This is a genomic window from Pseudomonas sp. QE6 (genome assembly GCF_041379005.1).
Lineage (GTDB): Bacteria > Pseudomonadota > Gammaproteobacteria > Pseudomonadales > Pseudomonadaceae > Pseudomonas.
This window is the reverse complement of record NZ_CP166873.1, coordinates 5665426-5721791: the sequence shown is the minus strand read 5'-3', so window position 1 is coordinate 5721791 and position 56366 is coordinate 5665426. Positions and strand designations below refer to the sequence as shown.

51 protein-coding genes (2 of these 51 only partly in view) are annotated in these 56366 nt (G+C 65.0%); 30 read left to right on the top strand and 21 right to left on the bottom strand.

The genetic code is table 11. From position 1 onward, the window contains the following. Positions 1–69 carry the 5' end (the start) of a heavy metal translocating P-type ATPase gene (locus tag ACAW63_RS26125; protein WP_371230259.1) on the bottom strand. Its footprint begins 2289 nt before the window's first position, so only the first 69 of its 2358 coding nucleotides appear in the window; it begins with the start codon at positions 67–69; its stop codon lies off the left edge, out of view. Between the two features lie 89 nt (positions 70–158). Between ACAW63_RS26125 and cadR the strand changes: the two genes are divergently transcribed. Next, entirely contained in the window at positions 159–626 is a 468-nt protein-coding gene (cadR, locus tag ACAW63_RS26120) for a Cd(II)/Pb(II)-responsive transcriptional regulator (RefSeq protein WP_371230258.1), read from the top strand. A 52-nt stretch (positions 627–678) separates the two neighbouring features. On the opposite strand, the gene ACAW63_RS26115 is transcribed toward cadR, so the two are convergent. Beyond that, complete coding sequence (locus ACAW63_RS26115) at positions 679–1023, bottom strand: pilin assembly protein (protein ID WP_371230256.1); 345 nt, start codon at positions 1021–1023, stop codon at positions 679–681. Between the two features lie 192 nt (positions 1024–1215). Here ACAW63_RS26115 and ppc point away from each other — a divergent pair, with 192 nt between their 5' ends. From ppc to ACAW63_RS26080, 7 genes are all read left to right on the top strand, one after another. After that, the gene (gene ppc, locus ACAW63_RS26110) at positions 1216–3852 is read left to right on the top strand and encodes a phosphoenolpyruvate carboxylase (protein WP_371230254.1); all 2637 of its coding nucleotides are present in this window, start codon (positions 1216–1218) and stop codon (positions 3850–3852) included. A 248-nt stretch (positions 3853–4100) separates the two neighbouring features. Next, complete coding sequence (gene adk / locus ACAW63_RS26105) at positions 4101–4748, top strand: adenylate kinase (RefSeq protein WP_275608269.1); 648 nt, start codon at positions 4101–4103, stop codon at positions 4746–4748. Positions 4749–4836: 88 nt separating this feature from the next. Then, positions 4837–5511, top strand: coding sequence for a tRNA (adenosine(37)-N6)-threonylcarbamoyltransferase complex dimerization subunit type 1 TsaB (gene tsaB / locus ACAW63_RS26100; protein WP_371230253.1), 675 nt, complete (start codon positions 4837–4839; stop codon positions 5509–5511). 67 nt (positions 5512–5578) lie between these two features. Beyond that, a complete protein-coding gene (locus tag ACAW63_RS26095; protein ID WP_371230252.1) occupies positions 5579–5926 on the top strand; it encodes a hypothetical protein in 348 nt (115 codons plus the stop codon). Between the two features lie 4 nt (positions 5927–5930). Continuing rightward, the gene (locus tag ACAW63_RS26090; protein ID WP_371230251.1) at positions 5931–6788 is read left to right on the top strand and encodes a DUF72 domain-containing protein; all 858 of its coding nucleotides are present in this window, start codon (positions 5931–5933) and stop codon (positions 6786–6788) included. Between the two features lie 75 nt (positions 6789–6863). Next, entirely contained in the window at positions 6864–7691 is an 828-nt protein-coding gene (locus ACAW63_RS26085) for an oxaloacetate decarboxylase (protein WP_371230249.1), read from the top strand. A gap of 67 nt (positions 7692–7758) precedes the next feature. Then, positions 7759–8544: a class I SAM-dependent methyltransferase gene (locus tag ACAW63_RS26080; protein WP_371230248.1), complete on the top strand. Its 786-nt coding sequence runs from the start codon at positions 7759–7761 to the stop codon at positions 8542–8544. Between the two features lie 254 nt (positions 8545–8798). Here ACAW63_RS26080 and ACAW63_RS26075 read toward each other — a convergent pair whose 3' ends face one another. Then, a complete protein-coding gene (locus ACAW63_RS26075) occupies positions 8799–9431 on the bottom strand; it encodes a TetR/AcrR family transcriptional regulator (RefSeq protein WP_371230246.1) in 633 nt (210 codons plus the stop codon). Positions 9432–9527: 96 nt separating this feature from the next. Between ACAW63_RS26075 and ACAW63_RS26070 the strand changes: the two genes are divergently transcribed. Continuing rightward, on the top strand, positions 9528–10631 hold the full coding sequence (locus ACAW63_RS26070) for an efflux RND transporter periplasmic adaptor subunit (protein WP_371230245.1): 1104 nt from the start codon (positions 9528–9530) through the stop codon (positions 10629–10631). A gap of 6 nt (positions 10632–10637) precedes the next feature. Continuing rightward, the gene (locus tag ACAW63_RS26065; RefSeq protein ID WP_371230243.1) at positions 10638–13706 is read left to right on the top strand and encodes an efflux RND transporter permease subunit; all 3069 of its coding nucleotides are present in this window, start codon (positions 10638–10640) and stop codon (positions 13704–13706) included. Between the two features lie 85 nt (positions 13707–13791). Here the strand turns inward: ACAW63_RS26065 and ACAW63_RS26060 are convergent, their stop codons facing one another. The 5 genes from ACAW63_RS26060 to plsB form a co-directional block, all read right to left on the bottom strand. Continuing rightward, positions 13792–14469, bottom strand: coding sequence for a DUF4197 domain-containing protein (locus tag ACAW63_RS26060; protein WP_371230242.1), 678 nt, complete (start codon positions 14467–14469; stop codon positions 13792–13794). Positions 14470–14632: 163 nt separating this feature from the next. Beyond that, positions 14633–15652 (bottom strand): NAD-dependent epimerase/dehydratase family protein, encoded by a 1020-nt coding sequence (locus ACAW63_RS26055; protein ID WP_371230240.1) that lies wholly within the window; start codon positions 15650–15652, stop codon positions 14633–14635. 86 nt (positions 15653–15738) lie between these two features. Further along, positions 15739–16902 (bottom strand): glycosyltransferase, encoded by a 1164-nt coding sequence (locus ACAW63_RS26050; protein WP_371230238.1) that lies wholly within the window; start codon positions 16900–16902, stop codon positions 15739–15741. A 358-nt stretch (positions 16903–17260) separates the two neighbouring features. Further along, positions 17261–17707 carry a low molecular weight protein-tyrosine-phosphatase gene (locus ACAW63_RS26045; protein WP_371230237.1) on the bottom strand — a complete coding sequence of 149 codons (447 nt, stop codon included), beginning with the start codon at positions 17705–17707 and terminating at the stop codon, positions 17261–17263. Positions 17708–17806: 99 nt separating this feature from the next. Beyond that, positions 17807–20317, bottom strand: coding sequence for a glycerol-3-phosphate 1-O-acyltransferase PlsB (gene plsB, locus ACAW63_RS26040; RefSeq protein ID WP_371230236.1), 2511 nt, complete (start codon positions 20315–20317; stop codon positions 17807–17809). 168 nt (positions 20318–20485) lie between these two features. Here plsB and ACAW63_RS26035 point away from each other — a divergent pair, with 168 nt between their 5' ends. Further along, positions 20486–20935, top strand: a complete 450-nt coding sequence (locus ACAW63_RS26035) for a hypothetical protein (protein ID WP_371230235.1) — start codon at positions 20486–20488, stop codon at positions 20933–20935. Between the two features lie 463 nt (positions 20936–21398). Next, positions 21399–21608: a cold-shock protein gene (locus ACAW63_RS26030; protein WP_015476243.1), complete on the top strand. Its 210-nt coding sequence runs from the start codon at positions 21399–21401 to the stop codon at positions 21606–21608. Positions 21609–21674: 66 nt separating this feature from the next. Here ACAW63_RS26030 and ACAW63_RS26025 read toward each other — a convergent pair whose 3' ends face one another. The 5 genes from ACAW63_RS26025 to ACAW63_RS26005 all read right to left on the bottom strand — a co-directional run bounded on the left by ACAW63_RS26025 (position 21675) and on the right by ACAW63_RS26005 (position 27009). Then, the gene (locus ACAW63_RS26025) at positions 21675–22046 is read right to left on the bottom strand and encodes a hypothetical protein (RefSeq protein ID WP_275608254.1); all 372 of its coding nucleotides are present in this window, start codon (positions 22044–22046) and stop codon (positions 21675–21677) included. Between the two features lie 31 nt (positions 22047–22077). Next, positions 22078–22887, bottom strand: coding sequence for a putative RNA methyltransferase (locus ACAW63_RS26020; protein ID WP_331316849.1), 810 nt, complete (start codon positions 22885–22887; stop codon positions 22078–22080). Further along, positions 22887–23072, bottom strand: a complete 186-nt coding sequence (locus ACAW63_RS26015; RefSeq protein ID WP_275608252.1) for a hypothetical protein — start codon at positions 23070–23072, stop codon at positions 22887–22889. The genes ACAW63_RS26020 and ACAW63_RS26015 overlap by 1 nt, the downstream gene beginning before the upstream one ends. After that, positions 23069–24226 (bottom strand): succinyl-diaminopimelate desuccinylase, encoded by a 1158-nt coding sequence (dapE, locus tag ACAW63_RS26010; protein ID WP_371230232.1) that lies wholly within the window; start codon positions 24224–24226, stop codon positions 23069–23071. Before dapE ends, ACAW63_RS26015 begins: the two co-directional genes overlap by 4 nt. Positions 24227–24411: 185 nt before the next feature. Further along, positions 24412–27009 (bottom strand): glycosyltransferase, encoded by a 2598-nt coding sequence (locus ACAW63_RS26005; RefSeq protein ID WP_371230230.1) that lies wholly within the window; start codon positions 27007–27009, stop codon positions 24412–24414. Between the two features lie 270 nt (positions 27010–27279). Here ACAW63_RS26005 and tcdA point away from each other — a divergent pair, with 270 nt between their 5' ends. After that, positions 27280–28086, top strand: a complete 807-nt coding sequence (tcdA, locus tag ACAW63_RS26000; RefSeq protein ID WP_371230228.1) for a tRNA cyclic N6-threonylcarbamoyladenosine(37) synthase TcdA — start codon at positions 27280–27282, stop codon at positions 28084–28086. A 256-nt stretch (positions 28087–28342) separates the two neighbouring features. On the opposite strand, the gene ACAW63_RS25995 is transcribed toward tcdA, so the two are convergent. The 5 genes from ACAW63_RS25995 to ACAW63_RS25975 form a co-directional block, all read right to left on the bottom strand. Beyond that, positions 28343–28759 carry a SufE family protein gene (locus ACAW63_RS25995; protein ID WP_275608248.1) on the bottom strand — a complete coding sequence of 139 codons (417 nt, stop codon included), beginning with the start codon at positions 28757–28759 and terminating at the stop codon, positions 28343–28345. Continuing rightward, the gene (locus ACAW63_RS25990; protein ID WP_371230226.1) at positions 28756–29961 is read right to left on the bottom strand and encodes an aminotransferase class V-fold PLP-dependent enzyme; all 1206 of its coding nucleotides are present in this window, start codon (positions 29959–29961) and stop codon (positions 28756–28758) included. Before ACAW63_RS25990 ends, ACAW63_RS25995 begins: the two co-directional genes overlap by 4 nt. Positions 29962–30055: 94 nt before the next feature. After that, positions 30056–31090: a 2,3,4,5-tetrahydropyridine-2,6-dicarboxylate N-succinyltransferase gene (gene dapD, locus ACAW63_RS25985; protein ID WP_371230225.1), complete on the bottom strand. Its 1035-nt coding sequence runs from the start codon at positions 31088–31090 to the stop codon at positions 30056–30058. Between the two features lie 44 nt (positions 31091–31134). Beyond that, the gene (locus ACAW63_RS25980; protein ID WP_371230223.1) at positions 31135–31761 is read right to left on the bottom strand and encodes a LysE family translocator; all 627 of its coding nucleotides are present in this window, start codon (positions 31759–31761) and stop codon (positions 31135–31137) included. 11 nt (positions 31762–31772) lie between these two features. After that, complete coding sequence (locus ACAW63_RS25975; protein ID WP_275608244.1) at positions 31773–32132, bottom strand: ArsC family reductase; 360 nt, start codon at positions 32130–32132, stop codon at positions 31773–31775. Positions 32133–32294: 162 nt separating this feature from the next. Between ACAW63_RS25975 and ACAW63_RS25970 the strand changes: the two genes are divergently transcribed. Further along, positions 32295–33956, top strand: a complete 1662-nt coding sequence (locus ACAW63_RS25970) for a Na+/H+ antiporter (RefSeq protein ID WP_371230222.1) — start codon at positions 32295–32297, stop codon at positions 33954–33956. A gap of 116 nt (positions 33957–34072) precedes the next feature. Here the strand turns inward: ACAW63_RS25970 and dapC are convergent, their stop codons facing one another. The 3 genes from dapC to map all read right to left on the bottom strand — a co-directional run bounded on the left by dapC (position 34073) and on the right by map (position 38920). Further along, positions 34073–35269 carry a succinyldiaminopimelate transaminase gene (gene dapC, locus ACAW63_RS25965; RefSeq protein ID WP_371230221.1) on the bottom strand — a complete coding sequence of 399 codons (1197 nt, stop codon included), beginning with the start codon at positions 35267–35269 and terminating at the stop codon, positions 34073–34075. A 29-nt stretch (positions 35270–35298) separates the two neighbouring features. Further along, on the bottom strand, positions 35299–37998 hold the full coding sequence (locus ACAW63_RS25960; protein ID WP_371230219.1) for a [protein-PII] uridylyltransferase: 2700 nt from the start codon (positions 37996–37998) through the stop codon (positions 35299–35301). A gap of 139 nt (positions 37999–38137) precedes the next feature. Beyond that, the gene (gene map, locus ACAW63_RS25955) at positions 38138–38920 is read right to left on the bottom strand and encodes a type I methionyl aminopeptidase (RefSeq protein ID WP_152225043.1); all 783 of its coding nucleotides are present in this window, start codon (positions 38918–38920) and stop codon (positions 38138–38140) included. Between the two features lie 285 nt (positions 38921–39205). Between map and rpsB the strand changes: the two genes are divergently transcribed. The 16 genes from rpsB to dnaE form a co-directional block, all read left to right on the top strand. Further along, complete coding sequence (gene rpsB / locus ACAW63_RS25950) at positions 39206–39946, top strand: 30S ribosomal protein S2 (protein ID WP_275608239.1); 741 nt, start codon at positions 39206–39208, stop codon at positions 39944–39946. Between the two features lie 125 nt (positions 39947–40071). Then, positions 40072–40941 carry a translation elongation factor Ts gene (tsf, locus tag ACAW63_RS25945; protein WP_275608238.1) on the top strand — a complete coding sequence of 290 codons (870 nt, stop codon included), beginning with the start codon at positions 40072–40074 and terminating at the stop codon, positions 40939–40941. Positions 40942–41147: 206 nt separating this feature from the next. Then, positions 41148–41885, top strand: a complete 738-nt coding sequence (gene pyrH, locus ACAW63_RS25940; RefSeq protein WP_207885442.1) for a UMP kinase — start codon at positions 41148–41150, stop codon at positions 41883–41885. Position 41886: 1 nt separating this feature from the next. After that, on the top strand, positions 41887–42444 hold the full coding sequence (gene frr, locus ACAW63_RS25935; protein WP_152225035.1) for a ribosome recycling factor: 558 nt from the start codon (positions 41887–41889) through the stop codon (positions 42442–42444). 16 nt (positions 42445–42460) lie between these two features. Continuing rightward, the gene (gene uppS, locus ACAW63_RS25930; RefSeq protein ID WP_371230216.1) at positions 42461–43216 is read left to right on the top strand and encodes a polyprenyl diphosphate synthase; all 756 of its coding nucleotides are present in this window, start codon (positions 42461–42463) and stop codon (positions 43214–43216) included. Then, positions 43210–44025 carry a phosphatidate cytidylyltransferase gene (locus ACAW63_RS25925; RefSeq protein ID WP_371230215.1) on the top strand — a complete coding sequence of 272 codons (816 nt, stop codon included), beginning with the start codon at positions 43210–43212 and terminating at the stop codon, positions 44023–44025. Before uppS ends, ACAW63_RS25925 begins: the two co-directional genes overlap by 7 nt. Further along, complete coding sequence (gene ispC, locus ACAW63_RS25920; protein ID WP_371230213.1) at positions 44022–45212, top strand: 1-deoxy-D-xylulose-5-phosphate reductoisomerase; 1191 nt, start codon at positions 44022–44024, stop codon at positions 45210–45212. Before ACAW63_RS25925 ends, ispC begins: the two co-directional genes overlap by 4 nt. A 16-nt stretch (positions 45213–45228) precedes the next feature. Further along, the gene (rseP, locus tag ACAW63_RS25915) at positions 45229–46581 is read left to right on the top strand and encodes a sigma E protease regulator RseP (RefSeq protein ID WP_371230211.1); all 1353 of its coding nucleotides are present in this window, start codon (positions 45229–45231) and stop codon (positions 46579–46581) included. Between the two features lie 73 nt (positions 46582–46654). Next, on the top strand, positions 46655–49009 hold the full coding sequence (bamA, locus tag ACAW63_RS25910) for an outer membrane protein assembly factor BamA (protein WP_371230209.1): 2355 nt from the start codon (positions 46655–46657) through the stop codon (positions 49007–49009). A gap of 48 nt (positions 49010–49057) precedes the next feature. Further along, positions 49058–49561 carry an OmpH family outer membrane protein gene (locus ACAW63_RS25905; protein WP_207885435.1) on the top strand — a complete coding sequence of 168 codons (504 nt, stop codon included), beginning with the start codon at positions 49058–49060 and terminating at the stop codon, positions 49559–49561. Then, positions 49561–50622: a UDP-3-O-(3-hydroxymyristoyl)glucosamine N-acyltransferase gene (gene lpxD, locus ACAW63_RS25900; RefSeq protein ID WP_371230207.1), complete on the top strand. Its 1062-nt coding sequence runs from the start codon at positions 49561–49563 to the stop codon at positions 50620–50622. The genes ACAW63_RS25905 and lpxD overlap by 1 nt, the downstream gene beginning before the upstream one ends. Before the next feature lie 48 nt (positions 50623–50670). Next, complete coding sequence (gene fabZ, locus ACAW63_RS25895) at positions 50671–51111, top strand: 3-hydroxyacyl-ACP dehydratase FabZ (RefSeq protein WP_152225019.1); 441 nt, start codon at positions 50671–50673, stop codon at positions 51109–51111. Next, positions 51108–51884 (top strand): acyl-ACP--UDP-N-acetylglucosamine O-acyltransferase, encoded by a 777-nt coding sequence (lpxA, locus tag ACAW63_RS25890; RefSeq protein WP_371230205.1) that lies wholly within the window; start codon positions 51108–51110, stop codon positions 51882–51884. Before fabZ ends, lpxA begins: the two co-directional genes overlap by 4 nt. A gap of 2 nt (positions 51885–51886) precedes the next feature. Then, positions 51887–53029 (top strand): lipid-A-disaccharide synthase, encoded by a 1143-nt coding sequence (gene lpxB, locus ACAW63_RS25885; RefSeq protein ID WP_371230204.1) that lies wholly within the window; start codon positions 51887–51889, stop codon positions 53027–53029. Next, complete coding sequence (rnhB, locus tag ACAW63_RS25880; RefSeq protein ID WP_371230202.1) at positions 53029–53640, top strand: ribonuclease HII; 612 nt, start codon at positions 53029–53031, stop codon at positions 53638–53640. The genes lpxB and rnhB overlap by 1 nt, the downstream gene beginning before the upstream one ends. A gap of 154 nt (positions 53641–53794) precedes the next feature. Further along, positions 53795–56366: the 5' portion of a DNA polymerase III subunit alpha gene (gene dnaE / locus ACAW63_RS25875; RefSeq protein WP_371230201.1), read on the top strand. Its footprint extends 959 nt past the window's final position; 2572 of the gene's 3531 nt are visible here — the first part of the coding sequence; its start codon is at positions 53795–53797; its stop codon lies beyond the right edge, outside the window.

Genomic DNA, 56366 nt, shown 5'->3' with positions numbered 1-56366 from the left:
CGCGGCGTCGCTGTGTTGCTGATCCTGGACGGGGCCGTGGATGATCGGCCCCTGGCGATTGGCAGTCATGTCGTCCGTTCCTGTTTGACGAGTTGCCACTGATTGCACACCCTGTAGTAACTACAGAGTCAAGACTGTCTTTAACCAGGAGGTCGAAGATGAGGATCGGTGAACTGGCGAAACTGACCGGTTGCCCGGTGGAGACCATCCGCTACTACGAGCGCGAAGGCCTGCTGCCGGAGCCGTCGCGCAGCGAGGGCAACTACCGGCAGTACGATGCGATCCATGTGGAGCGGCTGTCGTTCATCCGCCATTGCCGTTCGCTGGACATGACCCAGGACGAAATCCGCATCCTGCTCGGCCTGCGCGACCGCCCCGAATCCGACTGCGGCACCGCCAATCGGCTGATCGACGAGCATTTGCACCATGTCGAGGTGCGGATCGCCGAACTGCAATCGCTCAGTCAGCAATTGCGCGACCTGCGCGCTCGTTGCAGCGGCGATGGCAGCAGCGAGGACTGCGGCATCCTGCGCGAGCTGGAGCAGCCGGCGGAGCCGTCGGTGATTCCGGATGCCTGCGCGGAGGCGGGGCATCTGCACGTGCCGGGCGTCCACGGCCGGCATTGACGGCTCCTACAGCTAAAGCAAAGCGCCCCGGCGATTGCCGGGGCGCTTTCTTTCAGGAGTGGTTCGACTCCTTGGCCTCCGTCAGCTCATGCAGGTACTTGCGCGACAGCTGCAGGAAGCGCGGCGTCGGGCCGATGTCCTCGTAGATCGGGTCACCCTGTTCGTCCTGCGCCACCACCTTCTGCCCCTTCACATAGGGGAAGCTCGCTTCCAGCTCTTCCAGCGCCGAGCCGACCAGTTCCCCCAGAAGCTCCTCGACGCTGCGCTTGGGATACATGTCATGCAGGGCGGCCAGCCGCGCGGCGGTTTCCACGTCGAGCGGGATGCTGTAGTGATGCTTGGTCATGCGCCCCCTGGCGTTCTGTTCCCAATGGCGTACCAGATCGCGGATTTTCATGTTCACCTCTGTAGCCCGTTCGTGGCGGGCGTGTAGGACGGGCCTCGTGGGTCCGCCGGCAGGTTTTCCCGATGACCTCGGGATCACTTTGAGCCTAGTCGCTGTCCGAGCTGGATGGCTGGCGTTCGTCGCACGCTTGTCAGCCGGTGTCGCCAGCGGCACTGTAAAACTCTCAGCACAAGGAGACCCGTCATGCCGGATATCGATGCGCGCCTGCGCGAGGACGTTCACCTGTTGGGCGAGTTGCTGGGGCAGACCATCCGCGCCCAGTACGGACAAGGCTTCCTCGACAAGATCGAACTCATCCGCACCGGCGCCAAGGCTGCGCGGCGCGGCTCGGCGGAAGGCGCCCGGCAATTGACGGCGACCCTCGACGCGCTGGGCGAGGACGAACTGCTGCCGGTGGCGCGGGCCTTCAACCAGTTCCTCAACCTGGCCAACATCGCTGAGCAGTACCACCGCATCCGCCGGCGCACGCCCAAGGAGCCGGAGCCCTTCGAGAACCGCGTGCTGGGCGAACTGCTCAGCCGCCTGCGCAAGTCCGGCCTGGGCGCCGAAGGCTTGGCGCGGCAGGTGGCGGCGCTGGAAATCGAGCTGGTGCTGACCGCGCACCCCACGGAAGTGGCACGGCGCACCCTGATCCAGAAATACGACGCCATGTCCGCGCAACTGGCGGCCGACGATCACACCGACCTGCTGCCGGAGGAGCGCGAAGCGGTGCGCGGGCGCCTGCAACGGCTGGTCGCCGAGGCCTGGCACACCGAGGAAATCCGCCGTACCCGGCCGACCCCGGTGGATGAAGCCAAATGGGGCTTCGCGGTCATCGAACACTCCCTGTGGCAGGCGCTGCCGGCTTTCCTCCGGCACGTCGACGCCACCCTGCAACAGACGCTGGGCGAGCGTTTGCCGCTGTCCGTCGCGCCGATCCGCTTCGCCTCCTGGATGGGCGGCGACCGCGACGGCAACCCCAATGTCACTGCTGCCATTACCCGCGAAGTCCTGCTGCTGGCGCGCTGGATGGCCGCCGACCTGTACCTGCGCGATGTCGACAGCCTGGCTTCGGACCTGTCCATGCAGCAGGCCAGCGACGAGCTGCGCGCCGAGGTGGGGGAGGTCGCCGAACCCTATCGCGCACTGCTCAAGCAACTGCGCGAACGCCTGCGCGCCACCCGCGCCTGGGCCGAGCGGGCCATCCACAGCGGCGAGGCGCCGGGCGCGGAGGTGCTGACGGACAACCGCGAGCTGCTCGAACCGCTGCAGCTCTGCTACCGCTCGCTGCAGGACTGCGGTATGGGGGTGATCGCCGAGGGCGCATTGCTCGATTCCCTGCGCCGCGCGGCCACCTTCGGCCTGTTCCTGGTGCGCCTGGACGTGCGCCAGGACTCCACGCGCCACGCCAGGGCAATGAGCGAAATCACCGAATACCTCGGCCTGGGCAACTATGCCGAGTGGGACGAAACCGTGCGCCAGGAATTCCTCCTGGAAGAACTCGCCAGCCGCCGCCCCCTGCTGCCGGCGAACTACGCGGCATCGCCGGAAACCGCCGAAGTCCTGGCGACCTGCCGGGTGGTGGCGGAGGCGCCGGCGGCGTCGCTGGGCTCCTACGTCATCTCCATGGCCGGGCAGCCCTCCGACGTGCTCGCCGTGCAACTGCTGCTCAAGGAGTGCGGACTGCAGCGACCGATGCGCGTGGTGCCGCTGTTCGAGACCCTGGATGACCTGGACAATGCCGGCCCCTGCATCGACCGCCTGCTCAGCCTGGACAGCTACCGCATGGGCCTGGCCGGCCCGCAGGAAGTGATGATCGGCTACTCCGACTCGGCCAAGGACGCCGGCACCCTGGCCGCGGCCTGGGCGCAGTACCGGGCGCAGGAGGCGCTGGTGGAGATCTGCCGCAGCCACGGCGTCGAGCTGCTGCTGTTCCATGGCCGCGGCGGCACCGTCGGTCGTGGCGGCGGTCCCGCCCACGCGGCGATCCTCTCGCAGCCGCCGGGCTCGGTGGCCGGGCGTTTCCGTACCACCGAACAGGGCGAGATGATCCGCTTCAAGTTCGGCCTGCCGGGTATCGCCGAGCAGAATCTCAACCTCTATCTCGCCGCGGTGCTGGAGGCCACGCTGCAGCCGCCGCCGGTGCCTGAGCCCGCCTGGCGCGAGGAGATGGACCGGCTGGCCGCCGATGGCCTCGCCGCCTACCGTGCGGTGGTGCGGGAGAACCCGCAGTTCGTCGACTACTTCCGCGAGGCCACGCCGGAGCAGGAGCTGGGCCGCCTGCCGCTGGGCAGCCGGCCGGCCAAGCGCCGCGAGGGCGGGGTGGAAAGCCTGCGGGCGATTCCGTGGATCTTCGCCTGGACCCAGACGCGCTTGATGCTGCCGGCCTGGCTCGGCTGGGAGGAGGCGCTGCTCAACGCCATCGAGCGGGGCGAAGGGGCGCTGCTGGGTCGCATGCGCAAGGAGTGGCCGTTCTTCACCACCCGTATCGACATGCTGGAGATGGTGCTGGCCAAGGCCGACCGGGAAATCGCCCAACTCTACGACGAGCGTCTGGTGCAATCGGAACTGCGACCATTAGGTACGCATTTACGCGACCTATTGTCGCAGTCGGTGCGCGTGGTGCTGGGGCTGACCGGACAATCCCAGTTGCTCGGCAACGCCGCCGAGACCCGCGAGTCGATCGGCGTGCGCAACACCTACCTGGACCCCTTGCACCTGCTCCAGGCTGAACTCCTTGCCCGCTCCCGACGCTGCGCGGGCGACGCCTGCGGCGGTCTGGAGCAGGCGCTGCTGGTCACGGTGGCAGGCATCGCCGCCGGTCTGCGCAACACCGGCTGAAGCAGTTCGACCCCCCACCAATGGTGGATTGCACAAGGGCGAAATGGCGGTAATTTGATGGCTGATCGAGGGTGATTCTCCGGCCCCCGACCGGCTTTCAGGGTCGCCAGGGGCGGCTTGTGTGGTGGGGGGCCGCTGTGTATCGTGAGCAACCTTTCGGCGCGCCTTTGCGCCATTTAAAGCATGATGAGATTGGCCCCACGAGGCGGATCCGTGATTTCGCTTAACAAGTATTAAGGAGCATATCGATGCGTGTGATTCTGCTCGGGGCGCCCGGTGCCGGCAAAGGTACCCAGGCTCGCTTCATCACTGAGAAGTTCGGCATTCCGCAGATCTCCACCGGCGACATGCTGCGTGCGGCGGTCAAGGCCGGCACCGAACTGGGCCTGAAGGCCAAGAGCGTGATGGACGCCGGCGGTCTGGTCTCCGATGACCTGATCATCAACCTGGTGAAAGAGCGCATCGCTCAACCCGACTGCGCCAAGGGTTTCCTGTTCGACGGTTTCCCGCGCACCATTCCCCAGGCTGAAGCCATGAAGGAAGCCGGTGTCACCATCGACAACGTGATCGAGATCGCCGTGGACGACGAGGAAATCGTCGGCCGCATGGCCGGTCGCCGCGTTCACCCGGCTTCGGGCCGCGTCTACCACATCCAGCACAACCCGCCGAAGGTGGAAGGCAAGGATGACGTGACCGGCGAAGACCTGATCCAGCGCGAAGACGACAAGGAAGAAACCGTGCGTCACCGCCTGTCGGTCTACCACTCGCAGACCAAGCCGCTGGTCGATTTCTACCAGAAGCTGGCCGCCGTCGAAGGCACCCCGAAGTACACCTGCGTCGAAGGTGTCGGCTCGGTGGAGCAGATCACCGCCAAGGTGTTCGCCGCCCTCAGCTGATTGCCCCGCGCAACGCCAAAGGCCCGCACAATGCGGGCCTTTGGCGTTTATAATGCCCGCCCTTTTTCATCGTCTGCTGGATAAAACCATGCCCACGCTGCTGGCCCTGGATACCTCGACCGAAGCCTGTTCCGTCGCGCTGCTGCATGACGGCCGCCGGTATGTTCGCCATGAGGTGATCCCGCGCCTGCACGCCCAGCGCCTGCTGCCCATGGTGCAGGACATCCTCGGCGAAGCCGGTATCGAACTGTCCGCCGTGGAGGCCATCGCCTTCGGCCGTGGCCCCGGCGCCTTCACCGGCGTGCGCATCGCCATCGGCGTGGTCCAGGGTCTGGCCTTTGCACTGCAGAAGCCGGTGCTGCCGGTCTCCGACCTGGCCGTGCTGGCCCAGCGCGCCTACCGTGAGCACCGCGCGACCCAGGTGGCCTCGGCTATCGACGCGCGCATGGACGAGGTGTACTGGGGATGCTACCGCCTGGAGCAGGGCGAGATGCGCCTGGCCGGCGCCGAGGCGGTACTGCCGCCCGAAAGCGTGGCGCTGCCGCGCGATGCCCAGGGCGAATGGTTCGGCTCCGGCACCGGCTGGGGCTTCGAAGCGCGCCTGGCGGTGAAGGTCGCGGCCCACGACGCCAGCCTGCTGCCCCACGCCGAGGACCTGCTGACCCTGGCCGAGTTCGCCTGGGCGCGCGGCGAGGCGGTTGACGCGGAGCAGGCCCAACCGGTTTACCTGCGCGACAATGTGGCGACTCCCAAGAAGGTCTGATCCAAGCCAATTGACCCGGATTGCACCCGCTCGCTAGAGTGAATGTATTCCCACCGAGTTTTTCGCCATGCGTATCGACGGTCTCGTTTCCACTTCCCAGGCGCCTGAGCGCACTGCCCGCCCGGGCACTGCGGTCACGCCCTATCGGGACGTGCAGCGTGATGTCGAGTCCCGCCGCGAGCAGCCCGCGCCGACCTCGGCCAGCCAGGGCTTCGAGCAGCAGCCGCAGGCCCGCCGCGTCGAAGCCGGCAACGCCAGCAGCTACAGCGTGCCGGTCACCCTGCGCGACAACCTCGATTACCAGCGCCCGCTGAGCTCCCGCGCGGCCCAGGCGCTCGCCAGCTATACCAGCACCGCCAGCATAGGCGGCCAGTACGAGGGCCAGGAAGTCCTGGGTCTCGACCTCTACGCCTGACTCCATGAGTCTGCCGTACTACCTGGGCTGTCCCTCGTGGAACGAGCCGGCCTGGCGCGGCACCTTCTACCCCGCCGACCTGCGCGCCGCCGACACGCTGGGCTTCTATTCCCAGGTCTTCAACGCGGTGGAAGGCAACACCACCTTCTATGCCCGGCCCAATGCCGAGACCCTGAAGCGCTGGGCGCAGACCATGCCGGCGAACTTCCGCTTCTGCGCCAAGCTGCCCCGCGATATCAGCCACGAAGGCGACCTGCGCGGCCAGCTGGAAAACACCCAGGACTTCCTCGACCTGCTGGCGCCGCTGGGCGAGCGGGTCGCGCCGCTGTGGCTGCAGGTCTCGGCGAGCTTCGGCCCGGATCGTCTCGGCGAGCTGGCGGCCTGGCTGGATGCCTTCGCCGAACGCCGGCTGGCGGTGGAAGTACGGCATCCGGCGTTTTTCGCCAGGGGCGAGGAGGAGCGGGCGCTGAACCGGCTGCTGCTGGATCGCGGCGTCGAGCGCATCTGCCTGGATTCCCGTGCGCTGTTCGCCTGCCGTTCCGACGATCCCGCGGTGCTGCATGCGCAATCGAAGAAGCCGAAGGTGCCGGTGCGCCCGGCGGCCTTCAGCGACAGCCCGCAGGTGCGCTTCATCGGCGGGCCGGACCTGGAGGCCAACGCCGCCTTCCTCACGCCGTGGATCGCCAAGGTGGCGGAGTGGATCGAGCAGGGCCTGACGCCCCACGTTTTCCTGCACACCCCGGACAACCACCGCGCCGCCGAACAGGCGCAGCGCTTCCACGCGCTGCTGCGCGAGCGCCTGCCGGGCTTGCCGGCGCTTACCGAGCCGAAGCCTGAAGTGGAACAGCTCGGCCTGCTCTGAGCGGCCAACTGTGCATGGCACGCCGCCGGCGACAGGACTAACCTGCTCCTTCCCCTATTCGGCAAGGAGGTCGCCATGACCACTCAACAACAGCGCGGCGAAGCGTTCCGGGCGCTGCACCAGCGCGACGGTCTTTTGGTTCTGCCCAATCCCTGGGACGCGGGCTCGGCGAAAATGCTCGCCCAGCTGGGCTTCGAAGCGCTTGCCAGCACCAGCGCGGGGTTGGCGTTCTCCCTTGGCCGGCCCGATGCCGAGGGTGCGGTCAGTCGTGAGGAGGCTTTGGCCAATGCTCGGGCGATCATCGACGCAACGCCGCTGCCGGTGGCCGCCGACCTGGAAAACGGGTACGGCGACGCGCCGGAGGACTGCGCCGAAACCATTCGCCTTGCCGCCGCCTGCGGACTGGTCGGCGGCTCCATCGAGGATGCCAGCGGCCGTTCGGATGCGCCGATCTACCCGCTGGAACTGGCTGTGGAGCGGGTCAGCGCCGCCGTGCAGGCCGCTCGTGCGCTGCCGTTCCCCTTCACCCTGGCGGCGCGGGCGGAAAACCTGCTGCATGGCCGCAACGACCTGGACGACACCATCCGTCGCCTGGTGGCCTTCGCCGAAGCGGGCGCCGATGTGCTCTATGCGCCGGGCCTGAAGACCAGGGAGGAAATCGCTGCGGTGGTCAGCGCCGTGACGCCGCGGCCGGTCAACGTACTGGTGGGGTCGCCAGCGCTGCAGGTGAGCCTGGAGGAGCTGGCCGAACTGGGCGTGAAGCGCGTCAGCGTCGGCTCCAACCTGGCCCGCGTGGCCTTCGGCGCCTTCTTCAGCGCTGCCGAGGCGTTGGCCAAGGGGGATCTGAAACCGATGAACGGGGCGATGCCGTTCGACCGCATCAACCAGCTGTTTCGCGGTTGAGCCGCTGTTGAGCCCGTTGCAAGGTGCGCTGCGCTAGAATCGCGGTTTTTTCCAGGATCGCCCCGCCATGACCGAGACCCTCACTCCGCCGCGCATCGTCGTCCAGGCGCTGGAGCCTGCCTGGCAGACTGTCGCCGAGCAGTGGGCGCAACGCCTGGGGCTGCCATTGGGCGAGAGTGATGATGCGGACTTCGCTCTGCAACTGGGCGAGCAGGGGCTGCAACTGCTGCAACTGGGACCGGACTCGCCCGGCCCGGTGCGCGTGGATTTCCTTGAAGGCGCTACCGCTCACCGCCGCCAGTTCGGCGGCGGCGCTGGGCAGATGATCGCCAAGGCCGTCGGCATCCAGCCGGGCGTGCGCCCCCATGTGCTGGACGCCACCGCCGGGCTGGGGCGCGACGCCTTCGTGCTGGCGACCCTGGGCTGCGAAATGCACCTGACCGAGCGCCAGCCGATCATCGCCGCGCTGCTGGAAGACGGCCTGGCCCGCGCGGCGGGGGATTTCGAGGTGGGCGCCATCGTCGCCCGCATGCGCCTGTTGCGGGGCAACGCCATCGAGCGCATGGCGGCCTGGGAAGGGGAGGCGCCGCAGGTGATCTACCTCGACCCCATGTTCCCGCACCGCGACAAGAGCGCGCTGGTGAAGAAGGAAATGCGCCTGTTCCGCCCGCTGGTGGGCGACGACCTGGACGCCCCGGCGCTGCTGGAAGCGGCCCTGAAGCTGGCCAGTCACCGCGTGGTGGTCAAGCGCCCGCGCAAGGCGCCGATCATCGAAGGGCAGAAGCCGAGCTACAGCCTTGAGGGCAAGTCCAGCCGCTACGACATCTACCCACTGAAGAGCCTCAAGGGTTGATGTCGTAGGGCGTACAACCTTTCGCGGTTGTACGTCGATTCACCTTGGCACGTCGTGGGTGCCAGGGCTGATCTCGGAGTGCGCTGAGACCAAGGTCAAACGGCGTATAACGTCGAACGTTATACGCCCTACGCCAGCCCGCGAGTCGTACTTGTAGGAGCGAGCTTGCTCGCGAACCCGCCCAGCATCGGAGTGGTCGGGGAAACCCGTTGGCGAGCAAGCTCGCTCCTACAGGGATAGTCCGCCGTTCGCTTTCAGGGCCGGAACGCCTTGAGGAACAGCGCCACCACTTCCTGCACATGCGCCTCGGCTTCCTCTTCCGTGGGCGGTGTTTCGCAACCGATCAGCAGGCGGAAGTGCACGCAGCCCTGCACCAGCATCAGGAAGTGCTCGGCGGCCCGGCGCGGGCTGTCCATCTGCAATTTGCCCTGCTGGCGGGCCTGCTCCAGCAGGCGCTCCATCTGGTCCAGCACGCGCTGCGGGCCGGCCTCGAAGAAGAGTTGCGACAGGTGCGGATTCCCCGCGCCCTGGGCCACCATCAGCCGGCTCAGGGAGATGGCTTCCGGGCTGTTGATCAACTGGTTGAAACCGCGCGCCAGGGCCAGCAGCAGGCTTTCGAAGGGCGCGTCGGCCGGTTGCTCGGCGAACAGCTCGGGCATGCGCTCGGCGCACTTGGCCTGAACCGCCTCGACGAACAGCGTCTCCTTGTCGGTGAAGTGGCTGTAGACGGTCAGTTTCGACACGCCAGCCTCGGCGGCGATGGCTTCCATGCTGCTGCCGTCGTAGCCGTAGCGAATGAACAGTTCCTTCGCGGCTTCGAGGATGGCCTTGCGCTTGGCGGGGTCCTTGGGACGACCCGGCCCATTGGAGGGAGTCGTGAGTGACATGATTTTACATTTCTAATACTGGACTGGTGGGTTCTGTATTTTTACTATACCGGGGAGTATAAGAATTCAACCGCGCTTTGCGAAAGGTCACACATCATGTTCCGCCATGCTCTGTCTGTCGCGCTTCCTGCCGTCCTTTCCCTGTCCCTGACCGCCTGCGGTACCGGCGAGCCGCCCAAGCCGGCGGTGCGCCCGGCGATGGTGGTGCAGCCGTTGCCGGCCCGGGATGTTACCGAAGCCTATCCCGGCGAGGTACATGCCCGACATGAGCCGGAGCTGGCGTTCCGCATCGGCGGCAAGGTCAGCCGACGACTGGTCGAGGTGGGCGAGCGCGTGAAGAAGGACCAGACCCTGGCGGAGCTGGACCCCGAGGACGTGCGCCTGCAACTGGAGGCGACCCGCGCCCAGGTGGCGGCTGCCGAGGCCAACCTGCAGACCGTCCGTTCCGAATACGCCCGCTACAAGACGCTGCTCGAACGCCAGTTGGTCAGCCAGTCGCAGTTCGACAACATCGAGAACACCTACCGCGCCGGCGAGGCGCGGGTGAAACAGATTCGCGCCGAGTACGACGTGGCCCGCAACCAGGCGGACTACGCGGTGCTGCGCGCGCCCCAGGACGGCGTGATCGCCACCCGTCGGCTGGAAGTGGGGCAGGTGGTCGCCGCCGGGCAGACGGTCTTCACCCTCGCCGCCGATGGTGACCGCGAAGTGCTGATCAGCTTCCCCGAACATGCCATCGATCGCTTCCGCATCGGCGAGTCGGTAAGCGTCGAGCTCTGGTCGCAGCGCGACAAGCGCTTCGGCGGCAAGATCCGCGAACTGTCGCCGGCCGCCGATCCGCAGTCGCGCACCTTCGCCGCGCGGGTCGCGTTCGATGACGCCAAGGTGCCCGCCGAGCTGGGCCAGAGTGCGCGAGTCTATATTCAGGCCGCAGGCGCGGTGCCGCTGGCGGTACCGCTGGCGGCGGTGACCGCCGAGGGCGGCCAGCCGTTCGTCTGGGTGGTCGATCCGAAGAGTTCCACCCTGCACCGCCGCCCAGTGCGCATCGGCCCCTTCGCCGAGGACCGCGTGCCGGTGCTCGAGGGGCTGAGCAGCGACGACTGGGTGGTGGCCGCAGGCGTGCAGGTATTGCGTGAAGGGCAGGAGGTACGGCCGGTCGATCGGGAAAACCGCTCGGTCAAGCTGGTGGCGAAGGAGTAACGCCCGATGCAATTCAACCTTTCCGCCTGGGCGCTGCAGAACCGTCAGATCGTCCTGTTCCTCATGCTGCTGCTGGGCATCGTCGGCGCGCTGTCGTACACCAAGCTGGGGCAGAGCGAGGACCCGCCGTTCACCTTCAAGGCCATGGTGGTGAAGACCAACTGGCCGGGGGCGACCGCCGAGGAAGTCTCGCGCCAGGTGACCGAGCGCATCGAGAAGAAGCTGATGGAAACCGGCGACTACGACCGCATCGTCTCCTTCTCCCGCCCCGGCGAATCCCAGGTGACCTTCATCGCCCGCGAGGATTTCCGTTCCCGCGACATCCCCGAGCTCTGGTACCAGATCCGGAAGAAGGTCAGCGACATCCGCTACACCTTGCCGCAGGGCATCCAGGGGCCGTTCTTCAACGATGAGTTCGGCACTACCTTCGGCAACATCTACGCGCTGTCGGGCAAGGGCTTCGACTACGCGGTGCTCAAGGACTATGCCGACCGCCTGCAATTGCGCCTGCAGCGGATCAAGGACGTGGGCAAGGTCGAACTGGTCGGCCTGCAGGACGAGAAGATCTGGATCGACCTGTCCAACACCAAGCTCGCCACCCTGGGCCTGCCGCTGGCGGCGGTACAGAAGGCGCTGGAAGAACAGAACGCGGTGAGCGCCACCGGCTTCTTCGAGACCGCCAGCGACCGCGTGCAACTACGCGTGTCCGGCCGCTTCGATTCGGTGGAGGACATCCGCGCCTTCCCGATCCGTGTCGGTGACCGCACATTCCGCATCGGTGACGTGGCCGACGTGCATCGCGGCTTCAACGACCCGCCCGCGCCGCGCATGCGCTTCATGGGCGAGGATGCGATCGGCATCGCCGTGGCCATGAAGGACGGCGGCGACATCCTGGTACTGGGCAAGAAGCTCGACGCCGAGTTCGAGCGCCTGCAGCAGACGCTGCCGGCGGGCATGGAGCTGCGCAAGGTTTCCGACCAGCCGGCGGCGGTACGCGAGGGCGTGGGCGAGTTCGTCCGCGTGCTGGCCGAGGCGCTGATCATCGTGCTGCTGGTGAGCTTCTTCTCCCTCGGCCTGCGTACGGGCCTGGTGGTGGCGCTGTCGATTCCGCTGGTGCTGGCGATGACCTTTGCCACCATGTACTACTTCGGCATCGGCCTGCACAAGATTTCCCTCGGCGCGCTGGTGCTGGCGCTGGGTCTGCTGGTGGACGACGCCATCATCGCCGTGGAGATGATGGCGGTGAAGATGGAACAGGGCTATGACCGCCTGAAGGCTGCCAGCTTCGCCTGGACCAGCACCGCCTTCCCGATGCTCACCGGCACCCTGGTGACCGCTGCCGGCTTCCTGCCGATTGCCACCGCGCAGTCGGGCACCGGCGAGTACACCCGCTCGCTGTTCCAGGTGGTGACCATCGCGCTGCTGGTGTCCTGGGTCGCCGCCGTGGTGTTCGTGCCCTACCTGGGCGAGAAGCTGCTGCCGGACCTGGCCAAGCGCTACGCGGAAAAGCACGGCGGCACCGACAAGGGCCATGACCCCTATTCGACGGCCTTCTACCAGCGCTTCCGCCGCGTGGTGGAGTGGTGCGTGCGCTATCGCAAGACGGTGATCCTGCTCACCGTGCTGGCCTTCGTCGGTTCGATCATGCTGTTCCGCCTGGTGCCGCAACAGTTCTTCCCGCCGTCGGCGCGCCTGGAGCTGCTGGTGGACCTGAAGCTGGCCGAGGGCGATTCGCTCGCCGCCACCACCGAGCAGGTCAACCGCCTGGAGAGGATGCTCGCCGAGCATCCGGGCATCGACAACTACGTGGCCTACGTCGGCACTGGCTCGCCGCGCTTCTACCTGCCGCTGGACCAGCAATTGCCGGCGGCGAGCTTCGCCCAGTTCGTGGTGCTGGCGAAGAACCTGGAGGCCCGCGAGGAAATCCGCCAGTGGCTGATCAAGCACATGAACGAGGACTTCCCCACGCTGCGTACGCGCATCAGCCGCCTGGAGAACGGCCCGCCGGTGGGCTACCCGGTGCAGTTCCGCGTCTCCGGCGAGCACATCCCGGAAGTCCGCGCGCTGGCGCGCAAGGTCGCCGAGAAGATGCGCGAGAACCCCCACGTGGTGAACGTGCATCTGGACTGGGAGGAGCCGAGCAAGGCGGTGTTCCTCGACATCGACCAGGAGCGCGCCCGCGCCCTCGGGGTGAGCACGGCAGACATCTCGCAGTTCCTGCAGAGCTCGCTGACCGGCGCTACCGTCAGCTACTACCGCGAGGACAACGAGCTGATCGAAATCCTCCTGCGCGGCGACGAGCGCGAGCGGCATGACCTGTCGCAGCTGCCGAGCCTGTCGATGCAGACCAGCAGCGGCCGCAGCGTGGCGCTGTCGCAGGTGGCGACCCTGGAGTACGGCTTCGAGGAAGGCATCATCTGGCGGCGCAACCGCCTGCCCACCGTGACCGTGCGCGCCGACATCTACGACGATTCGCTGCCGGCCACCCTGGTGAAGCAGATCTCGCCGACCCTGGACCCGATCCGCGCCGAGCTGCCCGACGGCTACCTGCTGGACGTCGGCGGCACGGTGGAGGATTCCGCCAAGGGGCAGAACTCGGTGAACGCCGGCATCCCGCTGTTCATCGTGGTGGTGCTCAGCCTGCTGATGCTGCAGCTGCGCAGCTTCTCGCGGATGATCATGGTGTTCCTCACCGCGCCCCTGGGGCTGATCGGCGTGACCCTGTTCCTGCTGATCTTCCAGAAACCCTTCGGTTTCGTGGCGATGCTCGGCACCATCGCCCTGGCCGGGATGATCATGCGCAACTCGGTGATCCTGGTGGACCAGATCGAGCAGGATCGCAGCCACGGCCTGGATACCTGGCACGCGATCATCGAGGCCACGGTGCGGCGCTTCCGTCCCATCGTGCTGACCGCGCTGGCGGCGGTGCTGGCGATGATCCCGCTGTCGCGCAGCGTGTTCTTCGGGCCGATGGCGGTGGCCATCATGGGCGGCCTGATCGTCGCCACGGCGCTGACCCTGCTGTTCCTGCCGGCGCTGTATGCGGCGTGGTTCAGGGTGAAGAAGGAAGCCTGAAATCCCCAGGCATGAAAAAGCCCGGCAGATGCCGGGCTTTTCTTTTTACCTCGCGAGCGCTCTTTCGCTCGCGGCGCATCGTCACTCAGAGCACCCCGAACACCTTCTTCGCCATCCCGGTCGCTGCGGCGGTCGGGTTCTGGCGGATGGTCTTCTCCTGCTCGGCGATGATCTTGAACAGGCCGTCCAGCGCTTCCTCGGTCACGTAGTTCTCGATGTTGGCGCTTTTCGCGTCGACCACGCCGAAAGCGGCGGCCTGGCTGGCGAAGGCGTTGTACTGCTTGGCCACGCCGACCTGGTCGGTGGCCTGCTTGATGATCGGCAGGAACTTGGCGCGCAGCTGCTCGCGGCTACTGCGGTTGAGATAGTCGGTGGCGGAGTGCTCGCCGCCCTGGAGAATGCCCTTGGCGTCGGTCACGGTCATCTTCTTCACCGCGTCCACCAGCAGCGCCTGAGCCTGCGGCATGGCGGCCTCGGCGGCCTTGTTCATGCTCGCTTCGAGCTGGTCGACCTGGGCGCCCATGCCGAACTGCTTCATGGTCTTGGCGGCCTTGCCCAATTTGCCGGGCAACTCGATCCGCACTTGCGGGTCATTGCTGAAACCACCGGGCTGGCTGAGCTGGCGCACGGCGACCTGGGCGCCCTGGGTCAGTGCATCCTTCAGGCCGGCGGAGGCGTCACTCTGGCTGAGGTCGGAGAGGGACAGGGCGAAGGCGTTGACCGAGAGCAGGGCGCCGGCCAGCAGAGCGGGAATTCGCAACATCGAGACTTCCTTGAACGGAGCTCGGCGGCCGGTGTGGCCGTCGAGGTGGAGAATGAGGCGGGGAGATTAACGGACTCGGGCCATTGGGGAAAACCCATGGGCGTGGTGAATCAGCGCACAGGATCGACGCATTGGAACGCGCCGGGAGGGGTGGGTTCCCTGGTCAGCGCCACTCTTCGGGCGCGCTGGATTTCCAGTCGCTGAAGGCTGACTTCAAGTCGAACTGATAGGGATATCCCAGTTCGACGAGGCGTGCGGGATGGATGTTGTTGGAGCGCACGAGCTTGCGGATGCGCACCGGGCTGAAGGGGTGGCGAATGCCCAGTGGGCGGGCGACCAGGTCGATGCAATGGGCGGCGCCCAGCAGGAGAGGGAAGGGGATCTCCGGCACGCGCCGTTTCACGCCCGCTACCTGGCAAACGGTGTCGACATAGTCCTGGATCGATGGGCCGGGATTCATCGACATGTTGAACAGCGAGAAGTGCTCGCCCTGGGCCTTCTGCCGTTCCAGCATCCAGCAGATGGCGGAGCACAACTCCTTCACGTAGGTGCCGGCCTTTCGCGTATCACGGTTGCCCATGTAGAAGAAGTAATGGTGTATCACCGCCTTGACCAGGCGGGAGACATTGCCGCCTTCCCCGGGGCCGAACACCACGCCGGGACGGACAATCACCAGATGCCGCCGCTCCTGGTCGGCCGCAAGCCAGGCCTGATGCATCTTCTCGGCCACCAGTTTCGATCCGCCATAGGCCGTCATCGGTACCGGCAGCGAGCGCTCGTCCTTTTGTTCTTCGCTCGGCCCGTAGGGCGAGATCGAACTGGTGAAGACCATTTCATTGCAGCCCACGCGCTCGGCCCAGGCACATACGTGCTGGGCGCCCTGCAGGTTGGTTTCGTAGTACTCGAAATCGTCATGTCCGGGTTCACGATGCACGGCCGCGAAGTTCGCAATGAGCGAAACCGATTCCGGAGGCTCCCAGTCGATCGTCTGACGGACATCGCCGGCAATCTCGATGATTTCGGCGGACTCCTGCACCAGTTGGGCGCGATAAGGGAAAGGCTTGTCGGCGACCTGTTCCTTGTCGAACAGATAGACCTTTTCAAAGGCTCCCGTTGAAAGCAGATGTTTGGCAAAGAACACGCCAATGAAGCCGGAGCCCCCGAAGATGACGGCGCAGCACATATCAGACCTGCAATGGATGAGTGTTGAAATGGCCGATCACCCGACAGATCGCAGTCATGATGACGGGAAGAGTCATGTGTCGGTCCTCAAGTGCGCTGTCTGACTGCGTGAGAAGAATTCACATCATGTGCTTCTTCAGGAGGCAGCGTGCTGGTGGTGGCCAGAGCCTTGTCGACGAAGGCTTTGATATTTCGCTGGAACACCGGCTTGGCGAAACCCTGCGCATGCAAGTGCATTTCCGATGGTGAAAAGTCGAACTCGCCGCGCTCAAGCCGGCCAACCGCCTCGATCAGCGCTTCGACACTCTGCTCATGGAAGAGGATGCCGGTCTTGCCGTGAATGACGGTGTCCAGGGCGCCGCCCTTGCCATAGGCCACCACGGGAGCACCTGCCGCCATGGCTTCGACCGGGACGATGCCGAAGTCCTCGATCCCCGGGAAAATCAGGCCGCGACAGCGTTGCAGAAGATCCTGGATGACGGAGAAAGGCTGACGTCCCATCAGCTTGACGTTCGGGCCCGCGATCTTTTTCAGCGGCTCAAGTAGCTCGCCTTCGCCGACCACGACCAATGGCAGTCCGAGCCTGTTGAAGGCTTCGACGGCCATGTCGGCGCGCTTGTAGGCCACCAGTTGGCCCAGGCATAGGTAGAAATCGCTGCGTTCGAGCTTCGGGTTGAAGTCCGAGACGTTGACCGGGGGATAGATGATCTCCGATTCACGCCGGTAGAACTTCCGGATGCGTGAGGCAACGAAGGTCGAGTTCGCAATGAAGTAGTCGACGCGATCCGCCGAGAGCCTGTCCCAGACCCGGAGCCAATGGGCGATGAGCGGGAATAGCGTCCGAACGAAGCGTCCCGCGCCGGACAGGTACTCGTGGTACATGTCCCAGACGTAGCGCATGGGAGAATGGCAATAACAGATGTGAACGGAATCGGGACGGGTAATGACGCCCTTGGCGGGGCCTGACTCGCTACTGATGATCAGGTCGTAGTCGGTAAGGTCAAGCTGCTCGAGCGCAAGCGGCATGAGGGGCAGGTATTTCTGATAGTGCTTGCGCGCCTTCGGCAGTTTCGAGATGAACGTCCTGTATAGGTTTCCCTTGAAGTTTGCAGGTAATGCCTGGCGCACGACCTGTTCATCGCAAACGTGAATGAAGAGATCCGCATCGGGATAGAGCTCTGCGATTGCGGAGCAGACAGCCTCGCCGCCGCGATTGCTCATCCACCAATAGTGGATTATGGCTACCTTCATTGGGGCGGGCCTCATGCGGGGTAATTAACAGTTGAAGAGGTTGTATTGACGAGCCGCGCGACAGGCTCTCAGGGAGCTCGCCCTGCGAGGTGCGCAAAGGCATCCGTGCCCGGGAGGGGCCTGCGCGCCGGGCTGCGACTTCGTCGCGCGCCTGCCGCCGCTGGGCCATGGCTACCGCAGCGTCGCCGAAGGACGTCGGTGGTCCGAAGAGTCTTCATAAGCTGAGGCGGGCTCCGAGGCCGTTGAGCGACTACCTGGAGGGACCAGACTGCGGGAATAGGGTCACGCTGAAGTCAGAGTAGACTTTTTTACTCCATGCGCGAGTAAAAAATCTGACGATCATTCTATTTTCGTCAAATTATTGTCGATTTGGCAGCCGGTTTGCCCAGCTTTTCACCGCGCGCTCGATCAGGCCATAGCTGTGCTCGAAGGCTTCCGGGCCTTGGCGATAGGGATCGGGGATTTCCAGGTTGTGCAGCCATTTGCCAAGCAGGAAGGTCTTGCCCCGCGCTTCGGGCGACAGGCGGATGACGTCCCGGATCTGGCTGTGTTCCATCACCAGCACCAGATTGGCCTCGTGGATCATTTCGCGGTTCAGTTGGCGGGCGCGGTGGGGAACCGGACGATGGCCGTGACCGCTGAGGATCGCCAGCGCGGTGCTGTCGATGGGGTGGCCGATCAAGGCGGAAAGCCCGGCCGAGGCTATGGCGATACCGCTGTCTGGCAGGGCTTCGCGAAGCAGGTGTTCGGCGGTGGGGCTGCGGCAGATGTTGCCGACGCAGACGAACAGAATCCTGTTGAACACGGAAGCGTCCCTGGCCGCGATCGATAGGTGATATGTCAAAAAAACTATCGACCGCGGCAGGGGGCGTCAAGCTGGCGGCGTGATGCGCCGACGGGCGCGCTAGGCCTGAGTGGCAGGCGGTTGCTCGTCGGCGGGGGGCTCTTCCTGGCTGGGCCGCTCCAGCGCGACCTGGCGGATCGACAGGCGGATCTCAGCCGGAAGCACCCGTTTAGCCGCGCCTTCGGCCAGCTCGCCGAGCAGCTCGTGGAAGCTCAGCTTGCCGTGCTCGTCCTGGCGCAGCACGTCTTCGTCCAGCAGGGTCTGGATGAAGTGACGGAACAGGCTCTTGTCGAAGAACTCCGGGGCGTTCAGGCCATGCAGGATCGACAGGCGCTGGGCCATGACGGTGCAGAGGTTTTCCAGCTCCTCGGCGGTGAGCTGCTTCTGCCCGGCGTTGAGCACCAGGGAGATGGCCATGTAGAAACGCTGCAGGGTCTGGGTGATGGCACGCGCCAGCAGGGTCAGCAGCACGTACTGGCGCGAGCTGGGCGCCGGGCGAATGAAGGTGTCGTTTTCCTGCTTGAGCAGTTCGCTGGCGACCAGCGCCTGCAGCCACTGGTCGACCACGGCGTCCAGCTCGTCCAGGTTCCAGCGGATGAACAGTTCGGCCTGCAGGTAGGGGTAGAGCGCGCGGGTGTAGCGCAGCAACTGCTCGCGGCTGATCCGTCCGCTGTTCTGGAAGAAGCTGGCGATCAGCGCCGGCAGGGCGAAGATGTGCAGCACGTTGTTGCGGTAGTAGGTCATCAGCACCGCGTTCTGCTCGTCGAGGTAGCAGATGCGGCCCAGGGCATCCTTCTGCTCGCTGAGCAGGTTCATGCTCTTCACGTACTCAATCTGCTGCTGGCCGTCGCCCTCGGGCAGGGTTGCGCTCGGCGAGTAGGGCACCTTGTGCAGCAGCCCCAGGTAGAGGTCGATCACCCGCGCCAGGGCGGTTTCGTCCAGCGCCAGGCGCGTGGTGGAGAGCAGAGCCAGGGCGACCAGGTTCACCGGGTTGATCGCGGCGGCGTCGTTGAGGTGGCGGGCGACGTCGCGGGCCAGGTGGTGGGTGGTTTCCGACAGCCAGGCCGGGCGGAACTCCGGGCCCAGGTCCTGCTTGCGCCAGTCCGGCTGCTGCTGGTCGAGGAAGCGGTCGAGGTGGATCGGTTCGCCGAAGTTCACCCAGACCTGGCCGAAGCGCTGCTTCAGCGCGCCAATGACCTTGAAGATGTCGAAGATCGATTCCTTCTTCTTCGCCGCCCCGCGCAGCTCGCCCAGGTAGGTGCGGCCTTCGAGCACACGCTCGTAGCCGATGTACACGGGGACGAAGACGATCGGCCGGCGCGAGTCGCGCAGGAAGCTGCGCAGGGTGATCGCCAGCATGCCGGTGCGCGGATGCAGCATGCGCCCGGTACGCGAGCGGCCGCCTTCGACGAAGTACTCGGTGGAGAAGCCGCGGCTGAACAGGGTGTGCAGGTATTCGTTGAATACCGCCGTGTACAGCTGGTTGCCCTTGAAGCTGCGGCGCATGAAGAAGGCGCCGCCACGGCGCAGGATCGAGCCGACGATGGGCATGTTGAGGTTGATGCCGGCGGCGATGTGCGGCGGGGTCAGGCCGTTGCGGAACAGCAGGTAGGACAGCAGCAGGTAGTCGATGTGGCTGCGGTGGCAGGGCACGTAGACGATCTCGTGGCCCTGGGCGACGTCCTGCACGCGCTCGATGTGGTTGACCTTCACACCCTCGTAGAGCTTGTTCCAGAACCAGGTCAGGGTCACTTCCAGGAAGCGGATCACCGGGTAGGAGACGTCGGCGGCGATCTCGTTGGCGTAGCGCAGCGCGGTGGCCTCGGCCTTCTCCTGGGAAATCTTCTGGCTCTCGCACTCTTCCTGGATCGCCTGGCGCACCAGCGGCGCGCGCAGCAGACCCTTGACCAGGGTACGGCGGTGGGAGAGGTCCGGGCCGATCACCGCGGTCTTCTGGTTGCGGAAGTGCACCCGCAGGATGCGCTGCACCATGCGCAGCGTACGGGCGTGGCCCTTGTCCTGCTCCACCAGCTCGCGCAGGTGGATGGGCGCGGAGAACTGCACGCGGGTCTTGCGGCCTAGGATCAGGATGCGCGCCAGCTTGCGCAGGCGGCCGGTCACCGCCCAGTTGTCGGCGAAAAGCAACTTCCAGGCGCTCTTTTCGCTATCCGGCGATTGTCCCCAGAACACGCTGACGGGGACGATCTGCGCGTCGTCGATACCGTTCTGGCCAATGGCACCGAGCATGCGCACCAGCGCCGGCGGTGCGCCGCGCTTGTCCTGGCGGCCGAGCCAGTCGGGTTCCGGGGTCAGGTAGAAGAAGGCCGCGGGCTCGATGGACTCGCCCACCGCGACCGGCATCACCGGGCGCGGCAGGCCGGCCTTGCGGCACTCGGTGTCGACTACCGCCAGGTCGCTGACCGAGGGCTGCTGCAGGACGTAGAGGACCGGTTTGCTGCGGTCGATCTTCAGGCTGAAGGCCGACTGGTTGATGGTTTCCGAGCGCACCCAGAGGTAGAGCAGGCGGCGCAGGGCACCAAAACCGAAGCGGCGGAACGGGTAACGAGGCATACAGGCCCTATGGCTGGCAGAAATAAAACGAGCGATTGCTCAGGGGCGTTAGTTTGCCGGATCAGGGGGCAGGCGGCAAAGCCGCGGTCGCCCGCCTGGCGGCAGCGAGCGCTGCGTTGGCAGGGACTATCCTGCTTGATCAGGGTTCCATTCGATGGAGGTGGAGCGATGCGTAACGTGACTTTTGGATGCCTGTTGGCGCTGTTTTGCGTGACGCCGGCGGGGGCACAGTCGGTGGTGCCGCTCAATGGCCAGAGCAGCCAGCAGATGCAACAGGACATGGATTACTGCAACGGCGTTGCCGCCAATGCCGCGAGCGGCTCCAGCTCCCCGCATGTCGGCGGGCGGGTGCGTGGCGCGGCGAGAGGCGCGGCGGCTGGCGCGGTCGGCGCCGAAGTACGCGGTCAACAGCACGATGAGATCTACGACCGGGCCAGCGACGACGCCAAGCAGCAGTACCGGCAGAACCGTGCAGGCGAAGTCGCTGCCGCCGGGGCCGTGGTGGGGGCCTCGCGCCAGCGCCAGGAGCGCCGCCAGGATCGTCGCAACCAGCAGGCCACACAGAGTTCGGCCTACGGCAGTTGCATGCAGGGGCGGGGTTACCAGGTCAGCCAGTGAAATCTCGCGGCTGCCGGCAGGTCAGCTGGATGAGGGTTTCGCTGCAGCGGAGATTCTGGCAAGGCGTACGGCTGACTTGCAGAAGTGCAAGCCCTGATCGGAAAAGAGGTTCCGGGTGTTGCGAAAACGCCCGGAACCATCGTGCAAAGTTGTGATGAAGTCCAAGTTCGAAACACTTTCGTTACGCAGGGTAACGAGCACCAAAATGGCCCTGCAAGCCCCGTAAAATGGCACTTTGGCCTGTTTGGTCATAGGCTCGCGGAGTTGATGAAAAAGTGCTTTTCAGCTGTAACTTTTGATTTATATACTCGGGATCGCGGTCGCCTTCGGGCGTTATTCGAATTGCCTTCCAACGCGCCTTGGGCCGGGTCGGATGATGAGGAAAACGTTCAGTCGGACGAACCGTTGAAGTCCTCATTTCGGGGGCCACCCAAAAATAATAGGCAAGTTGGAGAGTGTGGTAATGGCTGATCGTGAGGTCGGAACCGTCAAGTGGTTCAATGACGCCAAAGGTTATGGATTCATTCAACGCGATAGCGGTCCGGACGTTTTCGTTCACTACCGTGCCATTCGTGGCGATGGTCATCGCTCCCTGGTCGAAGGCCAGAAAGTGGAGTTCTCGGTGATCCAGGGTCAGAAAGGCCTCCAGGCGGAAGACGTCGCCAAGGTCTGAGCCCCCGAAAACAAAGGCCCGTCCAATGGACGGGCCTTTGTTTTTAAAGCCTTGCCGGTGCCGATATCAGCCCGTGCGCCAGGTAATCTCTTCGACGCCCGCGGCGGTCACCTTCAGCCAGCGGTCCGCGTCTTCCTCGCCCTGATCCTCGCTCCAGCTGCCCGGTGCGCAGCGCACTTCGACTTCCAGTGCTGCACAGGCGTCGCGGGCGCAGGCGACATCGTCGTCCCACGGCGTGGCATCGCTGTCCAGGAACAGACTGTTCCACTTGCCGACGGCCTTGGGCAGCCAGGTCACCGGAATGCTGCCGGCGCTGCACTTGAAGGTCTCGCCCTGGGCGCGCCATTCGGAGCAGGGGCCAAGTGCCTTTTCCAGCCAGGCGGCGACGGCGGCCTGGTCGGCATCCTTGATGTAGATCTCGATATCCGGTTGGCGCATGGCGTCCTCGTAAGCCGGTTTCAGGCCGGTGTCAGGGTTCTTGGCGTTCAAGCCAATCGTAGCGTACCGCGACCGTCACCTCGAAGGGCTCGGCCAGGATGCGCTCGCGTCGCTCGGCGTTGACCCGCCAGCCGTGGGGCGTCATCGCCAGCAGGTGCTCGCGGGCTTCGCGGGTTTCCAGCGGCAGCTTGAAGCTCAGTTGTTCGGTGTGCTCAGGCTTGAGCTCTTCGGGCAGGTCGGCGAGGTGCTTGTCCTCGACGTACTCGCGCACTTCGTCGTACAGGCGCTGGCGCAGCTCCAGCAGGTGATCGCGGGCCGGGCCCAGGCGCAGCACGCCGCCGCCGGGAGTAAGCAGGCGCGTGGCTTCCTTCCAGTCGATGGGGCTGAACACGCTGGCCAGCAGTTGGCAGGATGCATCGGCCAGCGGCACGCGGGCCATGCTGGCGACCATCCAGGTCAGCTGCGGGGCGCGTTTACAAGCGCGTTTCACCGCCTCGCGGGAGATATCCAGTGCATAGCCGTCGGCCTGGGGCAGTGCTTCGCCCAGTTGCGCGGTGTAATAGCCCTCGCCGCAACCGATATCCAGCCAACGGCCGGGGTTGCGCTCGGCGGCCAGCTCGGCCAGGCGGCGAGCCAGCGGCGCGTAGTGGCCGGCACCGAGGAAGTAGCGGCGCGCCTCGACCATGGCGGCGTTGTCGCCCGGATCGAGGCTCTTCTTGTGCTGCACCGGCAGCAGGTTCAGGTAACCCTGGCGAGCGCGGTCGAAACGATGCCCGGCCGGGCAGGCGACTCCGTTGTCGACCTCAGTCAGCGCCTCGCGGCACAGCGGGCAGATCAGCATCACTTCTTCCCCTGGGTCGGCCCCAGCGGCTGCGGCAGGTCGTTGCGCAGCACGGTCGGCAGCGAACGGCGGCGCTGGGCGATCTGGTAGACGCGCAGGGCGTAGCGGCGCTCGGCGGCCGGGGCCGGCGGCGGGGTGTCGGGGCGGGTTGCGCCGAGGCAGAAGTTCTTGTTGGTTCCACTCATGCCAGCAGTCGCACCAGGGTCTGATAGTAGATTTCGGTCAGGACTTCGAGGTCGCTGGCCAGTACGCGTTCGTCCACCTGGTGGATGGTGGCGTTCACCGGGCCGAGCTCGACCACCTGGGTACCCATGGTGGCGATGAAGCGCCCGTCGGAGGTGCCGCCGGAGGTGGACGGGGTGGTCTCGCGGCCGGTGACGGCGAGGATCGCGGCGGCCACGCCATCGAGCAGCTCACCCGGTTGGGTGAGGAACGGCAGGCCGGACAGCGCCCAGTCGATGTGCCAGTCCAAGCCGTGCTTGTCGAGGATGGCGGCGACGCGCTGCTGCAGGCCTTCCACGGTGGATTCGGTGGAGAAGCGGAAGTTGAAGATCACCTTCAGCTCGCCCGGGATCACGTTGGTGGCGCCGGTGCCGCCATTGATGTTGGAGATCTGGAAGCTGGTCGGCGGGAAGTAGTCGTTGCCGTTGTCCCAGTGTTCGGCGGCGAGTTCCGCCAGGGCCGGGGCGGCGAGGTGGATCGGGTTCTTCGCCAGGTGCGGGTAGGCCACGTGGCCCTGCTTGCCGCGCACGGTGAGGGTGGCGCCCAGCGATCCACGGCGGCCGTTCTTGACGATGTCACCCACAAGGGTGGTGCTGGACGGCTCGCCGACGATGCACCAGTCCAGGCGCTCGTTGCGTGCCTTCAGGCGCTCGACCACGGCCTTGGTGCCGTGATGGGCCGGGCCTTCCTCGTCGCTGGTGATCAGGTAGGCGATGCTGCCGCGATGGTCCGGGTGGTCGGCGACGAAGCGCTCGGTGGCGATGATCATCGACGCCAGGCTGCCTTTCATGTCTGCCGCGCCACGGCCGCAGAGCATGCCGTCGGCGTCGATCAGCGCGTCGAAGGGCTGGTGCTGCCAGGCCTGCTCGGGGCCGGTGGGGACCACGTCGGTATGGCCGGCGAAGCACAGCACCGGGCCATTGGCGCCGTCGCGGCCCTGGCGCAGGGCCCAGAAGTTATCCACCTCTTCGATGCGCATGGGCTCCAGGGCGAAACCGCAGGCACCCAGGCGCTGCATCATCAGCTGCTGGCAGTCGGCATCGACCGGCGTGACGGAGGGACGGCGAATCAGCTCGCAGGCGAGGGCCAGTGTCGGCGAGAGGGACATTGAGGGCATCCTGGGGGTGGAACGGAAAAAGGCGCCCATCTTAAAGCAAAAACGCCGGCGATTGGCCGGCGTTCTTGGGAGCGGATCAGCGGTACGTTTCACCTTGTAGGAGCGAGCTTGCTCGCGAACAGGCCTGTCGCCTTGGTATCAGGCAAAAGCGTTCGCGAGCAAGCTCGCTCCTACAGGGGGCCGCATCAGTTGGCCGCTGCGGCATCCGCTGCCGGCGCCTCCTGCGGGCCCGGCGCCGAGGACAGCAGCGCCATCACCAGTGCGGCGAGGTAGGGCAGGGACTGCACCAGCAGCATGGCCACCCAGAACATCATGTCCCGGCTCGGTACGCCCTGCACCAGCACGATGCCCAGCGCCGCGCCCCACAGCAGCAGCATGATGAAGACTTCCTCCCGCGCCTCGGCGAGGGCTACGAGGATGCCGTGGTTGGAGGCCATCTTCGGCGTGCGGAAGAACGGGATGGTCTTGGTGAACGCCCCGTAGAGCACCGCCTTGGCGATGGTATGCGACAGGGCCAGACCGGCCACGGCCGCCTGGAACGAGCGCAGCAGGTTCACGCCCACCGCGCGGCGGTAGAGGAACATGATCTTGCCGAACTTGAAGAAGAACAGCGCCAGCGGCGGGATGGCGAAGATCAGGAGCGGCGGGTCGACCCGCTTGGGCACGATGATCATCGCTGACGACCAGAGCAGCGCACCGACGGTGAAGAAGATGTTCATGCCATCGGCGATCCACGGCAGCCAGCCGGCGATGAAGTGGTAGCGCTGGCCGAGGGTGAGCTTGCTGTCCTTGCCCTGGAACAGGGCACGGGCGTGGCCCTTCATGATCTGGATGGCGCCGTAGGCCCAGCGGAAGCGCTGCTTCTTGTAGTCGATGAAGGTATCCGGCATTAGCCCCTTGCCGAAACTCTGGTGCGAGTAGGCGGCCGAATAGCCTTTCTCGAACACCCGCAGGCCCAGCTCGGCGTCCTCGCAGATGGTCCAGTCGGCCCACTTCAGCTCGTCCATCACGGTGCGGCGGATCATGGTCATGGTGCCGTGCTGGATGATCGCGTCACGGTCGTTGCGGGTGACCATGCCGATGTGGAAGAAGCCCTTGTACTCGGCGTAGCAGAGCTTCTTGAAGACGTTCTCCTCGCCGTCGCGGTAGTCCTGCGGCGATTGCACCACGGCGATCTTGGGATCACTGAAGTGCGGCACCATCTGCTTGAGCCAGTTCGGTTCGACGCAGTAGTCGGCGTCGATCACCGCGACCACTTCGGCGTCCGGCGCGGTGTGCGGCAGGATGTAGTTCAGCGCGCCGCCCTTGAAGCCGGCCAGCGGCGCAACATGGAAGAAGCGGAAGCGCGGGCCGAGCACTTCGCAGTAGTCGCGCACGGGCTCCCAGACGGCCGGGTCCTTGGTGTTGTTGTCGATGATCAGGACTTCGTAGTCCGGGTAATCGAGCTTGGCCAGGGCATCCAGGGTCTTCTTCAGCATCTCCGGCGGTTCGTTGTAGCAGGGCACATGTACCGACACCTTGGGGCGATAGCTGGTGTCGGTCAGCACCGGGTCGAACGGCCGGCGGCGCTTGCGCACCCAGACGGTCTCGGCCAGTTCATGGGCCTCGGTGAGCAGCACGATGAACACGCCCAGCGCGCCGATGCCCAGCAGGCCACCAACGGTCATGCTGAACCAGGTGCTGTATTGCTGGCTGTAGTCGTACGCGATCCACACCAGCACCGAGCCGCCGGCGAAGGCGACCACGGTGAGGAAGGTGCGGCCGCGCTGGCGCAGGGCGCTGCCGTCGATCATCAGCAGGGTCAGGGCGAGCAGCGCCATCACCACCGAGGCCACCGCCAGGGCGCGCCACTGCGGGATGTTCACCACCGGCCCGTCGAAGTTGAACTTCGGCTGGCGCTGGGCGTTGTAGACGCCCCAGTAGGCGCCCACCGAGCCTTCATCGCCAACCTTCCACGGCTGGTCGAAGGCTTCGACGACGAAGTAGTTGTAGCCCTTCTTGTTCAGCACGTTGGTCAGCCGGCGCAGGTAGATGGCCTGGTCCGCCTGGGTGGCGTCGGCGCCGCCGCGCATGCGGCCGTTGCTCGGCCAGCCGACTTCGGCCAGCAGCAGCGGTTTGCGCGGGAACTTGGCGCGCAGCTCGCGGGCGCGGTCGAGGACGAACTGCACCGAGTTGTCCATCGGGGTGAATTCCCAGTAGGGCAGCACGTGGGCGGCGATCAGGTCGACGTGCTTGGCCATCTCCGGGTACTTCTCGTAGATGTGCCACTGCTCGGCGGTGGTGACGGGCACCTTCACCGCCTTGCGCACGCGGTCCAGGTAGCCAGTCAGTTGCTCGACCGTGACCTCGCGGCGGAACAGCGCTTCGTTGCCGACGATCACCCGCACCACACTGCGCGAGTTGTTGGCGATCTCGATGCCGCGTTCGATCTCGGCCTCGTTCTCGGCTTCGTCCGGGCCGATCCAGATCCCCAGGCTGACGCGCATGCCGACCTCCTCGGCCAGGCGCGGGATGTCGGCCAGCGAGCCCTTCACCGAGTAGGTGCGGATGTTGTCGGTCTGCTTCGATACCAGTTCCAGGTCAGAACGGATCTCGTCGTCGCTGGGGAACTGGTTCTTCTGCGGATTCTGGTTCAGGCGGAAGGGCGAGAAGGAGAATCCGGAAATGCTCTCCGGCCAGTCGGGAACGCTGACGGGACGGTTGTACAGGGCCCAGAAGCCGGTGAAGAGCGCCGCGAGGGCGACGAAGACCACCAGGTTGAGGCCGAACTTGCGTGCAGGCATGGTGCGATCGGGTTCCAAAGGGTGGAACGGGGAGGGGCCGGAACGGCGTCCGGTCGGGGCGCATCCTACCCCGCACTCCAGGGGCTGTACAGGTTGCCGGCGGTCCGCCGCAGCAGGGCGTCGGACGCTGGCTTCCGACAGTTTAGAATGGGCTGTAGGCGCGTGTATGAGACTGCCAAAAATCAGCTTTGTTGCATGCTGGCTGAGGGTGGCGCCAAAACGGCAACAGACCCTATAGAATGCCGGCCGTTTCGATGCGAGGTGTGGTGAATGGAACTGGATGAACAGCGTTTCGGCGGTATCGCACGGCTGTACGGCCGCGAGGGCCTGGAACGGCTGGCGGCCAGCCATGTGGCGGTGGTCGGGATTGGTGGCGTCGGCTCCTGGGCGGCCGAGGCGCTGGCGCGCAGCGGGGTGGGCGAGATTTCCCTGTTCGACCTCGACGACGTCTGCGTCACCAACACCAATCGCCAGGTCCATGCGCTGCAGGGCGCCGTGGGCAAGCCCAAGGTCGAGGTGATGGCCGAGCGTTTGAAGGCGATCAACCCGGGCATCGTCGTCCATGCCGTCGCCGATTTCGTCACCCGCGAGACCATGGCGGACTACATCACCCCCGAGCTGGATTGCGTGATCGACTGCATCGACAGTGTCGCCGCCAAGGCCGCGCTGATCGCCTGGTGCAAGCGCCGCAAGCTGCAGATCATCACCACCGGCGGCGCGGGCGGGCAGGTCGATCCGACACAGATCCAGGTCGCCGACCTCAACAAGACCTTCAATGACCCGCTGGCCGCCAAGGTCCGCTCCATGCTGCGTCGCGACTACAACTTCTCGCGCACTCCGGGCCGCCATTACAGCGTGCAATGCGTGTTCTCCACCGAGCAGCTGCGCTACCCCAAGCCGGACGGCACCGTGTGCCAGTCCAAGAGCTTCGTCGGCGAAGGGGTGAAGCTGGACTGCGCCGGCGGCTTCGGCGCGGTGATGATGGTCACCGCGACCTTCGGCATGGTCGCGGCGGCACGGGCGGTGGACAAGATCGTCGCCGGGGCGCGGCGGCCGTCGGAGCGCGTCGCGGGCTAAAGCTCTTGTAGGAGCGAGCTTGCTCGCGAATTGGACTACCCGGCGGCAATAGCGTTAAGCGGTTCGCGAGCAAGCTCGCTCCTACGAAAAGCGCTGGCTTCGGAGGCGTAGGGCGTACAACCGTTCGCGGTTGTACGCCGTTACACCGCGGTTGCCGGCTGGAGTCCCGATGGAGTTCGAAGTGCTCCGCGGCAGGTTTCCAGGTTGGAATCCGAGCGGTCGGGGGGCAAGGTCAAACGGCGTATAACGTCGAACGTTATACGCCCGATGCCTCGATCAACTCCTGCATGCGCTTCAGAACTGCATTCAACCCATTGCTGCGCGATGGCGACAGTTGCCGACCGAGGCCGAGCTGATTGAACCAGTCCGGGAGGTCGATGTTGGCCAGCTCATCGGCCGGCAGACCTTCCACCCGCACCAGCAGCAACGCCAGCAGCCCACGCAGCAGCCGCGCATCGCTATAGGCGCGGAAGTGCCAGAGGCCGCCGCGCGGGTCGGCGACCAGCCAGACATTGCTCTCGCAGCCATGTACGCGGTGTTCGTCGCTGCGTTCGGCGTCGCTTAGTGGCTCCAGGCGTTCGCCCCATTGCATCAGCAGGCGTGCGCGCTGGTCCCAACCCTGCTGCGCGGTGAAGGCCTGCAGCGCTTCGTTAGCGGCGGCGGGCAGGCTCATCGCAGCAGCTCCAGGGCACTGTCCAGGGCGTGGAAGAAGCGCTCCAGATCGGCGCCGTCGTTGTACAGGCCGAGGGAGACGCGTAGGGCGCCGGCGACGTCGAGGGTCTTCATCAATGGCATGGCACAGTGGTGCCCCGCGCGTACGGCGATGCCCTGTTCGGTGAGCAGGTGGCCGAGGTCGGCAACGTGCACGCCCTCGACCACGAAGCTGGCCAGCGCCACGTCCGGTTCGCCCAGCACGCGCACGCCGTCGCGGGCGCGCAGGCCGGCCAGCAGGCGGGCATGGAGGAAGTCTTCGTGGGCACTGGCTTCGGCGCTGTCCTGGCGGGCCAGCCATTCGAGCGTGGCGCCGAGGGCGATCACGGAGCCGATGGGTGGGGTTCCGGCCTCGAAGCCGATCGGGGCGCTGTGGAACTGCGCATCGAAGTAGTCCGCCACGCGCACCATCTCGCCGCCGAACTGCCAGTGGGCCAGGCGCTCCAGGGCTTCCGCGCGGCCCCAGAGCAGGCCGAGGCCTTCCGGGCCGTAGAGCTTGTGGCTGGAGCAGACGTAGAAGTCGCAGCCCAGCGCCGACAGGTTGTGCCGGCCGTGGACCACGCCCTGAGCGCCGTCGACCACGCTCAACGCACCGTGCTGCCGAGCCATCTGCAGCAATTCCGGCAGCGGTTGCCAGGTGCCCAGCACGTTGGACAGCTGGCTGACGGCGAGCAGCCGTGTGCGCGGACCGATCAGGCTGGCGGCGCGCTCCAGGTCGATGCGCCCGCTACGTTCCAGCGGCAGGACCACCAGTTTCAGTCCGCGCCTGAGCGCCAGTTGTTGCCAGGGCAGCAGGTTGGCGTGGTGCTCCAGGGCGCTGACGACGATCTCGTCGCCGGCCTGGAACCGGTTTTCCAGCCCATAGGCCAGCAGGTTCAGCGCTTCGGTGGCGCCGCGGGTGAAGACGATCTGCGCCGGGCTGCCGCCGTTCAGCCAGTTGGCCGCCAGGGTGCGGGTAGCCTCGAAGGCGCGGGTGGTGCGTTCGCCGGGCAGGTGCTGGGCGCGGTGCACGTTGGCGGCGCCGCTGGCGTAGTAGCCGGCCAGGGCATCGATCATGGCCTGGGGCTTCTGGGCGGTAGCGGCGCTGTCGAGGTAGGTCTGGCCTTCGGCCTCGAAGGCGGCGAGGGCCGGGAAGTCGGAGCGCCAGGGCGAGGGAATGGACATGGACGTATGGCCGGTTGCGGAAAATGGAAAACGGGGGCCGCAGCCCCCGTTTTTCAAGCTTAGTGCGAACCCCGCGCGAGCGGGGCGCACAAGCTTAGTTGTGCGCGTGCAGCGCTTCGTTCAGTTCGATCGCGGTCTTGTTGGTCTTGCACTCGACCGCGCCGGTCTGGGAGTTGCGGCGGAACAGCAGGTCCGGCTGGCCGGCCAGGTCGCGGCCCTTGACCACTTTCACCAGGTTGTTCTGGTCGTCCAGCACGGCGATCTTGGTGCCAGCGGTGACGTACAGGCCGGCTTCGACGATGTTGCGGTCGCCCAGCGGGATGCCGATGCCGGCGTTGGCGCCGATCAGGCAGCCTTCGCCGACGCTGATGACGATGTTGCCGCCGCCCGACAGGGTGCCCATGGTGGAGCAGCCGCCGCCCAGGTCCGAGCCCTTGCCGACGAACACGCCAGCGGAGACGCGGCCTTCGATCATGCCCGGGCCTTCGGTGCCGGCGTTGAAGTTGACGAAGCCTTCGTGCATCACGGTGGTGCCTTCACCGATATAGGCGCCCAGGCGTACGCGGGCGGTGTCGGCGATGCGCACGCCGGCCGGGACCACGTAGTCGGTCATCTTCGGGAATTTGTCGACGGAGAAGACATCCAGCAGCTTGCCCTTCAGGCGCGCTTCGAGCTGCAGCTCGGCCAGTTCGGACAGGTCGATGGCGCCCTGGTTGGTCCAGGCCACGTTCGGCAGCAGCGGGAAGATGCCGGTCAGGTTCAGGCCGTGCGGCTTGACCAGGCGGTGGGACAGCAGATGCAGCTTGAGGTACGCCTCCGGGGTGGAGCTGGGGGCGGCGTCTTCGGCCAGCAGGGTAGCGACCAGCGGCTTCTGGCTTTCGGCCAGGCGGTTGAGCAGGGCGGCCTGGGCGTTGTCGATGCCCTTCAGGGCGTCGGCCAGCTGGTAGGCCTGGTGGGCGCTGAAGGCGATCGCCTGGTTGCCGCCTTCATAGGCCAGCAGCGGGGTGACCGCGGCGACCAGTTCGGCGCTGGGCTTGAGCAGCGGCTGCGCGTAGAAGACTTCCAGCCAGTTGCCCTGGCGGTTCTGGGTGCCGACACCGAAGGCCAGGCTGAACAGGGATTTCGACATGTGGGTGCTTCCTTAAAAAAGAAAATCTCGAAGAAAGTATCAGGTCAGGCCGGACGGCGGCTGAGCAGCAGGCCCAGCCCGGCGCTGCCCAGCAGCGCGGCACAACCACGGTTGAACAGGCGCCGGGCGCGAGCGCCGGCGAGCAGCTTGCCGAGGTGGACCCCGGCGAGCCCGTAAAGGGCGATGGCCAGCCATTCCAGGAGCAGGAAGGCTGCGCCGAGTTGGGCGAACTGGGCGCCCACGGCCTGGTTCGGGTCGACGAACTGCGGCAGGAAGGCGGTGAAGATCAGGATCGCCTTGGGGTTGCCGGCGGCGACCCAGAATTCCTGGCGCGTCAGGCGCCAGAGGCTGCTGGCCGGAGCTGCTGCGCTGCTCGCCTGCAGATCGGCGGTGGGTGCGCGCCAGAGTTGCACGGCCAGCCACAGCAGGTAGGTGGCACCCACCAGCTTGATCACCAGGAACAGCCAGGCCGAGGTCTGCAGCACCAAGGCCAGGCCGGAGGCGGCCAGGGCCAGCATGCCGGCGAATGCCAGCAGGCGGCCACTGCCTGCCAGGGTCGCGCGCAGCAGGCCGAAACGGGCGGCGTTGTTCAGCGACAGCAGGTTGTTCGGCCCCGGCGCCAGGTTCAGGGCGAAGCAGGCGGGGAGGAACAGGGCCCAGGCGATGTTCATGGCGGGACGGCTCAGGCCAGCGCGGCGGCGTAGTTGTCGGGCTTGAAGCCGACCAGGGTGCGGCCGCCCAGGTCGAGCACCGGGCGCTTGATCATCGACGGCTGGGCGAGCATCAGGTCGATCGCCTTGGCCTGGTCGAGATTGGCTTTCTGCACGTCGTCGAGCTTGCGGAAGGTGGTGCCGGCACGGTTCAGGATGGTTTCCCAGCCGTGCTCGCCGCACCATTGTTCCAGGTGCGCGCGGTCTATTCCGCTAGTCTTGTAGTCGTGAAAGGCGTAGTCGACGCCATGCTCGTCCAGCCAGGTGCGGGCTTTCTTCATGGTGTCGCAGGCCTTGATGCCGTACAGCGTCCGCTGACTCACGGGGCGCATCTCCTTTTCATGCTTTTCTTCAGGCGCGGGATTATGCCATTTCCCGATGCCTTGGGGGATGCCGGTGGGAAGTCGGCGGATTGCAACAGTCTGTTGCCGATCCGCTGGCTGATCCGCCGCTACGCCGATGGTTCAATGGAGCGCTGTGCCGGGAGTTCGTCGATGCAAACCGTTTACACCGTGCTGATCCTGCTGCTGGCCGTGGGGGGCACGCGGCTCGCCGCGCAGCTGATCCCGCTGCCGCTGCCATTGATCCAGATCGCCGTCGGCGCCGCGCTGGCCTGGCCGAGTCTTGGGCTGCATGTGGCGCTGGACCCCGAGCTCTTCATGTTCCTGTTCATCCCGCCGTTGCTGTTCGTCGACGGCTGGCGCATGCCCAAGGGTGAGTTCTGGAAGATGCGCGGGCCGATCCTGGCCCTGGCGTTCGCCCTGGTGTTGATCACGGTGGTGGTCGGCGGCGCCTTCATCCATCTGCTGATCCCGGAGATTCCCTGGGCCGCGGCCTTCGCTCTGGCGGCGGTGCTGTCGCCCACCGACGCGCTGGCGGTTTCGGCCATCGCCCAGAATCGCCTGCCCAGACGCCTGATGCACGTCCTCCAGGGCGAGGCGCTGATGAATGACGCCTCGGGTCTGGTGGCCTTCAAGTTCGCCATCGCCGCAGCCATGACCGGTACCTTCTCGCTGGTGGACGCCAGTCTCTCCTTCCTGCTGGTTGCGGTGGGCGGACTGGCCTGCGGGGTGCTGCTGAGCTGGTTGCTGGGGCGCATCCGCGGCTGGATGATCCGCCGTGGCTGGGATGATCCTGCGACCCATGTGGTGCTGATGCTGCTGTTGCCGTTCGCTGCCTACATGGTCGCCGAGGAGATGGGCGTCTCCGGCATTCTTGCGGCGGTGGCGGCCGGCATGATGCAGAGCTGGGTCGATCTGCTGCCACGGCAGACCAATACCCGGCTGCTCAATCGCAGCGTGTGGTCGATGCTGGAGTTCGCCTTCAACGGCGTCGTTTTCCTTCTGCTCGGCCTGCAGTTGCCCGACATCCTCAAGTCGGTGGCGCACCACTCCGATGACATGCTCTGGCGCTCGTCGCTGCTGCTGTTCTACGTGCTGGCGGTCTTCGCGGCGTTGCTGGTGCTGCGTTTCGCCTGGGTCTGGTGCTACTGGAAGGTTTCGGTGCGCTTCGAACGCTGGTGGGGTGTCGAGCTGGGCGGTCGGCCGGGCGAGCCGACCTTGCGCTTGTCGGCGATTTCCGCACTGGGTGGGGTGCGCGGGGCGGTTACCCTGGCGGGCGTGCTCTCGGTGCCCTTGCTGCTGGGGGACGGTTCGCCGTTTCCGCAGCGTGACCTGATCATATTCATTGCCGCCGGGGTGATCCTGATTTCGCTGCTGGCGGCGACCATCGGCCTGCCGATCCTGCTGCGCGGGCTGCCCGCGGCCAGCAACGACCGGCGTGAGCTGGAAGTGCAGCAGGTGTGGCGCAAGACCGCCGCGGCGGCGATCCATATGCTGGAGAACGAGGATCTGCCGGCCAAGGAAAGCAGCGACGCCGAGGAAACGGCGCGGCTGGCGGAGGTGAAGGCGAAGCTGATGGCCGAGTACCGACACGAGCTCGACCCGGCTCCGGACAGCCTGGAAGCCCGCGAGCGCGCCCGTGCTCTTGAGCTGGCCGATCAGGCGCTACGCATCAAGGCGCTGCGGGCCCAGCGTCTGGAGCTGTACCGGATGCGCCGGGAGCACGAGATCGACGATGAAATCCTGCGCGGGGTGCTGGGGGAGCTGGATAACCAGGAGGCCTGGGTGACCAGCAAGGCGGGGCGCTGGGTGTAGATCGGCTTTTCGTAGGAGCGAGCTTGCTCGCGAACCGCTTGGCTCTGGAGCTGCCGGATAGCTCCGTTCGCGAGCAAGGACTGGGCGTCCCCCTCGCTCCTACAGGGTGTGCAACCTTAGAGGCCCTGCACGTAACGCTTGATCCGTTCCGCCGCCTCGACGCACTCCGCCAGCGGAGCCACCAGTGCCATGCGCACACGGTTGGCGCCGGGGTTCTCGCCGTTCACTTCGCGGGACAGGTACGAACCCGGCACCACGGTGACGTGCTGCGCAGCGAACAGGCCGCGGCAGAACTCGGTGTCGGCGATCGGCGTCTTCGCCCACAGGTAGAAGCTGCCGTCCGGGCGCTGCACGTCGAGCACGCCGGCGAGGATGTCCAGCACGGCATCGAACTTCTCGCGGTACAGGTCGCGGTTGGCCCGCACGTGGTCCTCATCCTTCCAGGCGGCGACGCTGGCCAGCTGGGTCTGCACCGGCATGGCGCAGCCGTGGTAGGTGCGGTACAGCAGGAATTTCTTCAGCACTTCGGCGTCGCCGGCAACGAAGCCCGAGCGCAGGCCCGGCAGATTCGAACGCTTGGACAGGCTGTGGAACACCACGCAGCGCCTGAAGTCCGAGCGGCCGAGTTCGGCACAGGCGGTCAGCAGGCCGGCCGGCGGGTTCTGTTCGTCGAAGTACAGCTCGCTGTAGCACTCGTCGGCGGCGATCACGAAGTCGTGCTCGTCGGCCAGGGCGATCAGCTTCTTCAGCGTTCCCAGCGGCACCAGCGCGCCAGTGGGGTTGCCCGGCGAGCAGAGGAAGAGAATCTGGCAGCGTGCCCAGACCTCGGCCGGCACGGCGTCGAAGTCCGGGTTGAAGCCATTGGCTTCCCGGCAGGGCAGGTAGTGCGGTTCGGCGCCGGCGAGCAGGGCCGCGCCTTCGTAGATCTGGTAGAACGGGTTCGGGCTGATCACCAGGCCCTTGGCATTACGGTCGACCACGGTCTGGGTGAAGGCGAACAGCGCTTCACGGGTGCCGTTCACCGGCAACACGTGGCGCGCGGCGTCCAGCCAGCCGGCCGGCACCTTGAAGCGGCGCTCGCACCAGGTAGCGATGGCTTCGCGCAGGGCGGGGATGCCCAGGGTGGTCGGGTAGACGGCCAGTTGGTCGAGGCTGTCGGCCAGGGCCTTGGCGACGAAGTCCGGCGAGCGGTGCTTGGGTTCGCCGATGGACAGCGCGATGGGCTTGAGGTCCGCCGGCGGCTGGGCGCCGGCCAGCAGGGCGCGGAGCTTCTCGAAGGGGTAGGGCTGGAGCGAGTCGAGGGCAGGATTCATGGGCAAGGCTCTTTCTTTCCAAATGCTGACTAAATGCTGATGCGCACCGGCATGGTCTGCTGGCCGCCGTCGGAGAGGATGTCGACCAGGGCGGTCTGTATGCGCTTGCACAGCTCGGGGTCGGAAAGCGGCTGGTTATTCGCATCGGTGACGAAGAACACGTCTTCCACGCGTTCGCCCAGGGTGGCGATCTTGGCGTTCTGCACCGACAGGTCGAAGTCGAGGAACAGACCGCCGATGCGCGCCAAAAGGCCTGGGCGATCCGGCGCGATGACTTCCAGCACGCTGACCTGGCGGGCGGCGTCGGTGGAAATGGTCACCTGCGGGGCGAAGGCGAAGTGCTTGAGCTGGCGCGGTACGCGGCGCTGGATGATGGTCGGGTATTCGTCCGGGTCCTTCAGGGCGTAGACCAGACCTTCGCGAATTTCCGCGACACGGGCGGGATTGTCGCCAATCGAGCCGCCATCGGCGTCGAGCACTATGTAGGTGTCGAGGGTGAACAGGCTGGTGGAGGTGATGATCCGCGCATCCTGAATGTTCAGGTTGAGCTGGTCCATCGCCGCCACGGTCACGGCGAAGAAGTCGTGCTGGTCGGCGGCATAGATGAAGATCTGGGTGCCGCCCTCGAATTCGCGCTGGGCGGTTTCCTTGATCAGCACCAGCGGCGTGCCGTCGTCCGGATGCTGGAGGATGGCTTCGGTGTGCCAGGCCACGTCGGCGGCGGTGTGGCGCAGGAAGTAATCGTCGCCCAGCTGGCTCCAGAGCTGTTCGGCGTCGTCCTGGTCGATGCCGCCGCGCACCAGGATGTCGATGGCCGCGCTCTGCGTCTGGCGAATCTGCTCTTCGCGGTCCACCGGGTTCTCCAGGCCGCGGCGCAGGGCGCGCTTGGTCTCGGTGTAGAGCTGGCGCAGCAGGCTGGCGCGCCAGGAGTTCCACAGCGTCGGGTTGGTGGCGTTGATGTCGGCCACGGTGAGCACGTAGAGGTAGTCCAGGTAGGTCTGGTTGCCCATCAGCTGGGCGAAGTCGTAGATCACCTGCGGGTCGGACAGGTCCTTGCGCTGGGCCGTGGTGGACATGACCAGGTGGTTCTGCACCAGCCAGGACACCAGGCTGGTGTCCCACGGCGGCAGCTGGTGGCGCTGGCAGAAGTGCTCGGCATCCACCGCCCCCAGTTCCGAGTGGTCGCCGCCGCGACCCTTGGCGATGTCGTGGTAGAGGCCGGCGATGTAGATCAGCTCGGGCTTGGGCAGGCGTTCCATGATCTTGCTGGCCAGCGGGTACTTCTCCGCCATGTCCGGGCGGCGCAGCTTGCGCAGGTGCTTGATCAGGTTGAGGGTGTGGGCGTCCACCGTATAGATGTGGAACAGGTCGTGCTGCATCTGCCCGACGATCAGGCCGAACTCCGGCAGGTAGCGACCGAGGATGCCGTAGCGGTTCATCCGCCGCAGGTTGCGGTGGATGCCTTCGCGGCACTTGAACAGCTCGATGAACAGGCTGGTGTTGCGGATATCGTGGCGGAAGTCGTCGTCGATCAGGTGCCGGCTGTCGCGCAGCAGGCGGATGGTGTCGGCGCGCACGCCCTTGATCTCCGGATGCTGGGCCAGCAGCACGAAGATTTCCAGCAGGGCGAACGGGGTGCGCTTGAAGACGTTGGCGTGGGTGACTTCCAGGTAGCCGTCGCGCAGTTGGAAGCGACTGTTGAGCGGCTGGATCTGGCCGTTCTCGCCGGCGCGCAGGATCACTTCCTCGAAGTGTTGCATGATCAGGTCGTTCAGCTCGGAAACCGCCATCACCACGCGGTAGTACTTCTGCATGAAGCGTTCGACCGCCAGCTTGGCGTCGTTGCCTTCATAACCGAGCATCCCGGCGATGCGCCGCTGGTGGTCGAACAGCAGACGGTCTTCGGCGCGTCCGGCGAGCATGTGCAGGGCGTAGCGGACCTTCCAGAGGAATTCCTGGCTGGAGGCGAGCACGCTGCATTCGCTTTCCACCAGGAAGCCTTCGCGCACCAGGGCGTGCAGGTTGAGGCTGCCGAAGTGACGGCGGGCGACCCAGAGCAGGGTCTGGATGTCGCGCAGGCCACCCGGCGAGCCCTTCACGTTGGGCTCGAGGTTGTATTCGGTGTCGTTGTATTTGGTGTGACGGTGAATCTGTTCCTTGCGCTTGGCCAGGTAGAACTGGCCGCTCGGCCACATCTGTTGCGCGTTGGTGGTCTGGAGCATGCGTTGGCGCAGGACGTCGGGGCCGGAGATGGTCCGGCATTCCATCAGGTTGGTGACCACTGTCAGGTCGGCGCGTGCTTCCTCGGCGCACTCGGCCACGGAGCGTACGCTCTGGCCGACTTCCAGGCCGATGTCCCAGAGCAGGGTGAGGAAGCCCTCGATGGGCTCGCGGAAGCTTTCCTGGTCCTCGCTGTCGAGCAGGATCAGCAGGTCGATGTCCGAGTGCGGGTGCAGTTCACCGCGCCCGTAGCCGCCCACGGCGACCAGTGCGATGTCGGCGGCGTCGCCCCAGTTGAAGCGGCTCCAGGCCTGCTGCAGGATCTGGTCGACGAACCAGGCGCGGTCTTCGATCAGCCGGCGGATGTCGCGGCCGCCGTTGAAGCGGGCGTCGAGCACCTCGTTGGCCTGACGAATGGCCTTCTTGAACGCGGCAATAGGGCTGGACTTGAGGGCCAGTTCCGCCTGGAACTGTCCACGGTCGAACAACTCGGGATCCACCTGCGGCATGGCGGCCTTCCTGATTCAGGGATTGAGGGAGGGCAGGGGCAAGATGTGCGACGGGCCTGGCGCGTGGCGCCGGGCCCGGGCATGCCGGGCCGGGATTTGTATGTTCTACCCAGCCGTCGGCAAGATTGCAAACCGCTTCTTAGGCAGAGGTGCGCGGGAAGCTTTCGTCATTGCGCAGGGTCAGGATCTCGTAGCCATCGGCGGTGACCAGTACGGTGTGCTCCCACTGCGCGGACAGCTTGCGGTCCTTGGTGATGGCGGTCCAGCCGTCGCCCAGCAGGCGGGTTTCCGGGCGGCCCTGGTTGATCATCGGCTCGATGGTGAAGATCATGCCTTCCTTGAGCTCCAGGCCGGTGCCGGCGCGGCCGTAGTGCAGCACCTGGGGTTCTTCGTGGAAGACCTTGCCGATGCCATGGCCGCAGTACTCGCGCACCACGGAGAAACCGTTCTTCTCGGCGTACTTCTGGATCACCTCGCCGATGTCGCCCAGGCGCGCGCCCGGCTTGACCACGGCGATGCCCTTGTACATGCATTCCTGGGTGATCTGGCAGAGACGATCAGCCCATTCCGGGGTCTTGCCGACCAGGAACATCTTGCTGGTGTCGCCGTGGTAGCCGTCCTTGATCACGGTGATATCGAGGTTGACGATATCGCCTTCCTTCAGCGGCTTGTCGTTGGGGATGCCGTGGCACACCACGTGATTGATCGAGGTGCAGATCGACTTGGGGAAGCCCTTGTAGTTCAGCGGCGCCGGAATGGCCTTCTGCACGTTGACGATGTAGTCGTGGCAGATACGGTCCAGTTCGTCGGTGGTGACCCCGGGCTTGACGTGCTCGCCGATCATTTCCAGCACTTCGGCGGCCAGACGGCCGGCGACGCGCATTTTCTCGATGTCTTCGGGCGTCTTGATGGTGACGGTCATGCGAATTCTCTTGAGGCGCTGCGATCGCGCGGATAATGAGATGAATGCGCAAGTCTACCAGACCTTGGGCCTTCCTTTTAAGGGTGAGACGGGATGCCGGACATCTGTTCGGGTTTCGCTGGGGCCGAGGTTGTGGTATAAAGCGCCCCGCTTCGAAGGCTACGGCCGTTTCGAGGCATAAACCCACACATGCATCGACACGATGGCCTGGGTGCCTTTCGACTGGTTCGGAGGGTTGGCCGTTGGGATGCATGGAGGCCTAACCCGACTTATCGAGGAACTATCATGTCCCAAGTCAACATGCGCGATATGCTGAAGGCCGGTGTGCACTTCGGCCACCAGACCCGTTACTGGAACCCGAAAATGGGCAAGTTCATTTTCGGCGCGCGCAACAAGATCCACATCATCAACCTCGAAAAAACCCTGCCGATGTTCAACGAGGCCCTGACCTTCGTTGAGCGCCTGGCCCAGGGCAAGAACAAGATCCTGTTCGTCGGCACCAAGCGTTCCGCCGGCAAGATCGTTCGCGAAGAAGCTGCCCGTTGCGGCATGCCGTACGTCGACCACCGTTGGCTGGGCGGCATGCTCACCAACTACAAGACCATCCGTCAGTCGATCAAGCGCCTGCGCGAGCTGGAAACCCAGTCCCAGGACGGCACCTTCGCCAAGCTGACCAAGAAAGAAGCCCTGATGCGCACCCGTGATCTGGAAAAACTGGATCGCAGCCTGGGTGGTATCAAGGACATGGGCGGCCTGCCGGACGCTCTGTTCGTGATCGACGTCGACCACGAGCGCATCGCCATCACCGAAGCCAACAAGCTGGGCATCCCGGTCATCGGCATCGTCGATACCAACAGCAGCCCGGAAGGCGTTGACTATGTTATCCCGGGCAACGACGACGCCATCCGCGCCGTTCAGCTGTACCTGGGTTCCATGGCCGAAGCCGTTCTGCGTGGTAAGCAGAACGCCACTGGCGGTGCTGACGAGTTCGTAGAAGAAGCGCCGGCCGAGTCCGCCGAAGGCTGATTCCAGGACGTCCAGACGTCCTACGGTGCGCAGGAAGGGGGCTAGGCCCCCTTTTTGCCACCCTGCAAATTCCGCCCGGGCAGCCGGGCGATCTGGTTTTGAGAGCAACTCAAGAGGATTTCGAAATGGCAGAAATTACTGCAGCACTGGTCAAGGAACTGCGTGAGCGTACCGGCCAGGGCATGATGGAGTGCAAGAAGGCCCTGGTAGCCGCTGAAGGCGATATCGAGAAGGCCATCGACGACATGCGCGCTTCCGGCGCCATCAAGGCTGCCAAGAAGGCTGGCAACATCGCCGCCGAAGGCTCCATCGCCGTTAAAGTGGCTGATGACGCCAAATCCGCCACCATCATCGAAGTCAACTCGCAGACCGACTTCCTGGCCCTGCAGGACGACTTCAAAGGCTTCGTGGCCGCCAGCCTGGACAAGGCTGTAGCCCAGAAGCTGACCGATGCCGCTCCGCTGATCGCAGAACAAGAGCCGGCCCGTGAAGCCCTGGTCGCCAAGTGCGGCGAAAACGTCAACATCCGTCGTCTGGCTCGCGCCGAAGGTGACGTGGTTGGCGCCTACCTGCACGGCCATCGCATCGGCGTTCTGGTCACCCTGAAGGGCGGCAACGCTGACCTGGCTCGCGACATCGCCATGCACATCGCTGCCAGCAACCCGCAGTTCCTGGATCCGTCGCAGGTTTCCGAAGAAGCCGTTGCCAAAGAGAAGGAAATCTTCCTTGCTCTGAACGCCGACAAGATCGCCGGCAAGCCGGAAAACATCGTCGAGAACATGGTCAAAGGCCGTATCTCGAAGTTCCTGGCCGAAGCCAGCCTGGTCGAGCAAGCCTTCGTCAAGGATCCGGAAGTCAAGGTGGGTGACCTGGCCAAGAAGGCCGGCGCCGAAATCGTTTCCTTCATTCGTTATGAAGTAGGCGAAGGCATCGAGAAAGTCGAAGCTGACTTCGCTGCCGAGGTTGCTGCTCAAGTAGCCGCTTCCAAGCAGTAATAGACGGTCTCACGACTGTCGCCCCGCAAGAGGCTGCCCGCTAACGCGCGCGGCCTCTTTGCCAAACTGGGGAAGCCAAATGGGGCGGTTTCCGCGACGCAGGCCCGCACGGTGGGTTAAGGGCGTCGTAAGCGTGGCGGGTCCATGCTTCCAAACCAAGGCGCCGTGGGGCGCCAAGCATTCAATCGCCGCAGGAGAAATAGGTCATGGCTCAGCAGCTGAGCGCTCGTCAACCTCGCTATAAACGCATTCTTCTAAAACTGAGCGGCGAAGCCCTGATGGGGTCCGAGGAATTCGGTATCGACCCCAAGGTGCTCGATCGGATGGCCCTGGAAATCGGCCAGCTCGTGGGTATCGGTGTCCAGGTCGGCCTGGTCATCGGCGGTGGCAACCTGTTCCGTGGCGCGGCGCTGTCCGCGGCCGGCATGGATCGCGTCACCGGCGACCACATGGGCATGCTGGCCACCGTGATGAACGGCCTGGCCATGCGTGATGCGCTGGAGCGTTCCAACATCACCGCCATCGTCATGTCCGCCATTTCCATGGTCGGCGTGACCGATCATTACGACCGCCGCAAGGCCATGCGCCACCTGAACAGCGGCGAGGTCGTGATCTTCTCCGCCGGCACCGGCAACCCGTTCTTCACCACCGATTCCGCCGCCTGCCTGCGCGCCATTGAAATAGATGCTGACGTAGTGCTGAAGGCGACCAAGGTGGACGGCGTGTACACTGCCGACCCGTTCAAGGACCCGAATGCCGAGAAATTCGAACGTCTGACGTACGATGAAGTGCTCGATCGCAAGCTGGGCGTGATGGACCTGACCGCCATCTGCCTGTGCCGGGACCAGAAAATGCCGCTGCGGGTGTTCAACATGAACAAGCCCGGCGCGCTGCTGAATATTGTTGTAGGTGGTGCTGAAGGCACCCTGATCGAGGAGGATTGAGATGATCAACGAGATCAAGAAGGAAGCTCAGGATCGCATGGGCAAAACCCTGGAAGCCCTGGGGCATGCCTTCGCCAAGATTCGTACCGGCCGTGCTCACCCGAGCATTCTGGATAGCGTCATGGTGTCCTACTATGGTTCCGACACCCCGCTGCGCCAGGTCGCCAACATCACCGTGGAAGACTCCCGCACCCTGGCCTTGAGCGTGTTCGACAAGAGCATGATCCAGGCAGTCGAGAAGGCCATCATGACCTCCGACCTGGGCCTGAACCCGGCGACTGCCGGAACCACCATCCGCGTGCCGATGCCGGCCCTGACCGAAGAGACCCGCAAGGGCTTCACCAAGCAGGCTCGCGCCGAGGCCGAACAGGCCCGGGTATCCGTGCGCAACATCCGCCGCGATGCCCTGGCTCAGCTGAAGGACCTGCAGAAAGAGAAGGAAATCAGCGAAGACGACGAGCGTCGCGCCGGTGACGATATCCAGAAGATCACCGACAAGTTCGTCGCCGATATCGAAAAGGCCCTCGAGGCCAAGGAAGCGGATCTGATGGCCGTCTGACGGTCGGGCTCTCGTCATGGAAAAGACCAAGCAGGTGACGCCCGTGCCCCGGCACGTGGCAATCATCATGGACGGCAACAACCGCTGGGCGAAAAAGCGCCTGATGCCCGGTGTCGCCGGGCATAAAGCGGGGGTGGATGCCGTCCGCGCGGTGATCAAGACCTGCGCCGAGGCGGGCGTCGAAGTGCTGACCCTGTTCGCCTTCTCCAGCGAGAACTGGCAGCGCCCGGCCGACGAGGTCGGCGCGCTGATGGAGCTGTTCCTCATGGCCCTGCGCCGTGAGGTGCGCAAGCTCAGCGCCAATGGTATCCGCCTGCGCATCATCGGAGACCGCAGCCGTTTTGCTCCCGAGTTGCAGACGGCGATGCGCGAGGCGGAAAGCCTGACGGCCAATGGCGCCACCATGCTGCTGCAGGTGGCGGCCAATTATGGCGGCCAGTGGGACATCACCCAGGCTGCCCAGCGCCTCGCCCGGGAAGTGCAGGCCGGCCACCTGGCGCCGGACGAGATCACCCCGGAGCTGATCCAGGGCTGTCTGTCCACGGGCGACCAGCCGTTGCCGGACCTGTGCATCCGCACTGGCGGCGAACATCGCATCAGCAATTTTCTTCTCTGGCAGCTGGCGTATGCCGAGCTGTATTTCTCCGATCTCTACTGGCCCGACTTCAAGCGCGAGGCCATGCAGGCCGCGCTGGTCGACTACGCCTCTCGTCAGCGTCGCTTCGGCAAGACCAGCGAGCAGGTCGAGGCCGAGGCTCCCCCGACATGTTGAAACAACGAATCATCACGGCGCTGATCCTGTTGCCGGTCGCGCTGGGTGGTTTCTTCCTCCTCGATGGTGCGGCGTTCTCGCTGTTCATCGGTCTGGTGGTCAGTGTCGGCGCCTGGGAATGGGCGCGTCTGGCCGGATATAGCGAGCAGTCCGCGCGGGTTGGCTACGCTGCCGCAGTGGCTGCGCTGATGCTCACCCTCTCCTGGCTGCCGCAGCTGGCCGGGGCGGTGCTGGTACTGGCGCTGCTCTGGTGGTTGCTGGCGACCGTCATGGTGCTGACCTACCCCGATAGCGCGTCGAGCTGGGGTGGCTGCTGGCGGCGCCTGCTGATCGGCCTGTTGATCCTGGTGCCGGCCTGGCAGGGGCTGGTGCTGCTCAAGCAGTGGCCGCTGGCCAACTGGCTGATCGTTGCCGTGATGGTGCTGGTCTGGGCGGCCGATATCGGCGCCTATTTCTCCGGCAAGGCCTTCGGCAAGCGCAAGCTGGCGCCGCGGGTCAGCCCCGGCAAGAGCTGGGAAGGTTTCTACGGCGGCCTGGCGCTGAGCCTGGCGATCACCATCGCCGTGGCGATCTATCGCGACTGGACGGTGCGTGAGTTGCTTCTGGCGCTGCCCTGTGCCGCGATCGTGGTGGCGCTGTCGGTGGTGGGCGACCTCACCGAGAGCATGTTCAAGCGCCAGTCGGGTCTCAAGGACAGCAGCAACCTGCTGCCGGGGCACGGTGGGGTGCTTGATCGCATCGACAGCCTGACGGCGGCGATTCCGGTATTCACCGCGCTGCTGTGGATCGTGGGTTGGGGGGCGCCGTGAGCAGTCCGCAGTGGATCAGCGTGCTGGGGGCGACGGGATCGATCGGTCTCAGCACCCTCGATGTCATCGCGCGTCACCCTGAGCGTTACCGTGTCTTCGCCCTGAGCGGTTTCTCCCGGCTCGCCGAGCTGGAAGCCCTCTGCCTGAAGCATCGTCCGCGTTTCGCCGTCGTGCCTGAGGCCGATCAGGCCCGCCACCTGCAGGGCGGGTTGCTGGCGGCGGGGCTGGATACCCGCGTGCTCGTCGGCGAGGCGGGGTTGTGCGAGATCGCCAGTCATCCCGAGGTGGATGCGGTCATGGCGGCCATCGTCGGTGCAGCCGGGCTGAAGCCCACGCTGGCCGCTGTCGAGGCCGGCAAACGAGTGCTGCTGGCCAACAAGGAGGCGCTGGTGATGTCCGGCGCCCTGTTCATGGATGCCGTTCGCGCCAGTGGCGCGGTACTGCTGCCGATCGACAGCGAGCACAATGCGATTTTCCAGTGCATGCCCGCGGACTACTCGCGCGGTCTCGGCGAGGTCGGTGTGCGTCGGATTCTGTTGACGGCCTCCGGCGGTCCGTTCCGCGAGACGCCACTGGAAATGCTGTCGGACGTTTCTCCCGAGCAGGCTTGCGCCCATCCCAACTGGTCGATGGGGCGGAAGATTTCCGTCGATTCCGCCAGCATGATGAACAAGGGGCTGGAGCTGATCGAGGCCTGCTGGCTGTTCGACGCGCCGCCCTCCAAGGTCGAGGTGGTGATTCATCCGCAGAGCGTCATTCATTCCCTGGTGGACTATGTGGATGGCTCGGTGCTCGCGCAGCTCGGCAATCCGGACATGCGCACGCCCATCGCCCATGCGTTGGCCTGGCCGCAGCGGATCGACTCCGGTGTCGCGCCGCTGGACCTGTTCGCCATTGCCCGGCTGGATTTCTGCCCGCCGGATGAGCGGCGCTTCCCTTGCCTGCGACTGGCCCGACAAGCGGCTGAAGTCGGCGGCAGCGTCCCGGCAATGCTCAATGCGGCCAACGAAGTGGCGGTGGCGGCCTTCCTCGAGCGGCGCATCCGCTTTACCGAGATCGCGGTTATCATCGAGGACGTGCTGAACCGCGAGGCGCATGCCCCGGTCGAATCCCTCGATGCGGTGCTGGCAGCCGACCGGCGTGCACGTGACGCCGCACAGGCGTGGTTGCAGGAACGCGGGCGTTGACGCCCAGGAGGTAGCGATGAGCGCCCTATACATGATCGTCGGCCTGGTGGTCGCACTGGGTGTGCTGGTTACCTTCCATGAGTTCGGGCACTTCTGGGTGGCGCGGCGCTGTGGCGTGAAAGTGCTGCGTTTCTCCGTAGGTTTCGGCACCCCGCTGGTGCGCTGGCATGATCGCCAGGGCACCGAGTTCGTCGTGGCTGCCATTCCGCTGGGCGGCTACGTGAAGATGCTCGACGAGCGCGAGGGCGATGTGCCGTCGGAGCTGCTCGACCAGGCCTTCAACCGCAAGTCGGTCTTCCAGCGCATCGCCATCGTCTCCGCCGGCCCCGTGGCCAATTTCCTCCTGGCGATCCTGTTCTTCTGGGTGCTGGCCATGCTGGGCAGCCAGCAGATCAAGCCCGTCATCGGCTCCATCATCGCTGACAGCCCGGCTGCCTTGGGCGGCCTGGCCGCGGGGCAGGAAGTGGTGGCGGTCGACGGCAAGGCGGTGGAAGGCTGGAATGGCGTCAATCTGCAGCTGGTGCGCCGTCTCGGCGAAACCGGTGAGCTGAGCGTCTCCGTGCTCGACCCGGGCTCCTCCGTTCCGGTCATCCACCAATTGCAGCTCAAGGCCTGGCTCAAGAGCGCTGATAACCCGGATCCCATCGCCGGATTGGGGATTCAGCCCTGGCGTCCGGCCATCGCGCCGGTCCTGGCGGAGCTGGATGAGAAGGGGCCGGCCAAGGCGGCAGGGCTCAAGGTCGGGGACCGTCTGCTGAGTGTCGATGGGCAGGCGGTGGAGGACTGGCAGCAGGTGGTGGACAAGGTCCGGGCTCGTCCCGAGGCACGCGTCGTGCTGGCTATCGAGCGTGACGGCCAGCGGCAGGATATTACCCTGACACTGGCGGCGAAAGGCGAGGGCAAGGCCCGTGCCGGATACCTGGGGGCGGGTGTCTCGGGTGGTCAGTGGCCGGCGGACATGCTTCGCAAAATCAGCTACGGACCGGTGGACGCAGTCGGGGAGGCGCTCTCCCGAACCTGGTCGATGAGCCTGCTAACTCTGGATTCTCTAAAGAAAATGGTGCTCGGGCAGCTCTCGGTAAAAAACTTGAGCGGGCCGATAACCATTGCTAAAGTGGCGGGCGCTTCAGCCCAGTCGGGTGTAGGGGATTTTCTGCATTTCCTCGCCTACCTGAGCATCAGTTTGGGGGTTCTCAACCTGTTGCCGATTCCCGTCCTAGACGGCGGGCATCTGCTGTTCTACGTGGTCGAGTGGGTGCGAGGTCGCCCACTGTCGGAGCGGGTCCAGGCTTGGGGGATGCAAATTGGCATCAGCCTGGTGGTCGGGGTCATGTTGTTGGCCCTGGTCAACGATCTGAGTCGACTGTAACCCGCCATTGAATTTCGGATCTGCCGCCACCTGCGGCAGATTCTTTATTTGTCAGTTGGAATAAAAGGACTCCATGAAACGCTTTCTGCTAACCGCGGCCTTTTCCGCGCTGATGATCGCCCAGGTTCACGCCGAGTCCTTCACTGTTTCTGATATCCGGGTCAACGGCCTGCAGCGCGTGTCGGCTGGCAGCGTGTTCGCGGCGCTGCCGCTGAACGTCGGCGAGCAGATCGACGATCGCCGCCTGGTCGAAGCGACCCGCTCCCTGTTCAAGACCGGATTCTTCCAGGACATCCAGCTCAGTCGTGATGGCAATGTGCTGATCGTCAACGTGGTCGAGCGTCCGTCGATCTCCAGCATCGAGATCGAGGGCAACAAGGCCATCACCACCGAAGACCTGATGAAAGGTCTGAAGCAGTCCGGCCTGGCCGAAGGCGAGATCTTCCAGCGCGCGACCCTCGAAGGCGTGCGCAACGAACTGCAGCGTCAGTACGTGGCCCAGGGTCGTTACTCCGCCGAGATCGAGACCGAGGTGGTGCCGCAGCCGCGCAACCGCGTCGCCCTGAAGATCACCATCAACGAAGGCACCGTGGCGGCCATCGCCCATGTCAACGTGGTGGGCAACACCGTCTTCTCCGAAGAGGACCTGACCGACCTGTTCGAGCTGAAGACCACCAACTGGCTGTCCTTCTTCAAGAACGACGACAAGTATTCCCGCGAGAAGCTCTCCGGTGACCTGGAGCGCCTGCGCTCCTACTACCTGGACCGTGGCTACATCCACATGGATATCGCCTCGACCCAGGTTTCCATCACCCCGGACAAGAAGCACGTCTACATCACCGTCAACGTCAACGAAGGCGAGAAGTACACCGTTCGCGACGTGAAGCTCTCCGGCGACCTGAAGGTGCCGGAAGACGAAATCAAGAAGCTGCTGCTGGTGAAGAAGGGCCAGGTCTTCTCGCGCAAGGTGATGACCACCACCTCCGACCTGATCACCCGCCGCCTGGGTAACGAAGGCTATACCTTCGCCAACGTCAACGGCGTGCCGGAGCCCCATGACGACGACAAGACCGTCTCGATCACCTATGTGGTCGATCCGGGCAAGCGCGCCTACGTCAATCGCATCAACTTCCGTGGCAACACCAAGACCGAGGACGAAGTACTCCGTCGCGAGATGCGCCAGATGGAAGGCGGCTGGGCTTCGACCTACCTGATCGACCAGTCCAAGCAGCGCCTGGAGCGCCTGGGCTACTTCAAGGAAGTCAACGTCGAGACCCCGGCCGTGCCTGGCACCGATGACCAGGTCGACGTGAACTACAGCGTGGAAGAGCAACCGTCCGGCTCCATTACCGCCAGTATCGGTTTCGCCCAGAGCGCCGGTCTGATCCTCGGCGGCTCGATCAGCCAGAACAACTTCCTGGGTACCGGTAACAAGGTCAGCCTCGGCCTGACCAAGTCCGACTACCAGACTCGCTACAACTTCGGCTTTGTCGACCCCTACTGGACCGTCGACGGCGTGAGCCTGGGCTACAACGCCTTCTACCGCAAGACCGACTACAGCGACCTGGATGTCGACGTTTCCAGCTACTCGGTCAACAGCTACGGCGCCGGCGTCAGCATCGGCTACCCGATCAGCGAAACCTCGCGTCTGACCTACGGCCTGACCGCGCAGAAGGACGAGATCGATACCGGCGTCTACACCGTCGACGAGATCTTCAACTTCATCCAGCAGGAAGGCGACAGCTTCACCAACTTCAAGGCCTCCATCGGCTGGTCCGAGTCGACCCTGAACAAGGGCGTGCTGGCCAACCGTGGTCACTCGCAGAGCCTGGTGCTGGAATCCACCGTTCCGGGCAGCGACCTGTCGTTCTACAAGCTCGATTACCGCGGCCAGATCTTCGCTCCGCTCACCGAGAACTACACCATGCGCTTCCACACCGAGCTCGGCTACGGTGATGGCTATGGGTCCACCGACCGCCTGCCGTTCTACGAGAACTACTACGCGGGCGGCTTCAACTCGGTGCGTGGCTTCAAGGACAGCACCCTCGGCCCGCGCAGTACGCCGAGCAAGGGCACCAATCCGGGGACTGAGTACGACCCGGACCAGGACCCGCAAGCCTTTGGTGGTAGCATCCTGATCACCGGCGGCGCCGAAGTCCTGTTCCCGCTGCCGTTCGTGAAGGATCAGCGTCAGCTGCGCAGCGTGGTGTTCTGGGACGTGGGTAACGTATTCGATTCCGATTGCCCGACTTCGACTACCCAGGGCTGCGATGGCGTCAAGTTCAATGACATGGCCATGTCCGCCGGTGTGGGCCTGACCTGGATCACCGCGCTGGGTCCGCTGAGCTTCGCCCTGGCGACCCCGATCAAGAAGCCGGACAACGCAGAAACCCAGATCTTCCAGTTCTCCCTGGGGCAGACCTTCTAATTGGCCGTATCGTTGTAAAGACAACCATGCTTTGTGCAGGAGTGCATTGTGCGTAAGTTGACCCAGTTCGTTCTGATCACCGCTGCCCTTATGGCGAGCCCTGCGTTCGCCGATATGAAGATCGCGGTGCTCAACTATCAGATGGCACTCCTCGAGTCGGACGCGGCCAAGCAGTACGCCGTGGACGCGGAGAAGAAATTCGGCCCCCAGCTGAACAAGCTCAAGGCGCTGGAAAGCGACGCCAAGGCGCTGCAGGACAAGTTGGTCAGCGGGGGCAGCAAGATGTCCCAGTCCGAGCGGGAAAAGGCCGAGAACGACTTCAAGCAGAAGGCCCGTGACTTCCAGTTCCAGTCCAAGGAACTGAACGAGGCCAAGGCCGTCGCCGACCGCGACATGCTGAAGAAGCTCAAGCCGAAGCTGGACCAGGCCGTCGAGGAAACCATCAAGAAGGGTGGCTATGACCTCGTGGTCGAGCGTGGTGCCGTGGTGGACGTGAAGCCGCAGTACGACATCACCCGTCAAGTCATCGAGCGCATGAACCAGCTGCGCTGATGATGACCGAGCTGTCCTTTACCCTCGCTGAACTGGCTGCGCAGCTCGATGCCGAGCTGCGCGGCGATCCCGCTCAAGTCATTCGCGGCCTGGCAACCCTCCAGGAAGCCGGCGCGGATCAACTGAGCTTCCTGGCCAACCCGCAGTACCGCAAGTTCCTGCCTGAGAGCAAGGCGGGTGCAGTGCTGCTGACGGCAGCCGATGCCGAAGGTTTCACCGGCAACGCGCTGGTGGTGGCCAACCCCTACCTGGCGTACGCCGGCCTTTCGCATCAGTTCGACCGCAAGCCCAAGGCGCCTGCCGGTATCCATCCCACTGCAGTGGTCGATGAAGGTGCCCAGGTCGACCCGACCGCCAGTATCGGTCCCTACGCGGTGATCGAGGCTGGCGCGCAGATCGGCGCCGGCGTTACCGTCAGCGCCCATTGCTTCGTCGGCGCGTGTAGCGTGATCGGCGAAGGCGGCTGGCTGGCCCCGAGAGTGACCCTTTACCACGACGTGCGCATCGGCAAGCGCGTGGTGATCCAGTCCGGCGCCGTGCTGGGTGGCGAGGGCTTCGGCTTCGCCAACCAGAAGGGCGTCTGGCAGAAGATCGCGCAGATTGGCGGCGTGACCGTGGGCGATGACGTCGAGATCGGCGCCAATACCACGATCGACCGCGGTGCGCTGTCCGATACCCTGGTGGGCAATGGCGTGAAGCTGGACAACCAGATCATGATCGCCCACAACGTGCAGATCGGTGATCACACCGCCATGGCGGGCTGCTGCGGGATTTCCGGCAGCGCCAAGATCGGCAAGCATTGCATGCTCGCCGGTGGCGTCGGCCTGGTCGGCCACATCGAAATCTGCGACAACGTCTTCGTCACCGGGATGACTATGGTGACCCGTTCGATTACCGAACCGGGTTCCTATTCCTCCGGTACTGCCATGCAGCCGGCCGGCGAATGGAAGAAGAGCGCCGCGCGTATTCGCCAGCTGGATGACATGGCCCGTCGTCTGCAGCAGCTGGAAAAGCGCGTGGCTGCCGTGACCCCGAGTGGAGACGCTCCATCTGATGCGTGATCAGCGCATTTTTTGGCGTTTCCCTTTTCTGAACAGGCTTCCCTGAACATGATGGACATCAACGAGATTCGCGAATACCTGCCTCATCGCTACCCCTTCCTGCTGGTGGATCGGGTGGTGGAGCTGGACATTGAAGGCAAGCGCATTCGCGCCTACAAGAATGTCAGCATCAACGAGCCGTTCTTCAATGGCCATTTCCCGCAACACCCGATCATGCCGGGCGTGCTGATCATCGAAGCCATGGCCCAAGCGGCCGGTATCCTCGGCTTCAAGATGCTCGACGTGAAGCCGGCCGACGGCACCCTGTACTATTTCGTCGGCTCCGACAAGCTGCGCTTCCGTCAGCCGGTGCTGCCGGGCGACCAACTGCAGCTGCATGCCCAGTTCATCAGCGTCAAGCGCGGCATCTGGAAGTTCGATTGCCATGCCACCGTCGATGACAAGCCGGTATGCTCGGCCGAAATCATCTGTGCGGAACGCAAACTATGAGTTTGATCGATCCTCGCGCCATCATCGACCCGCGCGCAAAGCTGGCTGACGACGTAGAGGTGGGCCCCTGGTCCATCGTCGGGCCGGATGTGGAGATCGGCGAAGGTACGGTGATCGGTCCGCACGTGGTGCTCAAGGGCCCCACGAAGATCGGCAAGCACAATCGCATCTTTCAGTTCTCCAGCGTCGGCGAGGACACTCCCGACCTGAAGTACAAGGGCGAGCCGACTCGCCTGGTGATCGGCGACCATAACGTGATCCGCGAGGGTGTCACCATCCATCGCGGCACCATCCAGGATCGTTCGGAAACCACCATCGGCGACCACAACCTGTTCATGGCCTACGTTCACGTCGGCCACGACAGTGTGATCGGCAACCATTGCATTCTGGTGAACAACACCGCGCTGGCCGGCCATGTTCACGTGGATGACTGGGCGATCCTGTCCGGTTACACCCTGGTGCACCAGTTCTGTCGTATCGGCGCGCACAGCTTCTCCGGCATGGGCAGCGCGATCGGCAAGGACGTTCCGGCCTATGTGACCGTCTTCGGCAACCCCGCCGAAGCCCGTAGCATGAACTTCGAAGGCCTGCGCCGGCGTGGCTTCAGCGCCGAAGCCATCCAGGCGCTGCGTCGGGCCTACAAGGTGGTTTACCGCCAGGGGCTGACCGTGGACGAAGCGCTCGCCGAGCTCGTCGAGGTTTCGGAGCAGTTCCCGGAGGTAGCGGTATTCCGCGACTCCATCCAGAGCTCCACTCGCGGCATCACCCGCTGACCATGCAGCCGACCGTACGCAAGCTGCGCGTCGCCCTGGTCGCGGGCGAGGCGTCCGGCGATATCCTTGGCTCCGGCCTGATGCAGGCGCTCAAGCAACGTCACCCCGACATCGAGTTCATCGGTGTCGGTGGTCCGCGCATGCAGGCCGAAGGACTGCAGTCGCATTTTCCGATGGAGCGCCTCGCGGTCATGGGCCTGGTCGAGGTGCTCGGCCGCCTGCGCGAGCTGCTGCGCCGGCGCAAGGACCTCGTCCAGATGCTGATCGCGGCCAGGCCGGACGTGTTCATCGGCATCGATGCGCCAGACTTCAACCTGAACATCGAATTGAAGCTGCGCCGCGCGGGCATCCGCACGGTGCACTACGTCAGCCCGTCGGTCTGGGCCTGGCGGCAGAAACGCGTGCTGAAGATCAAGGAAGCCTGCGACCTGATGCTCGCGCTGTTCCCCTTCGAGGCGCGCTTCTACGAAGAACATGCGGTGCCGGTGCGTTTCGTCGGCCATCCGCTGGCCAACACCATTCCACTGGAGGCCGACCGTGCTGGTGCGCGCTTGCGCCTGGGCCTGCCGCAGGGCGCCAGCGTCGTCGCGCTGCTGCCTGGAAGCCGGGGAGGGGAGGTCGGCAAACTCGGCGCGCTGTTCCTCGATACCGCTCAACGCCTGCTTCAGGAGCGTCCGGGCCTGCGTTTCGTGCTGCCTTGCGCCAGCCCCGAGCGTCGCGTACAGATCGAGGAAATGCTGGCCGGCCGCAATCTGCCGGTGCAGTTGCTCGACGGCGCGTCCCATGAAGCCCTGGCTGCCTGCGACGCCGTGCTGATCGCCTCCGGCACCGCCACCCTTGAAGCGCTGCTGTACAAGCGGCCTATGGTCGTCGCCTACAAGGTGGCGCCGATGACCTACCGCATACTCAAGCGGCTGGTGAAGAGCCCGTACATCTCGCTGCCGAACCTGCTGGCCAACCGATTGCTGGTGCCTGAGTTGATCCAGGATGCGGCGACACCCGAGGCGCTGGCCACTACCTTGCTGCCACTGCTGGATGATGGCAGTGTGCAGACCGAATCCTTCGACGCCATCCACCGCGCCCTGCGCCAGGATGCGTCGGCGCAGGCCGCCGAAGCGGTGCTCGCCCTGGTGGAGAAACACTGATGCAGATGGGCCTGGATTTCGCCCTGGTGGAAGAGCTGGTCGCAGGTGTCGATGAAGTCGGCCGCGGCCCGCTGTGCGGCCCCGTGGTGACGGCGGCGGTCATCCTCGATCCGGCCCGTCCGATCAGTGGGCTGAACGATTCCAAGAAGCTCACCGAAGCCAAGCGCGAAAAGCTCTTTGACGAAATCCGCGAAAAGGCCCTGGCCTGGTGCATCGCCCGCGCGGATGTGCATGAGATCGACCAGCTGAACATCCTCCACGCCACCATGCTCGCCATGCAGCGCGCGGTGGAAGGCCTGAGCGTCATGCCGAAGCTGGCGCTGATCGACGGCAATCGCTGTCCGAAGTTGAAGGTGCCTTCTGCGCCGGTGGTGCAGGGCGATGCCAAGGTCCCGGCGATCGCCGCCGCCTCGATCCTGGCCAAGGTCAGCCGTGACCGCGAGATGCAGGAAATGGAAGCGCTGTACCCCGGCTACGGTATCGGCGGGCATAAGGGCTATCCGACGCCGGTGCACCTGGAAGCGCTCAAGCGCCTGGGCCCGACGCCGATCCATCGGCGCTCCTTCGGTCCGGTGCGCGAGCTGCTGGAAAACCCCGCCGGCATCCTGTAACACGCTGTTATTACTCTGGAACTCCTCGCGGCCAGCGGCTCGCCGGTGACTTGAACCACCCGGCGCGACGGCTGGCCCATTGATCCCTGTAGCTTTGCGGAGAGCCCCGGTACAATCCGGGGCTTGCCGTTTTTCGCGTTTGCCAAGGACCACCATGACCGCCACCTTCGTTCACCTGCGTCTGCACACCGAATTCTCCCTGGTCGACGGCCTGGTGCGGGTCAAGCCGCTGATCAAGGCGGTTGCGGGTTCGGGAATGCCGGCGGTGGCGGTGACCGACCTGAGCAACATGTGCTCACTGGTGAAGTTCTACAAGACAGCCATGGGCGGCGGCATCAAGCCGATCTGCGGCGCCGATATCTGGCTGGCCAACCGCGACGACGACGGTCCGCTGACCCGCCTGACCCTGCTGGCGATGAACGCCAAGGGCTACCGCAACCTCACCGAGCTGATCTCCCGTGGCTGGCAGGAAGGCCAGCGCAATGGCGAGATCATCATCGAGCGCGAGTGGGTGAAGGAGGCGGCCGAGGGTCTGATCGCGCTGTCCGGCTCGAAGGAAGGCGAGATCGGCATGGCGCTGCTGGAAGGCGACAACGCCCTGGCGGACGCTCTGCTCGCCGAGTGGCTGGAAGTCTTCCCGGACCGCTTCTACCTGGACATCCAGCGTACCAACCGGGTCAACGACGAAGAGCACGTGCATGCGGCCGTGGCCCTGGCCGAGCGCAGTGGTGCGCCCCTGGTGGCGACCAACGACGTGCGCTTCATCAAACAGGACGACTTCGAGGCCCACGAAACCCGCGTGTGCATCGGCGAAGGCCGTGCGCTGGATGATCCGCGCCGCTCGCGCAACTATTCCGACCAGCAGTATCTGAAGAGCCCGGCGGAAATGGCCGAGCTGTTCAGCGACATTCCCGAAGCGCTGGAAAACTCCGTCGAGATCGCCAAGCGCTGCAACATCGAGGTGCAGCTGGGCAAGTACTTCCTGCCCAACTTCCCGATTCCCTACGACGACATGGACATCAACCAGTACCTGCGCCATGTCTCCTACGAGGGCCTGGAGGAGCGCCTGGCCGTGCTCTGGCCGAAGGAAACCACGCCCAACTACGAAGAGAAGCGGCAGATCTACGTCGACCGCCTGGAGTTCGAGCTGGGCACCATCATCCAGATGGGCTTCCCCGGCTACTTCCTGATCGTGATGGACTTCATCAAGTGGGCCAAGAACAACGGTGTGCCGGTAGGCCCCGGCCGGGGTTCGGGTGCCGGCTCGCTGGTCGCCTACGTGCTGAAGATCACCGACCTCGATCCGCTGGCCTATGACCTGCTGTTCGAACGTTTCCTCAACCCCGAACGTATTTCCATGCCCGACTTCGACGTCGATTTCTGCATGGAAGGCCGCGACCGGGTGATCGACTACGTGGCCGGCGCCTACGGCCGCAACGCGGTGAGCCAGATCATCACCTTCGGTTCCATGGCCGCGAAGGCGGTGGTGCGCGACGTGGCGCGGGTACAGGGCAAGTCCTACGGCCTGGCCGACAAGCTGTCGAAGATGATCCCCTTCGAAGTGGGCATGACCCTGGAGAAGGCCTACGAGCAGGAAGAGATGCTCCGCGACTTCCTCAAGTCCGACGAGGAAGCCCAGGAAATCTGGGACATGGCGCTCAAGCTGGAAGGCGTCACCCGTGGTACCGGCAAGCATGCCGGTGGTGTGGTGATCGCCCCGACCAAGCTGACCGACTTCGCCCCCATCGCCTGTGACGAAGAGGGCGCGGGCCTGGTGACCCAGTTCGACAAGGACGACGTGGAAGCCGCGGGCCTGGTGAAGTTCGACTTCCTCGGCCTGCGGACCCTGACCATCATCAAGTGGGCGATGGAGATCATCCATCGCAAGCAGCAGAAAGCCGGCGAGACCGCACTGGTCGACATCGACCGCATCCCGCTGGACGACAAGAAGACCTACGACCTGCTGCAGAAGGCGGAGACCACCGCGGTCTTCCAGCTCGAATCGCGCGGCATGAAGGAGCTGATCAAGAAGCTCAAGCCGGACTGCCTGGAAGACCTCATCGCACTGGTGGCGCTGTTCCGTCCCGGTCCGCTGCAGTCGGGCATGGTGGACGACTTCATCAACCGTAAGCACGGTCGCGAGGAAATCTCCTACCCGCACCCGGATTACCAGTACGCCGGCCTCGAACCGGTGCTCAAGCCCACCTACGGCATCATCCTGTACCAGGAACAGGTGATGCAGATCGCCCAGGTGATGGCGGGCTACACCCTCGGTGGCGCGGACATGCTACGTCGCGCCATGGGCAAGAAAAAGCCCGAGGAGATGGCCAAGCAGCGCGGCGGCTTCATCGAAGGCTGCGCCAACAACGGGATCGACGCGAACCTCGCGGGCAACATCTTCGACCTGGTGGAAAAGTTCGCCGGCTACGGCTTCAACAAGTCGCACTCCGCCGCCTACGGCCTGGTGTCCTACCAGACCGCCTGGCTGAAGACCCACTGGAAAGCCCCGTTCATGGCCGCGGTACTCACTGCGGATATGCAGAACACCGACAAGGTGGTGACGCTCATCGAAGAGTGCCGCCACATGAAACTGCGCATCGTCGCGCCGGACGTGAACAACTCCGAATTCCGTTTCACCGTGGATGACGACGACCAGATCGTCTACGGCCTGGGTGCAATCAAGGGCGTCGGCGAAGGTCCGGTGGAAGCCATCACCGAGTGCCGCG

Bases quoted from the DNA above. Each gene is read 5' to 3' on its own strand.
- cadR (WP_371230258.1), top strand. From the start codon at position 159: ATGAGGATCGGTGAACTGGCGAAACTGACCGGTTGCCCGGTGGAGACC.
- ACAW63_RS26115 (WP_371230256.1), bottom strand. From the start codon at position 1,023: ATGAAAATCCGCGATCTGGTACGCCATTGGGAACAGAACGCCAGGGGG.
- ppc (WP_371230254.1), top strand. From the start codon at position 1,216: ATGCCGGATATCGATGCGCGCCTGCGCGAGGACGTTCACCTGTTGGGC.
- adk (WP_275608269.1), top strand. From the start codon at position 4,101: ATGCGTGTGATTCTGCTCGGGGCGCCCGGTGCCGGCAAAGGTACCCAG.
- tsaB (WP_371230253.1), top strand. From the start codon at position 4,837: ATGCCCACGCTGCTGGCCCTGGATACCTCGACCGAAGCCTGTTCCGTC.
- ACAW63_RS26095 (WP_371230252.1), top strand. From the start codon at position 5,579: ATGCGTATCGACGGTCTCGTTTCCACTTCCCAGGCGCCTGAGCGCACT.
- ACAW63_RS26090 (WP_371230251.1), top strand. From the start codon at position 5,931: ATGAGTCTGCCGTACTACCTGGGCTGTCCCTCGTGGAACGAGCCGGCC.
- ACAW63_RS26085 (WP_371230249.1), top strand. From the start codon at position 6,864: ATGACCACTCAACAACAGCGCGGCGAAGCGTTCCGGGCGCTGCACCAG.
- ACAW63_RS26080 (WP_371230248.1), top strand. From the start codon at position 7,759: ATGACCGAGACCCTCACTCCGCCGCGCATCGTCGTCCAGGCGCTGGAG.
- ACAW63_RS26075 (WP_371230246.1), bottom strand. From the start codon at position 9,431: ATGTCACTCACGACTCCCTCCAATGGGCCGGGTCGTCCCAAGGACCCC.
- ACAW63_RS26070 (WP_371230245.1), top strand. From the start codon at position 9,528: ATGTTCCGCCATGCTCTGTCTGTCGCGCTTCCTGCCGTCCTTTCCCTG.
- ACAW63_RS26065 (WP_371230243.1), top strand. From the start codon at position 10,638: ATGCAATTCAACCTTTCCGCCTGGGCGCTGCAGAACCGTCAGATCGTC.
- ACAW63_RS26060 (WP_371230242.1), bottom strand. From the start codon at position 14,469: ATGTTGCGAATTCCCGCTCTGCTGGCCGGCGCCCTGCTCTCGGTCAAC.
- ACAW63_RS26055 (WP_371230240.1), bottom strand. From the start codon at position 15,652: ATGTGCTGCGCCGTCATCTTCGGGGGCTCCGGCTTCATTGGCGTGTTC.
- ACAW63_RS26050 (WP_371230238.1), bottom strand. From the start codon at position 16,902: ATGAAGGTAGCCATAATCCACTATTGGTGGATGAGCAATCGCGGCGGC.
- plsB (WP_371230236.1), bottom strand. From the start codon at position 20,317: ATGCCTCGTTACCCGTTCCGCCGCTTCGGTTTTGGTGCCCTGCGCCGC.
- ACAW63_RS26035 (WP_371230235.1), top strand. From the start codon at position 20,486: ATGCGTAACGTGACTTTTGGATGCCTGTTGGCGCTGTTTTGCGTGACG.
- ACAW63_RS26030 (WP_015476243.1), top strand. From the start codon at position 21,399: ATGGCTGATCGTGAGGTCGGAACCGTCAAGTGGTTCAATGACGCCAAA.
- ACAW63_RS26025 (WP_275608254.1), bottom strand. From the start codon at position 22,046: ATGCGCCAACCGGATATCGAGATCTACATCAAGGATGCCGACCAGGCC.
- ACAW63_RS26020 (WP_331316849.1), bottom strand. From the start codon at position 22,887: ATGCTGATCTGCCCGCTGTGCCGCGAGGCGCTGACTGAGGTCGACAAC.
- ACAW63_RS26015 (WP_275608252.1), bottom strand. From the start codon at position 23,072: ATGAGTGGAACCAACAAGAACTTCTGCCTCGGCGCAACCCGCCCCGAC.
- dapE (WP_371230232.1), bottom strand. From the start codon at position 24,226: ATGCCCTCAATGTCCCTCTCGCCGACACTGGCCCTCGCCTGCGAGCTG.
- ACAW63_RS26005 (WP_371230230.1), bottom strand. From the start codon at position 27,009: ATGCCTGCACGCAAGTTCGGCCTCAACCTGGTGGTCTTCGTCGCCCTC.
- tcdA (WP_371230228.1), top strand. From the start codon at position 27,280: ATGGAACTGGATGAACAGCGTTTCGGCGGTATCGCACGGCTGTACGGC.
- ACAW63_RS25995 (WP_275608248.1), bottom strand. From the start codon at position 28,759: ATGAGCCTGCCCGCCGCCGCTAACGAAGCGCTGCAGGCCTTCACCGCG.
- ACAW63_RS25990 (WP_371230226.1), bottom strand. From the start codon at position 29,961: ATGTCCATTCCCTCGCCCTGGCGCTCCGACTTCCCGGCCCTCGCCGCC.
- dapD (WP_371230225.1), bottom strand. From the start codon at position 31,090: ATGTCGAAATCCCTGTTCAGCCTGGCCTTCGGTGTCGGCACCCAGAAC.
- ACAW63_RS25980 (WP_371230223.1), bottom strand. From the start codon at position 31,761: ATGAACATCGCCTGGGCCCTGTTCCTCCCCGCCTGCTTCGCCCTGAAC.
- ACAW63_RS25975 (WP_275608244.1), bottom strand. From the start codon at position 32,132: ATGCGCCCCGTGAGTCAGCGGACGCTGTACGGCATCAAGGCCTGCGAC.
- ACAW63_RS25970 (WP_371230222.1), top strand. From the start codon at position 32,295: ATGCAAACCGTTTACACCGTGCTGATCCTGCTGCTGGCCGTGGGGGGC.
- dapC (WP_371230221.1), bottom strand. From the start codon at position 35,269: ATGAATCCTGCCCTCGACTCGCTCCAGCCCTACCCCTTCGAGAAGCTC.
- ACAW63_RS25960 (WP_371230219.1), bottom strand. From the start codon at position 37,998: ATGCCGCAGGTGGATCCCGAGTTGTTCGACCGTGGACAGTTCCAGGCG.
- map (WP_152225043.1), bottom strand. From the start codon at position 38,920: ATGACCGTCACCATCAAGACGCCCGAAGACATCGAGAAAATGCGCGTC.
- rpsB (WP_275608239.1), top strand. From the start codon at position 39,206: ATGTCCCAAGTCAACATGCGCGATATGCTGAAGGCCGGTGTGCACTTC.
- tsf (WP_275608238.1), top strand. From the start codon at position 40,072: ATGGCAGAAATTACTGCAGCACTGGTCAAGGAACTGCGTGAGCGTACC.
- pyrH (WP_207885442.1), top strand. From the start codon at position 41,148: ATGGCTCAGCAGCTGAGCGCTCGTCAACCTCGCTATAAACGCATTCTT.
- frr (WP_152225035.1), top strand. From the start codon at position 41,887: ATGATCAACGAGATCAAGAAGGAAGCTCAGGATCGCATGGGCAAAACC.
- uppS (WP_371230216.1), top strand. From the start codon at position 42,461: ATGGAAAAGACCAAGCAGGTGACGCCCGTGCCCCGGCACGTGGCAATC.
- ACAW63_RS25925 (WP_371230215.1), top strand. From the start codon at position 43,210: ATGTTGAAACAACGAATCATCACGGCGCTGATCCTGTTGCCGGTCGCG.
- rseP (WP_371230211.1), top strand. From the start codon at position 45,229: ATGAGCGCCCTATACATGATCGTCGGCCTGGTGGTCGCACTGGGTGTG.
- bamA (WP_371230209.1), top strand. From the start codon at position 46,655: ATGAAACGCTTTCTGCTAACCGCGGCCTTTTCCGCGCTGATGATCGCC.
- lpxD (WP_371230207.1), top strand. From the start codon at position 49,561: ATGATGACCGAGCTGTCCTTTACCCTCGCTGAACTGGCTGCGCAGCTC.
- fabZ (WP_152225019.1), top strand. From the start codon at position 50,671: ATGATGGACATCAACGAGATTCGCGAATACCTGCCTCATCGCTACCCC.
- lpxA (WP_371230205.1), top strand. From the start codon at position 51,108: ATGAGTTTGATCGATCCTCGCGCCATCATCGACCCGCGCGCAAAGCTG.
- lpxB (WP_371230204.1), top strand. From the start codon at position 51,887: ATGCAGCCGACCGTACGCAAGCTGCGCGTCGCCCTGGTCGCGGGCGAG.
- rnhB (WP_371230202.1), top strand. From the start codon at position 53,029: ATGCAGATGGGCCTGGATTTCGCCCTGGTGGAAGAGCTGGTCGCAGGT.